Genomic DNA, 57671 nt, shown 5'->3' on the forward strand with positions numbered 1-57671 from the left:
TCACACTTCACACTTCACACTTCACACTTCACACTTCACACTTCACACTTCACACTTCACACTTCACACTTCACACTATTATAAAAAAAATACTATTAATGAACCAACACTTTATAAATCAACAATTCTTTAAAACAAAGCTAAACATTTAAAGAAAACTAGACATCATAGGATAATCGTCTTCTTGATTTCCTCCATTCACTGCCTTTAATCCTGAATTAAGAAAGCAAGATCTAACTACTGCTTTTTTACCATACTTTAACCTCAAATTATCTAAAGTCTTATCTAATTTAGTATCTTTTTCAATATCTGTTTTTTCAAAAATTGATAATTGGTGAGTTTCTTCATTACATAATTCTGTAACTCGTACACCTAGATGTCTTATTGGTTTACCCTTCCACGCTTCATCAAAGAGTTCTTTAACTATCTTATATATTTCTCGTGTAGAATTAGTAAAATATCCAAGCTTTCTTTGATGTGAATAATTTTCAAACTCATTATTTCTAATACTCACAGAAACAACTGAACAAATTTTCTCTGCATCTCTGAGTCGCATACAAAGTGTCTCAACTAAAGACAATAAAACCATTTTAGCTGTTTCTGCATCCACCACATCAAAAGAAATAGTTGTTGAATTACCAAGCCCTTTCATCCCTATATAATTACATTCTCTTACGTTAGAATGGTCTATCCCATTTGCATATTCCCAAATAATAGCACCATGTTTTTTAAATTTATAATTAAGAATCTCAAGATCATAATTCGCCAAATCCCCAATAGTATTGATATTCAATTTTCTCAGTTTAGGCGCAGTAGCCCGTCCAACCATAAATAAATCTTCTATTTTAAGAGGCCACATTTTCTCTTCTATTTCATATTTAAATAAGGTATGTACCCTATCTGGTTTTTTAAAATCTGAAGCCATTTTTGCTAAAAGTTTATTGTTAGATATTCCTATGTTCACAGTGAATCCAAGCTCTTTTTTAATTCTTTCTTTTATTTCCAAAGCAACCTGCAAAAGTTCCCTGCATCCTCTATCGTTACTTATAAATTCAATAAAACATTCATCTATAGAATACCTCTGTATAGATGGAGAATATTCTTTTAACATTTCCATCATAGCATTGCTACATCTCATATATAAATCATAATCAGGACGGACAATTTTAAGCACAGGGCACTTTCCAAAAGCGTCCCGAAGACTTTCTCCTGTCTTTATTCCATATTTTTTTGCAGGTATTGATTTTGCAAGTATTATGCCATGTCTACTTTTTTCATCTCCTCCAATAGCAGATGGTATATCTCTAAGGTCCACTTCATCTCCATATTGAAGTCTTCTAGCTGCTTCCCAAGATAAAAAAGCCGAATTAACATCAATATGAAATATAATTCTTTCTTTAAAATCTTCCATTTACCTTCACCCTTTTTAAAAATTCTTTCCTTCAACTTCTTACTGAGTACTATGAACTGTGAGTTTTGAACTATCTATCTATATTATACCCAAACATAAGTTCGTTTATCAAGTAAAATATTTGTTTTCTGAAGAATTTTTTTCCTGTTTATAAATGTTTTTCTTTAGTGTATAATTAATTTAAGTTATGAAACTACGCAATTACTAAACTATGCTACATTCTACAGTTTCATACTATTCTAGATAGGATGTGAATTTAAATGAATAATGAAGATAAAATACTTAATATACTAGAAAAACTAGTTACCAAAGTTGATTCCTTTGAAAACAGATTTGATTCTCTTGAAAACAGATTTGATTCTCTTGAAAACAGATTTGATTCTCTTGAAAACAGATTTGATTCTCTTGAATCTCAAGTTAAAGAAAACACTCAAATTTTAAGAGCGCTCCACCATAATAGCGAAGAACATAAAGCGTTATTAGACCAATTAAATCTGCGAGTTGCAACTCTTGAAGGAAAAGTAATTACTTTAGATAGAAAATTTGATGATTTATCTAACGAAATGAATTTTGTAGAAATGGCAACTGGGAAAAACATTTCTGATATAGCCTATTTAAAATCTGCAAAATAAATTTAATGTTTTCTTAAATTTGTTAATCATAAAAAATCATATAAAAATCCCAATAGAATTTTTACTTCTACTGGGATTTTCTGATCTTATTCTTCATGAACATCTTCTATTTTCGCTTTTACATCCAAAACACCTTTTTAATTTTACCCCTCAGTGGAATTAACTCAACCCATAGTTTAAACATATGTCAATTAGCTTTTAGTTTATTTGTAATTGATTCTCCCTATTCTTTAAAGGTAATATCACAATAAAAGCAACAAAACAAAGTACGGCAGATATTTGAAGTGGAACTTTATAACTACCAAAAATATTTTGTAAAAAACTTATGCATATAGGTCCTAATACCCCTGCAACACCATAACTAGAAAACAAAATTCCATAAACAGCACTCAAAGATTCTATACCAAAATATTCACTTGATACTATAGGAAATAATACAAGCCATCCTCCAAAATTAAATCCAAATAAGGCAGCACAAATATATATAAGTATTGGTATTTTATAAGATAATAAAAACAAAACAAATACTATCCCTTGCAAGCAATACAACACGCCTAGTATTTTAGTACCTGAAATCTTATCTCCAAAGGCTCCTATAACTATTCTTCCTAATGCATTAAAAACCGAAATAACACTTATTAATAAAACTGCTTTAGCTGGCTGGCTTCCAATTTCTTTTGACATTGGAACAATATGCCCCATAATCATAAGGCCAGTAGTTAATGCTACTACATAGGATATCCATATTCTTGTAAAAGTACTATTTTTAAATAAATATGTCACTGTAATGTTCTTTTCTTCCTTTGAAGGTACTTTTTTAACTTCTTTAGGTTTTTCTAATATTAATGAACTTAATACTATTATTAATAAGAAAATAATTCCCTCATATCTTAATGTGTTTCTCCAACCAACCTTGATTAACAAATTATTTGATATAGGAGATAAGAAAAATGAACCTAGACCAAAAGCGCTGATTACTATACCCGAAGCTAAGCCCTTCTTCTTAACAAACCATTGTGACACCAATGTAATAGGCGTAACATATGCAAATGCTAATCCAAATCCGCTTAACAATCCATAGCTAATTGATAATTGAACAATATTTTGTGTGAAACTAGATAAAATAAATCCTAAAGCAAAGGAAACTCCTCCTAATAAAGTTATTATTCTCGGTGAATATTTGGGATAAACTTTTCCCGCTACGCCCATCCCTATTGCATAAGAAAATAAAAAAACAGAAAACGGAACAGATGCCACTGATTTTGAAATTTTAAATGCCTCTGTAAATGATTCTAAAAATACACTATAAGTGTAGGTAGCCCCTAGAACTAATAAAATAAAAGTTGAAGAAAGTAAAATTAATTTTTTTCTCAAGTTAATCCCTCCCATAAGATTTCTACATACAAAAAATAGGTCATTATAAAGCTCTTCTGCTTTATAATGACCTATTAATAACTGAAATATAATTCCCTTTATAAAATCTGTCAAATATCTAACGTAAATATTATTATTCTTTCATCTTTCTCAACATCAATATCCGTATGTAAACTCAAAACACATTCACCTACTATTTCAAAAACAATATTTGTTAAAATGTCTCTGGAATTTTCAAGTAACTTCATTCGAGTTTGTTTTATAAGATTTATGCCATCCTCATGCGAAGCTAAATTTCGCTCTGCTGGAGTTAGTATTCCTCTCAGCCTAACTAGTATCATATCTTCTACAATAAATGTTTTTATATCTTGTGGACCTCTGCCCATATAATCCTTCTCAAAACTCTTAATAGCAGTACTCACGTCTGCCGCAATTTCATTAATGTTCTTTTTCATAAATTATCACCTATTCTATGGATGACCCATCTAACAACTTCATCTATATCATAATAAAAAATCTAATATAACTTATTCTACTCTTTACCATAATAAAATATATATAGAAATTATAATATTAACTATTGAAAATGTCAAGATGATTAGTTTATATCTATTTTTTTATATGATTAGTTTATATCTATTTTTTTAAGATTATTTTTATTTTTAAGTATTTTTCCTAATGAATAACTGAGTATCAATTCAATTATAAAATAAATACCATTATAACATAATAAAACATTAATCAGCACTCCCGCACCTAATGGATCCATATTATTTCCCAATAAGCTTGCTAATAAATAAATCAAAAGAAAATTGATTGGAACATAAATAATAATCATCCTAATAAATGAGACCATATTGTTCAAATAATTATTTCTACTTAAAATTAATAAAACAGTTGTGAATATTATATAAATTATGTGCAATGTAACTGATGATTTTATAATACCAAAATTGAATAAAAGGAAAATTGGTAATATAAAAATTGCATATATAATACTAATTAGCACCTCATTACTAAATTTATTTTTCATATAAACACCCTTTCTATTTTTTATTAAAGTCAATTTTTACTATAAGTAAACAACTATTTTTAATATCTTGCCTAAACCAGCTCGTAAACCCCAACATAATATTAGGCATTTACATTACCATTTCCATAATAAAATCCTCCTTATATTAAATATATTTTATACCATTAAAACCATTTATTGCAATAACATTGCGCGTATTAGGTATTAATAATTAATATTTTTTAATTTATTTAAAAAATTTTAAAGATTTTTCAAATCTACCTCTATCGCAAAAAAATAACAGTATTTACATTTACGTAAATACTGCTATTAAATCTAATATTTTTCTAAACAATTACTATATAAAAATTCAAATATATTATCAGCTTCTCTTGTATTGTAGAACTCAATCATCAAAGTATTGAATTGCAATCTATCTTTAACTTTTATATTAAACATCCCTTGCCCATTTGATATTAAAATCATATTAGCCACTATTCCTTTTCTTCCTCTAATTTCATGTATATATAATTTACACCCTCATACCAAAGCTTAGTATCTTCTCTTTCTAGAACCTCATATACCTTAGAATTATAAAAATCTAAAAGAGCTTGTTTTGAAGATATATTATGATTTTCCGCATATCTTTCAGATACTTTTGCTGCTTTTAAAGGAATGAATATATGCACATTTTCTTGTGTTACTTTTGGCAGACTCATACTATACCTCCTCATATCTAGAATATTTCAAATAACTCAAATCCTTTTCAATATCAAAAGAAATTTGATCATCTAGTTTATATGTTCCAAGTTCTTTAATAGCCGTATCAAAATCCATAAATTTATTTTCAAAGGCATTTAAACAAGCATATACTCTTTCCAAAATCTAATGTTCTATTAGGTTTTTTTAGAAGAGGTTTTTCGACTAAAACGTTACTTCCGTGATAAATTCGAGTGGGGTCTGACCCCTTAATGTATCACTCTTGCATTAATATATTTATCAATATCTTCTACTATATAATCTTGCCCAGTTGTATGAAGTACATCATAAAAAGATTTAATATAATCAAACACCTTATATTGTTCAAAAACTTCAAGAGCAGTTTTTCCATTGATATCATGTGCCCGTTTATAGCTTTCGAGACAAAAAACTGTAAAATCGATTTTTTTATTCACTATTCCTCACCTCATACTTGTGGAAAGTGTATTTCCCCACTATTTTTTTCTTCTAAAAACATATCAAATAACTTTTCTGTACTATATTGCCATAATTTTGTTTCTTCTCTTTCTAGGACTTTATATAAATAAGAAGAATATAATTCTGAAACAGCCTGTTCATCTAGCAACTTTAATTCAATTGCTATTTTTTCGACGAGAGCAGCACTTATTATTGGAAAAACTGCATCAAATTTATACTTATCCATTTTCTTTTCCCCCTAAATCAATATAAGAATCAAACTCACAAAACATTAATGCCCTATCAGTATGAAATGATAGCTGATTAAATAGTTTCTGTACCTTTAATCTTTTTATTGCTTCTTCCTTTCCTAACACACCAGTTTCAAAAAGTTTTACACTTAAATATACATTATCATCAGCAACCGGACCAATCACGATATCATACTCTTCAATAATTTCTTTCCCTCTTCTATTCGCAGTTATAAATTCTAACCACTTTTCATCGGGATTCGTGAATTCTAATATATTAAGTTCGTATTTTGCTTTATCTATATCAAAATTATATATTGATATAAACTTACTTCCTGTATTATTTCTTATGCTCACTTTTTCAGCCCACCTTTTGGCTTGCTCTCTATTCATAGTAGTGTAATATCCCATTCCAAAATCAAGTAATCTATTATTTTTTAGTATTTTAGGTTTATCAACTATCACATCACTTCCGTGATATATTTGCATCCTAATTCCTCCATAACTTTTATAAATTATTTAATGATAACAACACTTACCATTACTATTATTTTACTCTACTCACAAACTATATTCAATTTAGTTTTAATTCCACTTTCAACAAATTTTCTATATAGCTCCTTTTGGTTTTCCTCTTGAAAATAGGAAAGAACTTTTTTCGGCTTGATTAATTTTTCTTTCTTTTGTTCAATAAACATACTATAACTACTCCATTTATATTCTTCAGGTTTTGAAACCATATTAGCTCTTACTGGGTTTAAATGAATATATCTACTGACCTCTAAAACATACCTATCTTCTTCTATAAGTTCCCAATAATATCTACCTTGAAATAAATGCCCAACCAAATTATATTTATTATTAAAATATAAAGTAAATAGTTGATTTATTCTTTTCATTATCGTACTAATATTTATCTCACTTGTTTCTATAACTAAATGAACATGGTTAGTCATTAAACAATAACAATATAAAATACCTGAATATTTTTTCAAAGCCTCTTCTAAAGTATTTAAATAAACCAAATAATCCTCTCTATCTTTAAATATATAATTTCTATGATTTCCTCTAGTCATTATATGATAAGTTGCTCCAGGATACCATATTAATTTTTTTCTTGCCATACTAACTCCTTTATTATATGAAATATGTTTACTAATACTATTGCCGTAAATTTAAATTTATAATCAAAAAATACCTAACAATAAATATCCTGTTAGGTATTATTTTTCATATCATTTTTCGACTAAAGTCGGGTGGGGTCTGACCCCCTTGCGAAGGAACTTGTAACTGAGCTTGCCATCTCCCTGGCATTTTTTCTATAAATTCATGACAACCAGCTTTTTTTGATGCTTTTATTATCTCTTCATATTTCTTATTTGGATTACCAACTTTTATATTGTCTATAATTTTTCCAGTAAATAGCTCTATATTTTGAGATACATAGCCTACCTTGTTTCTCAAGTATTTTATATCTATATCTTTGATGTCATAATCATTTAATAAAACTCGACCATCATTTACTTCGTAAAAATTCAATAGCAATTTAGCAATGGTTGTTTTTCCTGCACCTGATTGTCCTACTAAAGCAACTTTTTTACCTTTTGGGAAAGTCAAACTTAACTCATCCAAAACATTTGCCCTTGCTCCATATTTGAAAGAAACCTTATCTAATACTATATTTCCGTCTAAATCTATATCTTTCAATTTATTTTCTTCTTCGTTTTGCTCAGGTTCTATTTCATAAATTTCTGAAAGTCTACTCATAGCAATACTTGCTTCTTGAAAAGTTAATTGTAATCCTATCAAGTTAGATACTGGTTGAATGAAGTATCCTGATAAATTAGAGAAAACTAATAAATCTCCAAATTTTTTAATGATTCAATCATTTGGGAATTAAGCATAACATCTTGCTCCATTTGTTTCTTATTCAACACTTTATATGGAATCTTAAATGCATAAATCAAAATAATACTAATAATCAACATAATCACAATAATTCCAAATAACTTAGGATTCATAAAATATAAAACTACTCCTGATATGGTAGCTAGTCCAATATCAATAACCAAGGAAATGGAAACCCCTGTTAATATATTTTTTATGGTAGCTGCATCTTGAAATCTTGTTAAGATATCTCCAGTTCTTCTTGTGGAGAAAAAATTCATAGGTAGACTTAAAATATGCTTATAGCACCCAAGTAATAAAAATATTTTAAAGATTTTTCAAATCTATCAACAGCGTAAAAAAATAACAGTATTTACATTTACGTAAATACTGCTATTAAATCTAATATTTTTCTAAACAATTACTACAGAGTTTCCACAGTGAAACTTAATTTACACTTCTTAAAAATCTCGATTGCTTAATAAGTTTTGCACTTTTATTTACGAATATTTAATCTTCTCAGCATTGTTGGTAAAAAAGAAAGACTCAAAAGAACACTGACAAGCATTGATACCCACATAAGAGCAGATATATAAGTATGTATCTTTAATGGTGATAATAACAAAGCACTAAATCCGATTGATAACCCTATCGCATTAGCTATTACAGGTTTTGAAGTGTATTTATACGCCTTATCCGTTGCTTCTTCCGGAGTATCTCCTTCATTTATATAACTATTCCAGACAGAAGTAAAATGTATAGCATAATCAACCCCAACTCCTAAGGTGACACTAAAAATTGTAACAGTTATTAAATTTAATGATATTGCTGATATACCCAAAAATCCATTTAAAATAAAGGCTGTGATTATTATCGGCAGTATAGCAACAACAGCCGTTTTTACTTTTTTTAGCGACAAAAGTAATAGTAGAAATATTAATATCATAGCTATTATTGTACTTTTGGTTTGTCCTTCTATAATACTAGAATTAAGTTCATACATTAGATACTGAGCTCCTGTTATAGTAGCTTTCATATCCTCATTTTCATCATTAAAAGTTTTCACATAATCGTCTAATTGTTCAAGTGTATTATTACTCAAATCTTTTGGAAATACCATTAGTCTTGTAGTATTTTTGTCTTCATTTATAAAATTACTTATTGTATCCTCTGAAATATTTTCTGAAAACATAGATACTTTTTCTAATTGCCCAGTATTTTCAGGATACATATTTTCAGTTTCAAAAGAAATTTTATAAATATTGCTATACAAATCATACAAACTAATAACTTTATCTGTATACTGCGTTTCTTTCAAATCTTCTTCAAATTGGAGTACCCTTTCCCCATATTCTGGTTTCATTGGATTCTCTTCTGTTTCTAAAACAACAAATATAGGGGTAGCTCCTTTATTTACTTCCATAATCTTATTAAAGCTTTGGCTTACTTCTGTACTATCTTTATATATCATCAACATATTGAATTCATTTTTAATTTTGCTAAAGTTAAAAAGCGAAATAACTACTAGTACTATTACTATTAAAACAGACGGTATACCCCATAGTTTTTTCAATGTATTCTTCTTCATTTCATCTTTTTTATTTGATGAAGCTATTTTAACATTTCCCGATAATATTACCGGAATTACATACCAAGTTGCTAGCCCAGCAAGCATTATCCCAAGTGAAGCAAATATAGCTAATTCCTTTATAGCATCATTTTTCAACACTATTAATGATAGAAAACCAACCATTGATGTTAATGTAGTAATAATCATTGGTATTCCTACAATCTTCAAAGTAGCAATAATGCTTTCTATTTTATTTTTACCTTGCGATAGATTTTCTTGAATATGCGAAACAAAATGCAACCCATCTGCACTTCCAATTACTATGGTAAATATAGGTGCTAATACCGTAATAACAGATACTTCTTTACCAAGCCAACCTATAATCCCCATTGTCCAAAGAGCACCTAACCCTGCTGGAAGTACTGAAAAGAAAGTAGCCTTAAATGATTTCATTTGAGTTCTAAAAACGAGCAAAATAAGGATTAATGCCATAGGTGGTAAAAAGTATAATATATATTTGATATAATCAACTATTTTATTTTGAAGATAAGTATCTCCACTTAAATAATAAGTTATATTATTTTCTTCCAAATATTCTTCAATTTTATTTATATCTTTATAATCAAATTTTTCACTTGGAAAAACACTTACCGTCGTATATGTATGATCATTTTCATAAATTATAGGTGATAATTCTCCTAATGTTTTAAAATAATTATTAAGCATTTCAGAGCTTACGTTTTCTTCATCTCTTAGACTTACAAAACTTTGTTTTACTGGTATTTCTTCTGGTATAGAACTATTTACATAGCTTATATTTTCATCACTATTCAAATAATCTACAAAATCTAAAAATGTATTTATATTCTCACTAGTAATATTATCTTCTTGAAATTCTAGCATTACAAGTATATCTTCTGAAGCTGGGAATGTTTCATTCATTGCCGTATACTCTTCTTTTTTAGGTGAATCATTTATAGTGAAAATATTAAAATCCGTATTTATTCTAATTCTAAATAATCCTATTATAGCTAATATATTAATCAATAAAACTATTACTACTAAAATCTTTCTCTTACTCTTAATAAACTCTACATATTTTTCCATTTTAATTACCCCTTATATCAATTAATTACTCCTTATACCCTCTAATAGTATTCCCAAAAATGTATCAATTAAAGAAACATTACTTACATTTGTAATATCTGCAAAAACCAAAGTTGAGAATAACATACCAAGTATGGTTGTAGTTATAGACTTATTGTCAAGGTCATCCCTAAATATCTTTTCTTTTTTTCCCTTATCTAACACACCATCAAGAATAGCCTCCATATTGCCCCATATTTCTTTTTTAAATATATTTTCTACATCTTCGTTAATAAACATCTCGTGTAATATTATTTTGAGAGTAACCATATTAGTTTTTAAAAATCCATATCTTTCCTTAATAATTGCTATTAATTGTTCATCGCCATTCTTATCTTTAATATCCTTAAATAACTTTGGGAAAGAATCTTCTAATGTATATCTTTTAAACTCCCTAATAATATTAACTACTACTTTGTTTAATAGTTCTTCTTTTGTATTAAAATATTTAAATATCGTTGCCTCAGAAACACCTGCCTCCTTGGCAATTTCTCTCGTTGATGTAGCAGAATAACCTTTTTCGCTTATAATTTCAATAGACTTACTTATTATCTTCTCCTTTGTAATTTCTGATTTTTTAATAAATCTCACCCCTGACACAAAACAAAATTGGTGAGTAAACACTCACCAATTATATTTTAGTACCTTTCTTTGAAATTTGTCAAGCACATCCTATATTTTCTTATAAACTCCATCCATATAACTCTAATTAAATAAGCTATTCCATGTTTGTGGTCCCACAATTCCGTCTACGGCTAAATTTTTCTTTCTTTGATATGCTAGTACACCACTTCTAGTCTTATAGCCAAAATATCCATCTACTGGTCCTGGATTGATACCCAAAGAAACTAACTTTGCTTGAACTTGTTTAACATCGCTACCTACCATATATGGTTTTGTATATCTCAAATACCTTTTAAATGGTGTTGTTACTATTTTTTCTACAGGTGCAGCAGATGTAACAATACTACTACTTGAAGAAGTTTCACCTAAAATCCCATCAACTACAGCCGCAGCACATTTATTAATTATATCCTGACTTTTTAACTTATCAGTGTCTGATTCACTATCTATAAAAGCAAATTCAGGTAAGATAGCAGGCATTCTTGTTGCCCTAATTACATAAAAATAATCTCCATTACTACCTCGTTTTGTTTTTACACCTCTTGATTTGAAAATTTCACTTAAATTCTTTTCTACTCTTGTTGCGTAAGTCCTTCCCAATCCTCCGTAAATAGAACACCAAACCTCTTCTCCTGTTCCTCCTCCAGCATTTATATGATTAGATATAAAAACATCGGCTCCCCAAGTATTTGCATCATTAACTCTTGCACTAAGTGATAATGTTGCATCACCAGTTCTAGACATTCTAACTTGATGCCCTTTACTCACAAATAATTGCTTTTCAATTAAAGAAATTTGAAGTGTAAGATTTTTTTCTAAAAGTCCATTACCAACTGCACCTGGGTCTTTTCCACCATGTCCAGCATCTATATATATCTTCATTTATATTCACCCTCCTATACATAAAACTTTCTTCTATTTTAATATATGCAACATATACATTAATTGTAATTGTAATATTTTATTTGCAATAAATATGTAGTTTATAAATAAAAAAGTCCGGAGGTAATTTCTTTTGAAAAAAGGCAGTTTAATTTTTATAATTTCCTTACTAATAGTTTCCATAGTTCTATTATCCTATTATGAAATCAACAAGAAAAAACCAAATAATTATTTTTACACTAACTCTATAGCAAAAAATCTAAAAATCAGTGCAAACACTGAAATAAATTTTTTTGATATGAATTTTTATAAAACAGTACACGCAGAAGAAACTGAGATAGATGAGATAAATTTATTTTTTGACTACCTATCAATAACCGATTTTTCTTTAAAACCTATAGATATTCCTAAAACACCAAAATATAAAATCTACTTTACTTTCAAAGATACAAAAGAGAAATATGTTATAAATATATATAATTCTAAATATATTTCTGTTTTCCCATGGGAAGGCGATTTTGAAATGGATTATGTAGATATGAGTAATGTTCCTATTCGTTATAATCTTTATAAAATGTGTGAATATATATTTGAATAACCTATTTTAAAGCAATGCACAATTCATAATTCACAATGCACAATGCACAATGCACAATTATGGATGATTCTCCTCATTCTTCGGAGAATCTTTAATTAATTTAAAAACTTAACAAGAATACATAAATCATCTACCACTATACTCTATACTTTAAAACAATTACCTTCTCATTAAAATTGAACCAAATTATTTAAACAATAGTTTAAATATCAACATTATTCAAAATAAAACGGTAAATAAAAATCAAGGGCAATAGATTTATTTGCATAAAAATAAATATATTGCCCCTTAATATACATACCTACTCTTTATTTTAAAACCCTATCTATACTATCATAAAATTCATATCCTTTATAATAATAAATAAATTATTTTTACCTTCTTTTATTATATTTGTATTTATTTTGTATTGTACCATTTATATATTATATCGGTTTTGTTTTTGGTTTTGTTTTTGGTTTTGTTTTTGGTTTTAATTTTGGTTTTAATTTTGGTTTTAATTTTGCTTTTAATAAATTAAAAGAGATTTTTTAGCTCCGCTAAAAAATCTCCTCCTTAATTGTGCATTGTGCATCGTGCATTGTGCATTATCTTTTAATGTGCATTGTGCATCGTGCATTGTGCATTATCTTTTAATGTGCATTGTGCATTTTCTTTTAATGTGCATCGTGCATTATCTTTTAATGTGCATTTGATTTAATTAAACACATCAATCAAATTATTAAACACTTCTTCATTTTCTCTAATTTTCTCTTCATTACCAAGTACACATATATTATTTTGAGCAACTACATCTTTAATCATGTTAGAAAATCCTCTTATATCTTCATCTTTTGTAGAGAGTATTTCGTCCCTTTCCCTTTGCAAATCTTCACTTGTAATATCGGCCATGTAATATGATACTTCTCTATCTAATTTCATTGACGGAGTTAATGGAGAATCTAGACCACTTATAGTTCCTATTATATATTTTGTTATCTCTTTTTCATCAGCTTTAAAATTATTCAAATAATCTACAAGTTTATCATAGTTATCTAAAGTTTCTTTTAAATTAGGATCTCTGTAAGATACAAATACAACATTACCAGTCTTAGAGAAACTTACAAAAGCTCCATAAGCACCTCCGAGCACACGTACCTTATTCCACAAATAATCTAGTGTTACAATAGATTTAAGAACAGATAACCTGCCTGAATATTCATATCCAAGCTTAATAAAATTATATCCCTTTGCTACATACTGAACATTTGCTTGTGTAAGTAAACCTTCATTATCAGCCTTAAGTTCAAACTTATATTTATTATGATCTAACTTATCATCATTCAAATTATTTATTAATATCGGCAATTGCTTCTCAACTTCTTCATATTCATCTTTCTCACATGAAAATGTAATTGCTATATTATTTTTGTTAAATATTTGTTTATAAATCAACTCCAAATTATTCTTAACTTCTTCCCATTTATCTTCAAAATTATTATCGATTTCTACGACAAAATCATAAAAAGAAAGTCCTGAAAGAATTTCATCATATTTACTTCCTTCTGAAAAATAGGAGAATACTCTATTAGCAGCAACCATATGACCTGAATCATAAAGACTCATTTCCATTCTAGATTTAGCCTCTTGGATTATTTCTTTTATTCGTTTTTTATCATCAAATTTTGAATTATTTAGTATTTGATTTAATAACTCTAAAAGATTAGAAACTTTGTTTACTAACACTTTTGATTTAACTAAAAACTTAGGATTATAAGTATCACAATCTCCTTGTTTAACGAAAGTACTTGGGTAATATCCAATTCCTCCTGTTGAAATATTAATTTCATTTGCTAAATCCATATAATTATATTTTTCAGTATCAACTTTTCCGATTAAACTTGATAATAATCCTATATAAGGAATTAAATCTTGCTTTATCACATCTAAATCAAATATAAATCTTATATACACAATTTTATTTGTAAATTCTTCTCTAAATAAAATCGGAATATTATCAAATTCTTTCTTTTCAAGAATAAGTTTTTCAGCGTTTGAATTAATATCTTGTTTTGATAACAATGGTATTTTATTTTTATCTTCTTTACTGTCTTCTTCTTGTTGTCTTTCTTTTAATTCTTTTGTGTTAGAGACAAGTTTTTTTATTTCTTCTTCACTTAGAGTTTTTTTGTAATTATCTAATTTCTTATTTAATATTTCTTTCTTTTCTTCCGCTAATCCTTTTTTAGGATTTAATATAACCATTGAAGCAAATTTATTATTGAGCAGATATTTATCTATCATATCCTCGAAATAACTTGTTGTAAAGGCCTTTTTAATTTTTTCTAAAGTTTTTTCATATTCTATATGAATTAATGGATGATTATCATATAACATACTATCCATTGCTTTTGAAAAGTAAAGTAATCCTTTAGGATACGATCTTGTATCCCCTTCTCTAAGCACAAATTCTTTTGCATTTATTCCTGCTTCTATGAGTTTCTTATCTAATCCATTTTCCTTTATTTTTTTAAGTTCATCATAAACAACTTTTTTAAATCTTTCTTTATCTCCTTCTTTGGCTCCTTTAACTATAATGCTAAATACCGATTGTTTTATTCCACTATCAAAATATCCGAAAACATCTTTTCCAAGTTTAGCATCTATTAAAGCTTTTTTAAGAGGAGCTGCTGGAGTTTCTAATAAAATATACTCTAGGATATTAAAAGCTAAATAAATCTCATCATTTGAATTATCTCCTAATACATAGTTTAAACTTAAGAAAGATTTTTCCCCTCCGTCATCCTTAGGTGATACAGGATACTCTTCTACTACCTCTTTTATTTCACTAAATTCTTTTTGAGTTTCTATTTTAGATTCAATGTTAACCATGTCAAATTTTGATAAATACTCATCATTTAGAAATTTAAGTCTTTTATCCAATTCTCCATCGCCATACAAATAAATATAACTATTTGAAGGATGATAGTATTTTTTATGAAAAGTTAAAAAATCTTCGTAAGTTAAGTCTGTAATATAGTCTGGGTCTCCTCCTGATTCATATCCATATGTAGTATCTGGAAATAATGATCCTTGAATTTTTCTAAAAAGCACATCTTCTGGTGAAGAAAATACCCCTAACATCTCATTATATACTACCCCTTTATACGTTAGTGGATCCTTTTCATCTTCTATTTCATAATGCCAACCTTCTTGCATAAGTATTTGGGGATACTTATATATATTAGGGTACAATACCGCATCCATATATACATCCATCAGATTGAAAAAATCCTTCTCATTTCTACTTGCTACAGGATAAAGAGTTTTATCCGAATATGTCATAGCATTTAAAAAAGTATTTAGAGAACCTTTTGCAAGTTCAACAAATGGATCTTTACCTGGAAATTTTCTTGAACCACATAAAACTGAATGTTCAAGTATATGTGCAACCCCAGTATTATCATGTGGTGGTGTTCTAAAACCTATAGCAAAAACTTTATTATCATCATCATTTTGAAAATTCAAGAGCTTTGCCCCTGTTTTTTCATGAATAAATAATCTATACTTGGAATTTAATTCCTTTACATCCTTTTGCTCTATCAATTTAAAACCACTATATGTACTATTTAACTTGTATTCCATATAAACCCTCCTACATTTAAGTCAATTTACTATATTATAGTTTTTTTATATATACATTTAATTATACTCTAAAATTAGTGGAAAATAAATCTAGTTATCATTATTGTTTCATTAATAATAGTATTTTGAAAAAAAAATGAAAAAAAAATAAAAAATTTCCTTTTCAGTATTAAACTTTTACAATTTATATTGTATAATAGTTTTGTGTGATAAATTTGTAACAATGCTTGGCTTATAAATAATTACTTATTAATTGTATTTACGACATAATACTATTTTATTATTACTCCATAGTTTGTCAAAATTTACGTTTAAAAAAATTATTTATTCTAAACTTGTTTTTAAATTTATATTAAGTGTGTACTTTTTAATATTTAAACTAAGATTACCCTTAAAGGAGGTATATTTGTGTGTTCTAATGAGTTAGTTCAAGAGAAATTCAAAGAATTAGAAGTTTTTATCAATGAGATACCAGACAAACAAGGAGCTTTAATTGAAGTTTTGCATAAAGCTCAAAGTATATTTGGTTATCTTCCAAACGAAGTGCAAAAATTCGTTGCAAACAAATTAAATATCCCAGTAGCAAAAGTTTACGGTGTTGTAACTTTTTATTCCTACTTCACTACTGAACCAAGAGGTAAATATGTAGTGAACGTGTGTATGGGAACTGCATGTTTTGTTAGAGGGTCTGGCGATGTACTTAATGAATTTGAAAAAGAATTGGATATCAAAGCAGGTCAAACAACTCCTGACGGTAAATTCACTATTGAAGTTTTGAGATGTGTAGGTGCTTGTGGTCTAGCTCCTGTTGTAACAGTTAATGATAGAGTTTTCGGTCATGTTACAAAAGCACAAGTAAAAGATCTATTAAAAGAATATACTGAATAGGAGGTAAGTACATTGAATAAAATTAAGTCTTATGAAGAATTATTATCTTTACATGAAAATTCTAAAGAACTTTTAAGCTTAAGAGAAGCTTCTCACTCTGATGAATTGACATTTGAAAACAAGAAATGTAAAAGAGAAGTACTTGTTTGTGGTGGTACTGGTTGTAAATCTGCAATGAGTGACCAAATTCTTGAAAATTTACAAGCTGAAGTAGAAAAATTAGGCTTATCAGATGACGTAAAGATAGAAATAACTGGATGTTTTGGTTTCTGTGAAAAAGGACCTATTGTCAAAGTATTACCTGATAACGTATTTTACGTTCATGTAACACCTGACGATGCTGAAGAAATTGCTAAAGAGCAATTGTTAAATGGTAGAGTTGTTGAAAGACTTCTTTATGAAGAACCAACTATTAAAGAAAAAGTAAAAAGACAAGATGAAATGTCTTTCTATAAGAAACAAATTAGAATTGCTTTAAGGAACTGTGGTTTAATAAATCCTGAAAAAATAGAAGAATGTTTTGCTTCAAAAGGTTACCTTGCCTTAGGTAAAGTATTAAGTGAAATGACTCCTGATGAAATAGTTAAATTTATTACAGATTCAGGTTTAAGAGGTAGAGGTGGCGGTGGTTTCCCTACAGGTAGAAAATGGGGATTCGCTAGACTTTACGATGCTAATCAGAAATATATTATTTGTAATGCTGACGAAGGTGATCCAGGTGCATTTATGGATAGATCTATACTTGAAGGTGACCCCCACAGCGTACTAGAAGCTATGGCCATCGCTGGTTACGCTATTGGTGCAACTAAAGGATTTATTTACATAAGAGCTGAATATCCTTTGGCTATACAAAGATTAAGAATAGCGATTGCTCAAGCACATGAATATGGAATGCTTGGTGAAGATATATTAGGTTCTGGTTTTAATTTTGAAATAGCTATAAAATATGGTGCTGGTGCTTTTGTTTGTGGTGAAGAAACTGCCCTAATTCACTCTATTGAGGGTGAACGTGGTGAGCCAACTTACAAGCCACCATTCCCTGCTCAATCAGGTCTATGGGATAAACCAACATGTGTTAATAACGTTGAGACACTTGCAAATATACCTGCTATAATTAACGGGGGTCTTGAATGGTTTACTTCAATCGGAACTGAAAAATGCAGAGGAACTAAAGTTTTTGCTTTAGCTGGAAAAATCAACAATGTAGGTCTTGTTGAAGTTCCTATGGGCATTTCTTTAAGAGAAATCATCTATGAAATCGGTGGTGGAATTAAAAATGGCCGTAAATATAAAGCTGTTCAAACTGGTGGTCCTTCTGGAGGATGTATTCCTGCATCACTACTTGATACTCCAATTGATTACGAATCACTAACATCTATCGGCTCTATGATGGGTTCTGGTGGTATGATTGTTATGGACGAAGATAACTGTATGGTTGATATAGCTAAATTCTATTTAGAATTTACTGTAGAAGAATCTTGTGGTAAATGTACTCCTTGTAGAATCGGTAATAGAAGATTGTATGAAATTCTTGAAAAAATAACCCAAGGTAAAGGTACTCCACAAGACCTTATAGATTTAAAAGAGCTTGGTGATACAATTAAAGATACGTCTTTATGTGGTCTTGGGCAAACTGCTCCAAATCCAATACTTAGTACCCTTCATTTCTTCAAGGATGAGTACGAAGCACATGTCAATGAAAAAATATGTCCTGCAGGAGTTTGTACTGCATTACTAAAATATCAAATTACAGATAAATGTATTGGTTGTACTAAATGTGCTAGACAATGTCCTGTTAGCTGTATCTCTGGTAGCGTAAAACAAAAACATGTCATTGATCAAGACAAATGTATTAAATGTGGTGCTTGCCAAGAAGCTTGTCCAGTTGATGCAATCATTAAAAAGTAATCAAAAGAGAGGTGTAAAAAATTGAGTTTAGTAACTTTAACTATAAATGATAGAAAAATTCAAGTTGGAGAAGGTACTACTATTTTAGAAGCTGCTGAAAAACTTAACATAGACATTCCTACTTTATGTCACTTCAAAGTAGCTGATGGAAAAACTACAAACCATCCTGGTTCTTGTAGAGTATGTGTTGTTGAAGTTGAAGGCAGAAGAAATCTTGCCCCATCTTGCTGTACTCCAGTAGCAAATGGCATGGTTGTAAAGACAAATTCTATAAGAGCAATCAAAGCTAGAAGAACTATTGTAGAATTACTTCTTTCTGACCATCCACAAGATTGTTTAATATGTGATAAAAACTTAAATTGTGAGCTCCAAAAAATAGCTTCTGACCTTGGTATAAGAGAAATAAAATACAAAGGTAAAAAGAGAAACACTCCAAAAGATAATACGTCTTTCTCTATAATTAGAGATTTTGATAAATGTATACTTTGTAGAAGATGCGAAACTGCTTGTAACGAAGTTCAAACTGTTGGTGTTCTATCTGCTATAAACAGAGGATTTGATACAACAATAGCTCCTGCTTTCCATGCTCCAATGATGGAAACAAACTGTACTTTCTGCGGTCAATGTGTTGCTGTGTGTCCTACAGGTGCATTAACTGAAGTTAGTTATGTACGACAAGTTTGGGATGTAATAAATGATCCTGAGAAAATAGTTATTGTTCAAACAGCTCCAGCTATAAGAGCTGCTTTAGGTGAAGAATTTGGTCTAGAACCAGGAACTCTTGTAACGGGTAAAATGGTTGCATCTTTAAGAAAATTAGGCTTCGATAGTGTATTTGATACAGATTTTGCAGCTGACTTGACTATTATGGAAGAAGCTTCAGAATTCCTACACAGATTACAACACGGTGGTAAATTACCAATATTAACAAGCTGTTGTCCTGGTTGGGTTAAATTCTTTGAGCATGACTTCCCTGATTTATTAGATATACCATCTACTTGTAAATCGCCTCAACAAATGTTCGGCGCTATAGCTAAAAGTTATTATGCTGCTAAAATGAATGTTGATCCTTCAAATCTTATTGTAGTTTCAGTAATGCCTTGCCTAGCTAAAAAATATGAAGCAGCAAGACCTGAAATGTCAAAAAATGGAGTTAGAGATGTTGATATAGTTATATCAACTAGAGAATTATCTACAATGATTAAAGAAGCTGGTATTCATTTCACTTCATTACAAGATGAAGACTTCGACGCTCCTCTAGGTGAATCTACTGGTGCAGCTACAATCTTCGGTGTAACTGGTGGTGTTGCCGAAGCAGCTTTAAGAACAGCCTATGAATGGGTAACAAAGGAGCATGTACACGGTTTAGAATTCAGATCTATAAGAGGTATGGATGGAATTAAAGAATCTTCTATTCAGATAGGAGAAACAACTGTAAATGTTGCTATTGCTAATGGTCTTGGGAATGCAAGGAAACTATTAGAAAAAATACGTTCAGGCGAAGCCAATTATCACATGATTGAAATCATGGCATGCCCTGGTGGCTGTGTAGCTGGTGGAGGTCAACCATACTCTCACGGTAGCTCAGATATTATTGCTAAGAGAATTGAAGCTATATATAGAGAAGATGAACAAAAAGCCTTAAGAAAATCTCATGATAATCCATATATAGAAACATTATATAAAGAGTTCCTTGGTGAACCTTATGGTGAGAAAGCTCACCAATTGCTTCACACTCATTACATTAAAAGATAATTAAAAAACACAGCCTTCGGCTGTGTTTTTTAATGCTCAATATATTTTAAGTTCAAATGCACAATGCACAATTCACAATTATAAAAAATCTTCATTAATTATAATTTACCGATTAAAATTGCTCATCCCAATCAACATTCACACTACCAACTACGTTTTTAGTCTTTTTTGCCTTCGCAGCTAAAACACACGCTTCGCTATAACATTCCCAATGTAATTGCGTGAATTTCATTATTTCATCAAGCTTAAGATATAAAACATAGCAAGGAAAAGTACTAAATTTACAGAAACCAGTCAATTCATCTATCCTACTTTGGGTAATTATATCATTTAGTGTATCAATTTTATCAACTGGATAAATTAACTGCACAGTATTTTTTTCAAAAGGAAGCAAAAAAGCTCTATAATTATGAATTTTCATCTTGATATTGCCTTCTCTGTTATTCAAATAAGAATGGAAAGTACAATTATTCCTTATTTGCTCAGGTACACTTAACTTCAAAGCAGTATAAACCTTTTTAAGCTTAATATTCACATTACCTTCTATCTTCCTTTTTGCAAGTACTGCTTCAATGGCTTCTCTTTCTGTTACACTTCTGTTATTCATCTCATCACAACCCTTATTTTCGTAATATTCTGAATTTCACCCCTAGGCTGTCATTTTTCTCTAAATATAATTAACCCTACTTTAATTATACACTTAAATTTTAATTATACAAAATTTTATGCAAAATATCTGAATAATTTGTCTACCATTTAATCTAAATAGTATCTAATATTAATATTATTTGCCAATATATATTTTTTTATGCATAAATAGCACCAGTATATTTTCTATATAAGAAAAAGTAAGGGCTTCCCCTTACCCTCTAATGGTAATGAAATATCTATTTTAAAAACATTTGACTATACTTTAGCAAATTGTTTATACTAGTGCATCAAAGATAATTGTACAGCAACCTTCGAAGCTACTTCAGCATTATTATAAACCAGTTTAATATTTGATTCTAAACTATCTCCACCAGTAAGTTCTTTAACCTTAGCTAATAAAAATGGTGTTGACTCTTTTCCTTTTATACCTTTTTCTGAAGCTTGTTTTAACGCCTCTTCTATTGCATTAGTAATTATATCATAATCCATTTGATACTCTTCTTGTACTGGATTTGCAACAACCATTCCTCCATTTAAACCTATGTCCCACTTTGCTTTTAGTGCAGCTGCTAATTCTTTAGGTGAATCCACTCTATAATCGACTCCAAAACCACTTTTTCTAGTATAAAAAGCTGGGAGTTCATCTGTTTTATAACCTACAACAGGAACTCCTTTAGTTTCTAAGTACTCAAGTGTAAGTCCTATATCAAGAATTGATTTTGCCCCTGCACAAATTACTGCAACATTTGTTCTAGCTAGTTCTTCCAAATCTGCTGAAATATCAAAAGTTTCTTGTGCTCCTCTATGAACTCCACCAATTCCCCCTGTTGCAAAAACTTTAACCCCTGCCAAAGCCGCTATTATCATAGTAGATGCTACCGTTGTCGCCCCATCAACCTTTTTTGCCAAAATAAATGGTATATCTCTTCTACTACATTTTATAACTTCATGTCCTTTTCTTCCAAGATACTCTATTTCTTCTTTTGATAATCCAACTTTCAATTTCCCATCCATAATAGCTATAGTAGCAGGGACAGCTCCATTTTCCCTTACAATTTCTTCTACTTTTAAAGCTGTTTCTGCATTTTGTGGATATGGCATACCATGTGAAATTATAGTTGATTCTAACGCTACTACCGGTTTGTTATTTTTTAAAGCTTCTATTACCTCTTCTTTAATATCTAAATATTTTTCTAACATAATCATATCTCCTTTTCTAAAATTTCAATATTTTCTATAGAAATATTAGGATTAATAGTATCTCTATGAGTTGCAGCAAAAGCCGCTGCAGATGTTGCAAATTTAGCTGTTTTTTCTAAATCATACTCATTAATATGTGCGTAAGCTAGTGCTGCAAGAAAAGCATCTCCTGCACCTGTTACATTTTGAATTTCTACTTTTGGTGGAAATATCTTACCATAATTTTTAGCATCTCTATAAAAGCCACCTTGATCACCAAGGGATATAAATACTCTTTTTACCCCTTTGTTAAGTAAATATTCAGAAGCCTTCATCAAATCATCATCATTATTTATTTCAATACCTGTTAATACTTCTACCTCATATTTATTAGGTTTTATAGTATGGAATTTACCAACAAAATCTTTTACTTTTTTAGCTTTAGTAGTAGACACTGTATCTAAGAAAAAATTCACTCCTTCAATCTCTGAAGTACAATATCTTAAAACTTCTTCCGAAACATTAGTATCTAAAACACATAGTTGAGAATGATTGATAATTCTTTTTTTATCTTTAATATAATGCTTATCTAACTTATCAAAAATATCCATAGAAGCTATTGCACCCATCATTTCTCCTTTATCATCTGCTAGACAAAGATAATTTGATGTATTTTCCCCACTCAAAATTAAAGAATGTGAAAAATCAATACCGCATAAACTTCCTTCTTCTATAATCTTTTTCCCATATACATCATCACCAAGTATAGTAATAAGTTTAGTCTCTATACCTATTCTTGAAATGTTTTCAGCAATATTCCTACCTACTCCACCTAAAGAAATCCTAACTTTACCTGGATTAGAATCATGCATAATAAATTTTTCATTTGAAAATCCCTGTATATCAACATTTGCTCCACCTATTACAACCACGTACTCATGTTGCTTTAAAATATAACCTTTGCCAACAATAAGTCCCTTTTTCATAAGATTTGTAATATGTACTGCAGCTGAAGACCTCGTTATATTAAGCTTCTCTGCAAGCTCTCTTTGAGATATCATTGGATTCTTTTCTAAAATCTTTAATACTTCTTCTTCTCTTTTAGTCATTTTTCACCTCAACTTTTGCTTAGTTGTGTAAATTGTTGCTTATAAGTCTATTCTAAACTATTTCTTTATTTTAATCAACACCTTTTATTTAAAATACAATGCACAATGCACAATTAATGATGAAATATTTTAGCAAGCTAAAATATTTCTTTAATCAAATAAACCCAATAAACAACTAATTATTTATTGGGTCCATTTATTTATTATTTTCATTACTTTATTTCTATATTTCTCATATTGATTTATAACTTTCTATCTTTATTAATTCATTCTTATTAATTCATTAGCTCACTAATTTATTTATGGCTCTTAACTCTTCTAGTTCCTTCTGTACTGCTTCATTAATTCATTAGCTCACTAATTTATTTATTCGTTTAATTGCTTTGATTGGTTTTAATGGTTTTAATGGTTTTATTAAATTAAAGATTTTCTGAGGCACGAAGAAAATCAACCACAATTGTGCATTGTGCATTGTGCATTGTGCATTTCTTTTATAATGTGCATTGTGCATTTCTTTTATAATGTGCATTGTGCATTTCTTTTATAATGTGCATTGTGCATTTCTTATAGAAGGTTCATTAGTTTTCAATCCCATACTTTTTACATTTAAGAGAAACAGTTCTATGCGTAAGTCCAAGTGCTTTACCTGCCTTATTAAAGCTACCATATTTTTTCATTGCAGCTTTAATTATTTCCTTCTCATATTCTTCCATAGTTGCAACTCCACCATTGACAGTATTTATTAAATTATAACTTTTCTCTTTGACATTACTTACATACATAGGTAAATCTTTTGCAGTTATAGTGTCGTTATCACAAATGTTTATAGCTCTTTCAATTATGTTTTCTAATTCTCTTATATTTCCTGGCCATTCGTATTTTTGAAATAAATTCAACACTTCATTTTCTATCTCAACTATATGTCGCCCCATTTTATCACTTAATTTATCAATAAAATGCTCAGTTAATATGTTAATATCCTCTTTTCTATTTCTAAGAGGTGGGAGAACTATACTAATAATATTTAATCTATAGTAAAGGTCTTCTCTGAATTCTTCCTTTTTCATCATATCTTCTAAATTTTTATTTGTAGCCGTAATTATCCTTACATCTACTTTCTCAGTTTTCAAACTTCCTATAGGATCAAATTCTTTCTCTTGTAGTACTCTAAGCAGTTTTACTTGCATTGATTTTGGTAAATCACCAATTTCATCTAAAAAAATCGTTCCTCCATTTGCGATAGAAAATTTACCTGGCTTATCCTTTATTGCTCCAGTAAAAGCTCCTTTGCTATATCCAAATAATTCACTTTCAACTAAATTTTCAGGAATAGCTGCACAATTAACTCTAACAAAAGGTTTTTCTACCCTTTCACTACTATTATGAATTGCTTTGGCAATAAGTTCTTTCCCTGTACCACTTTCTCCTCTGATTAAAACATTTGAAGTAAATCTAGATGCTTTATCCGCCATTACAATACAATCTTTTAAACTACTACTATTACCTATTATATTAAAGAAGGAACTATTAAGCTTATTTTGTCTCATTAATTCCCCTTTATAATAGTTTAATTCTTCCTCATATTTATCCAATTTAGTCACAAGTTCTTTTATTTCATCAACAGGCTTTCCTATCGAAATAACCCCTTTAAATTTACCTTCAATAAAAATAGGATGTACACTTGAAATAAGTTTAATTCCTTTTTCCACTGTGATTTTATTATGAATCTTTAATTTTGTATTATATACCTTCATTCTAATGCCATCTGGAGATATTTCTGCTAAATCCTTACCTACAATGTCTTTTTCATCTATATTAAAACATCTTTTATATGCAGGATTTACGTATGTTACTCTTCTTTTCTCATCCACAAAACAAATTAATTCATTGGTAGTTTCTAATATCTTTTTAAACTTTTCATTTAATTCCTTTACACCAACTAGTTCTGAAATATCTTGAAAAATACCTACTGAACCTATTACTTTTTCATTAGAAATTATTGGTGACCTGTTTACTATTACTATATGCTCATTTATATGCTGAATACTTCCAAACTGCTTTTTTTGATTTATTAAAATGTTAGGAAGGTCTGAAGTTGGAATTATATCCTTTACATACTTTCCGATGACTTCTTCACTTTCCTTATCTACAAGATTTAGCCCATAATTATTCATTAAAGTAATATTCGCATCTACATCAATAACAATTATCCCTACTGGGATACTTTGAATTATTTGCTCATTTGCAATAACATTCTCTTCTAGAATAGCATCCAACTTTGTCATCCTAGTTTTATTTTTATTATTATTTAATTCATTTTCAATGTACTCTACTAATTCAACAACTGCTTTTTTTGCAACTAAACTATCTTCTCTACAAGATATTTCAATTTGTTCACCATTCATTATTCTTAAAGAAATTAAAGCTAATATACTTATTGCAATAGGTTCTGAGTTAGTTTTCCTAATATATAGTTCTACTTCACTATGCATTTTTATAGTATCAGCTTTTTGTACTATCATAGCTGCGATTCTTGTATGTATTCCATCTTCCAAATTAATTATAATATTTCTCTTAAACATAGTGGCTCCTTTATTTGATAAAATTTATCCATTTGTTTTTAATTGTTGATAAATTTTATCAGCAATTTTCAAACCCTAATAAGATGCGAGATTTATCTATTGAAATCCATTTATTATTAAAACGTATTCATATTTATGTTGCATCTCATAATTTTTCTGATACTTTTTATCAACTATAAAATATATTTATTTTTTTATTTCTACGCTTAATCCTCGTATAGTCAATTATATCAGTAATACCTTTTGATTTCTACATAATTGGCATAATTATTGCTCTAATATACTTAGGACTAATCTACATTAATACATATAATTTTTACTTTTTATATAAATACTATAATCGAATGGAGGAATTTATTATGATAAACGGAATTGCTGCTTCTAAGGGATATGCAATTGGTAAAATTGTATTAAAAATTGACGAGGAAATAAAAATCACAGATACTAAGGTTTCAGACATTGACGGTGAAAAAGCTAGATTAGATAAAGCACTTGAAGATTCTAAAACTCAACTAGAACTAATAAAGAATAAAGCTGAAAAAGAAATTGGTGCAGATAAAGCTGCCGTTTTTGGAAGTCATATAATGGTTTTAGCAGACCCTGAATTATCTGGAGCTATTATTGCTAAGATTGAAGGAGAATCACTAAACGCAGAGAAAGCTTTAAATGATGTTGTAGAAATGTATGTTAGTATTTTTGCATCAATGGATGATGAGTACATGAGAGAGCGAGCCGCTGACATTAAAGATGTTGGGCTTAGAGTACTTAGGAACTTAGCAGGTGTCAGTGTAGATTCAATGGGAGAAATGGAAGCTAATTCAATAGTTGTTGCACACGATCTAACTCCATCTGATACTGCCCAGCTAGATAAATCAAAAGTAGTTGCTTTCTTAACAAATATCGGTGGAAGAACTTCTCACAGTGCAATTATGGCAAGGACATTAGAAATACCTGCTGTTGTTGGATTAAAAGACATAACTGAAGTAGCTAAAAATGGCGATACCGTTGTTGTTGACGGTGCAGAAGGTGTTGTTATTTTAAATCCATCTGAAAATATAATAAAAGAATATGAAGAAAAAATACAAGTATTTGAAAAAGAAAAAGAAAGACTAAAAACACTTATCTCTGTCAATACAAAAACTAAAGACGGTCGCGAAGTAGATGTTGCCGGTAATATTGGCAAAGCCGAAGACGTTAACCAAGTACTTGAAAATGGCGGAGAAGGTATTGGATTATTTAGAACAGAATTCCTATACATGGATAGAGATTCTATGCCTACAGAGGAAGAACAATTCAAAGCTTACAAGTATGTAACAGAAAAAATGGGTGAAAAACCTGTTGTTATAAGGACTTTAGATATCGGTGGCGATAAACAACTATCCTACTTGGAAATGCCTGAAGAAATGAATCCATTCTTAGGTTATAGAGCTATAAGATTATGTCTTGATAGAACAGACATATTCAAAGTCCAATTAAGAGCCTTACTTAGAGCCTCTAAATTTGGTAATTTAAAAATAATGTTCCCTATGATCTCATCACTTAGTGAATTTCTTCAAGCTAAAGAAGTTTTAAGTGAATGCATGGATGAATTAAAAGCTGAAGGTAAAGAATTCAATGCAAATTTAGAAGTTGGTATGATGGTAGAAATCCCTGCCGCTGCTGTTTGTGCTGATGAATTAGCAAAACATGTAGATTTCTTCTCTATAGGAACTAATGACCTTATTCAATATACATTAGCCGCTGATAGAATGAATGAAAAGGTATCTTACCTTTATGACCCAATGCACCCTGCAGTATTAAGATTAATCAAAATGACTATAGATGCTGCACACGCAGAAGGAAAATGGTGTGGAATGTGTGGCGAAGCTGCTGGAGATGAAAATGTTATCCCTACATTAGTTGAATATGGATTAGATGAGTTCTCTATGAGTGCTACTTCAATTCTAAAAGCAAAAGAAATAATTATGAATTATGACGTTAAAAACTCTTAATTTTACTGAGTGGAGACCTTAAATAATTTTATGAAACAAAGTTTAAAAAGAGCTTACACAATAATGTTAGCTCTTCTTTTTATTCTCGTTTCTATAGATATTTTTGTGACTTCTTTCTTTGTTTTTCTCTATACATCTCATTATCTGCTATACTAACAAAATCTTCAACACTTAACCCTTTAGTATACCTAGCAAATCCAGTGCTAAAACTAATTTTAATTTCTGAAGAAGAATTATTCCTATCTAAACTTTCTGAAGTCGAAGCTATTAGTGCAGTGCATAATTCTAAAGAAGAATTAGGAAAAATAATAAGAAACTCATCTCCACCTAATCTTATTAAAACATCATTTTCTCTAATAACTTCTTTAAGAATTTCAACTGTTTTACTCAAAAGTATATCTCCAGCTTCATGTCCAAATTTGTCATTTACCTCTTTTAAATTATCTACATCAATAAAACAAATAGTTAATCTATCTTCTTCTCTAAATTCATTTATTTCTCTCTCTAATAATTCAAATCCTTTTCTCCTACTGTAGGCTCCTGTCAAAATATCAATAGATGAATGCTGTTCCATTTTCAATTCTCTTATTTTGCTTAATTTCAATTTAATTCTTCCCTCAATAATAAATGCAATCAAAATTATAAATAGAATTATAAATATTATTATAGAAACTTTATTTTTTTCATAAAAATTCTTTTCTTTATTAATCAAAACACTTCCATCTGGTATTGTATTATCTTCAATACCAAATCTATTCATAACAGAATAATCAAACATGTATTCATTTGGACTTTCATAAATTACATCTATTCCATCAACTGATGCACCCTCTAGAATTTTCAGGGCAAGATGGGCTGCTTTTTCCCCTTGTGTATTACCATTTGTAGTTTTTCCACCTAAAACACCACTTCCCAAATAAAAATCCCAAACCACATAAACAGGTACATTTGCACTTCTTGATATCAATTCCCCTGATTTATAATAATCAAAAATATTATTCGATTTGTCCCTGTTAAAGGATAATAGGAGTATCACACTATTTTCATCAAGTTTTGATACGTTATCTAGTAAGTTATTCATATTCATATTTATATCACTATAACAGAAGAATTCTACCCTATCACTATACTTAGGAATTACTTCCTCTAATTTCTCTCTATTAGCTTCACCAGTTGCTGATGTGTCATTTATTACAACAATTTTAGATATATTTTTGTTCTGCTCTAAAGCAATATCAATTGTAGATTCGATATCTATACTTTCAACTACCCCAGTTATATTATCTAGTTCATCTATTTTTGATTCATTTAAATAGTTAATACCACAAAATACTATAGGCGTAGATCCAAAAATTCTTTCTCCATATTTGCTAATAAATTCAAATGCGTCATCATCCGAAACAATCACTATATCATATTTTTTATTATTATATTTGTATTCTAGCAATTCACTTATTTTTTCAATATATATTGGGTCTGAAAATCTTTTAGTATCCATATAATCGTAAGTAAGCTCATATAAATCTTCATTATCAAAAATCTTTTCTATACCTTCTTTAATTCCTTCAACCCAAGTCATATCACTATGATATGAGTTTAAAACAAGTATATTTTTCTTCTCGTCAAATTCTTCATTTATAATAATACTAGAATAAGGAAGTATATCTTTTTCAATAGAAAATCTATCTAATTGTTCATAATCAAATTTATAGTTGCTCCTTTCTCCACTGGATATAGGAATATTGCAAGGATTCTCCCCTTTTAAAATTCTATCAGCATATACTGCTGCTTTACTTCCTTGATAAAATCCACTAGTTAAATTTCCTCCTACTATACCATTGCCTAATAAAAATTCCCATAATCCGTATATAGGTACTGACGATGCTTCTGAAATAATTTTTACGCTCTCATCATAATTAAATTTTTCTCCATCTCCGTCTTCAAAATAAATCATAAACAACACAATACTGTCATTGTCCAATTTTGATACAATATGAGAAATTTCTTCTATATTCATATTGCCAATGGAAATAAAATTAATATCATCTTCATACAAACTTTTAATATCATCAAATTCCTTTTCGATTGCTTTCCCTGTAACAGTAGTATCATTTATAACATAAACATTTTTTACTTCTTTATTTATTTTAAGGGCAAGATCTATAGTTCCTTTAATATCAAACTCTTCTTTGATTCCTGTAAAATTCCTTTTAGTATCTTCCGTATAGTCCTGAAAATAATTGACTCCACAGAAAACAAAAGGAGTATCCCCAAAAATTCTCTCTCCTCTTTCTCTCATAAAATTGTATGCCACATCATCACAGCTTATAATTACATCTATATTTGCATTTTTATATTTCTCCATGTATAGATCACTTAATAAGCCTAAGTATTCTTTGCTACTATTTTTTTGGGTATCCATGTATTCTATAGAAACATCTAAATCTGTTATCTCTGATCCAAAATAAGCTTTAATACCTTGCACAATATCATCAGACCATTTATATCCTTCATGATATGAGCTCAATATAAGTACATTCTTATTAGATTTCACATAATTATTGTAGCCTAAAACAAACTGGCAATTAATATTCATAATTATAAAAACAACAAATGCCAATACTGCTATTTTCACTTTTCTTTTCATTTTTTCACCTACATTTATATATAATCAGTTAAATTATAACATAAATTTCATGTAATTCTATTACAATTATCATATAAATATGTTTTCTATTTAGTAAATAAATATATACTTAATGCAATGTAAAAAATGAAGAGAAATTTAAATAAATCTCTCTTCAAATGATATAAGTTTTCTCCATTTTTTATGTTGTAGATAAATTTAACTCCTCGTTACTATTATTTGTGACTTTAATAGTTTCTTCCTCAATAATTTCTTCTGAAAGATTCTTATTTGCCACAGAAAGCATTAATTTAATTCTATTAAGTTGATTTACCTCAGATGCACCCGGATCATAATCAACAGCTACAATATTAGCTTTTTTATACCTTCTTCTAAGTTCTTTAATCATACCTTTTCCTGTAACATGATTAGGTAGACAAGCAAAAGGTTGTACGCAAACAATATTCTTAACACCGGTCTCAATTAACTCAACCATTTCAGCTGTTAAAAACCAACCTTCCCCTGTTTGATTACCTAAAGACAGTATAGGTTCTGCGCCTTTCCCTAAATTCTTAATAGTTTCAAATGTATTAAATCTTTGACTTTCTTTAAGTGCCTTTTTCATTTCTTTTCTGTATCTCTCTATAAAAGCAATAACTACATCACTTGTAAGCTTAGATTTTAATCCGCCTGACAATTTAGTATATTTAAAGGTTGAATTATATGCACTATACAAGAAAAAGTCTGTTAAATCAGGTACTACAGCTTCTGCCCCTTCTTTTTCTAAAACATCAACAATCTGATTATTTGCCGTTGGATGATATTTAACAAGTATTTCCCCTACTACTCCTACTTTAGGTTTTACAACATTAGATATCGGCAGATTATCAAACTCATCCACTATAGCTCTCATATACTTATTTGCTGTTTTTACATCGCACTCTCTTACAACTTTTTTACACTTTTCCATCCAATGATCATATAATTTATTAGCTGAACCTTCTACAAGTTCATAAGGTCTAACTCGATATAGAACTCTCATAAATAAATCACCAAATAATAGTGATAGTAATCCTTTTTTTGCTATATTTAAATCAAGTTTAAATCCTGGATTACTCTCTAATCCCCCTGCATTTAAAGATATAACAGGTACTTGAGGCATTCCTGCATCTTTTAATGCTTTTCTTAAAAATCCAATATAATTTGTAGCTCTACATCCTCCACCTGTTTGAGTAATTATTAAAGATGTATTATTCAAATCATATTTTCCGGATTTTAATGCTTCCATCATTTGTCCTACAACAATTATAGAAGGATAGCAGGCATCGTTATTTACATATTTCAATCCTTCTTCAACAGCCTTATAATCAACTGAAGGAAGTATTTCAAAGTTATAACCTTCAGAATTAAAAGCTTCTCTTACTAGTGCAAAATGAATAGGTGCCATCTGTGGAGCCAATATAGTATGAGTCTTCTTCATATCTTCTGTAAATGGTACTTTTTCTACGAGCTTATAGCTATTAACTCTTTGAAATCCAGTTTTCTCCCTCTCATCCATAGCTGTTTTCAGTGACCTTACTCTTATTCTAGCCGCACCTAAATTATTAACTTCATCTATTTTCAATGTTGTATATATCTTATCATGACCTTTTAATATTTCTTGTACTTGATCTGTAGTTACGGCATCTAGCCCACAACCAAAAGAGTTCAACTGCACAAGTTCAAGATTATCTTTTTGGGCTACAAAATGCGCTGCTGCATATAACCTTGAATGATATACCCATTGATCTACTATTCTAAGAGGTCTTTGAACTTCCCCTAGATGAGCTATAGAATCTTCAGTTAAAACAGCCATATCAAATTCTGTTATTAAGTCTGCTATACCATGATTAATTTCAGTATCAACATGATATGGTCGTCCTGCTAGTACAATACCTTTCTTACCTGCATCCTCTAAATATTTAAGTACCTCTTCGCCTTTATTTCTCATATCAATTTTAAAGTTATCTCTTTCATCCCAAGCTAATTTTGCTGCATCAAAAATTTCTTTCTTAGATATTCCGAGTACTTTTAATTCCTGATATAATCTTTTAGCAAGTCTTTTTTCTGAATCCATGGGTATAAATGGATTTAAAAATTTAATATTTTTTTCTTTAAGTACATCCATATTATTTTTAATTACTTCTGGATAGGATGTAACAATTGGACATGAATATTTATTATCTGCTCCCTCTTGTTCCTTTTCATCAACTACTACACATGGATAAAAAATAAAATTTATTCCCTTATTAATAAGGTCCATAATATGACCATGTGCTATTTTAGCAGGATAACAAGCAGATTCAGAAGGAATAGTTTCCATGCCTAACTCATAAATCGCCTTCGATGACCTCGAAGACAGCTTAACAGAAAATCCAAGTTCAGTAAAAAATCTATGCCAATATGGATAATTTTCATACATATTTAAAACTCTAGGTATTCCAACACTGCCCCGTTTTGCTTTATCTTCATCAATTGACTTATAATCAAATACTCTTTTATATTTATAATCAAATAGATTAGGTATTTCTTTTTTCCCACTAGTAATACCTTTCCCTCTTTCACATCTATTACCAGAAATGAATTTTCTGTTATCATTAAAAGTATTAATAGTAAGTAAGCAGTTGTTACCACATTTACCACACCTCTGCAAAGTAGTTTTTGCTTCAAAACACTCCAATTGTTCTAATGGTAAAATGGTAGTTTGTTCACCCTCAATATATCTTTCTTTACTTATAAGTGCTGCTCCAAAAGCTCCCATAAGCCCTGCTATATCAGGCCTTATTACTTCCATATCTGCTATTAGCTCAAAACTTTTTAAAATGGCATCATTATAAAAAGTACCACCCTGAACAATAACTTTACTTCCAATCTCATCTGCTTTTCTCATTTTAATTACTTTATAAATTGCATTTTTTATAACTGAATAAGACAGCCCTGATGAAATATCACCTACTGTTGCTCCTTCTTTTTGAGCTTGCTTAACTCTTGAATTCATAAAAACAGTACATCTAGATCCTAAATCAATAGGTTCCTTTGAAAAAATAGCTTCTTTTGCAAATTCAGGAGTAGACATATCCAAGGATTTTGCAAAGGTTTCTATAAAGGATCCACATCCTGATGAACAAGCCTCGTTTAACAAAATATCTTCTATAATACCATTGTTAACTCTCATAAACTTCATATCTTGTCCACCAATATCTAATATTGATTCAACTCCAGGCAAGAAAAAATTTGCTGCTTTATAATGAGCCATTGTTTCTATTTCACCAACATCTACTTTTAATGCCGTCTTTATTATACCTTCGCCATAACCAGTAACTGTAGTTTTTACTATTTTTACTCTTTTAGGTAATTTCAAATACAATTCCTTAAGTACTTTTATAACTACTTTTAAAGGACTTCCTTCATTACTGCCATAATATGAATATAAAAGCTCTCCTTCCTCACCAATTAATGCAATCTTAGTTGTTGTAGAACCCGCATCAATTCCTAAATATGCATTCCCATTATATTCTTCTAAGCTTCCTCTTTTAACCCTATTTTGATTATGTCTATTTGTAAAATCATCATATTCTTTTTCATCTTTAAACAATGGTCTTAATCTTTGAACTTCATTACTTTTTTGATTTTTTATATTGATAATTCTATCGAAAAGTTCTTCAAAATATATAGGGTTCTCTTCTTCAGATAATAGAGCTGCACCTATTGCTACAAATAATTTAGCATCCTTTGGAAAAATAATTTGTGAATTTTCTAACTTCAATGTTTCTTTAAATCTAAGCCTTAATTCGGATAAAAAAGAAAGTGGTCCTCCTAAAAAGGCTATATTTCCTCTTATTTGCTTACCACAAGCAAGCCCACTAATAGTTTGATTGACTACTGCTTGAAAAATAGACGCTGCTATATCTTCCTTAGATGCTCCTTCATTTAACAATGGTTGCACATCTGTTTTTGCAAACACTCCACATCTCGATGCTATAGGATAAATTACTTTTTTATTTTTAGCAAGTTCATTTAAGCCCTGCGCATCCGTTTGTAGCAAAACAGCCATCTGATCTATAAAAGCACCAGTTCCACCTGCACATGTACCATTCATTCTTTGTTCTATACTTTCTCCAAAGAATGTAATCTTTGCATCTTCACCACCAAGCTCTATAGCAACATCTGTTTCTGGAATCATATCTTCAACAGTTTTTGAACACGCAATTACCTCCTGTTCAAACTTAACTTCCAACCACTTTGCAAGAGATAATCCTCCAGAGCCTGTTACACATATTGTAACTTGATATCCTTTAAATTTTACGGCTACTTCTGTTATTAAATCTATAATAGTTTTTTTAATATCAGAAAAATGTCTTTTATAAGAACTAAATACCATATTATTATTACTATTTAATACTATAAGTTTTACTGTGGTAGAACCAACATCAAGGCCCATTTTATAATTTTTGTTCATACTTATTACAGCCTAAGCTGTTTTCACCTCCGGTATTATATATACATAATTTCCATAATAATCTACTCAACAATTATATCACTTTTTTAGTGTTATATTATTAAAAATTCATTAATTATTTCAAAGTAATCATTTTCAATTACAACAAAAAAGAAATTTTCTAGCCTATGCTAAAAAATTTCTTTTATAGTTATCTTTTTTTAATTATCCTTTATATAATTTGCAATTGATGTTGATTTTCTTACCTTAATCAAAAATTGCAAATATAGTATGCTTATAAGGATTTTTTCAAAATCTCAACAATATCTTTTTTATCTAATACAACAAAATTTCCTACCTGTCTATAATCAACCGCATTTCGAGCTATTTTTTCAAACTCCGAATCATCTATTCCTAACTCTTTTAAATTTTTCTCTACCCCTAAAGATACAAAGAATTCTCTAGTTTTAGCAATAGCTTCATTTGCTGCTTTGTATTTATCTTCATAAGATATTCCCCATACATTGACAGCATACTCATAAAATTTATCTATTGTGTTATAACCTAATACATATTCCATCCAATTTGGTATCAATATTGCAAGTCCTACCCCATGAGTAATATCATATTCTCCACTTATTTCATGTTCTATACTATGAACAGCCCAATCTGTAATTTTACCATAAGATAATAATTCATTTAACGCCAATGTAGAAGACCACATCAAATTCGCTCTTGCTTCATAATTATCCTGTTCATTCAAAGCTATTGGAGCATAATGAATACATGTTTTAATAATCGCTTCAGCCATTCTATCTTGAAGGTAAGTACCTTTAGTTGGACTAAAATATTGCTCAAATACATGACTTATTATATCAATTGTACCAGCTGCTGTTTGATATTTAGACACACTGTATGTCAAAGTAGGATCTAAAACAGCAAATTTAGGTTTAATCAAAGGGCTTTTTGCAGGAAGCTTTCTTTTTTCATCTTCTTTACTAAGCACAGCATTTCCATTCATTTCAGTTCCTGTAGCTGCAAGTGTAAGAACTACTCCTACAGGCAATGCTTTTTCAATGATGGCCTTCCCTATACAAAAATCCCAAGGGCTTCCCTCATAATAATTACCCGCTGCAATAAGTTTAGAACTATCGATTACAGAGCCTCCACCAACAGCTAAGATAAAATCAAGTTTTTTCTCCCTTACAATTCTTATTCCTTCTTCTACTTTTGAAACTAAGGGATTAGCTTTAACCCCACTTAATTCCTCAAAATATATATTATTATCTTCAAAAAGTTTTACTATTTTTGAGTATAAGCCTATCTTTTTTATACTTCCTCCACCATAAACTAATAAAACTTTAGAACCATATTTTTTTATTTTTTCTGGTAATACTTCTACCTGTCCTTCTCCAAAAAAAGCTTCTGTTGGAATTGAATAATTAAAATTTTTCAAAAAATCATCCTCCTACATTATTTCTTTCATAATAACACCATATTCATCATTATTTTTAACTTTTTTATTAAACTTATTAAGGATTATATAAGAAACACCAAAAAAAGCCATTCCTATAATAAAGGCATACAATTCGTAATTTACATTACCTAAAGATTTAAAAACAGAATATCCGATTACGCTACCTATAACTAACATTATTAAAGGAAGTCCATAAGCAAAAAACATCATTTTATTGAAGGAGCTATTCTTCATTTCCACCTTTACATTATCTCCAACTTTTGCATTCAAAGTATTTTTCACTTCAACTGTAACAAAATTAGCATTACACTCCATTTTACAAGAATTACAATTTTCACCACATCCTGATTTTCTAATAAATTGTACACTTGCTTCTTTATTTACTATCTTCGTTACTACTCCTGTTTCTAACATTATAATCTCCTTTCTATTTCTTTTTTTTAGCCTTCTTTTTTTTATCTTCTTCTTTTTTGTACATTTCACTAAATTTTTCATATGAGCCAACTATAATCTTATCCTTAGGTATATATAATATCATATTATTATTCTGAACCAAAATAATTTTTGAAAACATTGGGCTCTCATCAATTAGAATTATTTTCTGATTATCTGTTGTTATTCTAAAATCATTTCCATAAACTATAGTTTTATTGTCCCCTAATTTATAGAATCTAATATCTGATTTTTCCAGTTTTCTTATTTTAAAAATATAGATTAAATAAGGATATACAAAATAAGCAATTCCAAACACCAAAAACAATACTCCCCATATTTTAGCCCAGCCTGAGAAGCCTTTTATAAAAATACCTCCAACAATCAAGAAAACCGCACCATAAAATAAATACCTTTTTACAGAATAATATTCTGCTTTTACAAAATTTAAAAGATCCATTTTATCTACACTATACTTTAATAACAAATCATCTTCTTTAACATCTTCTTTTTCTTTCTGAAAATTATCTATCTTATTTCTCAATGTCCTAATAAAACTGTCTATATTACCTTTTTCAATACTTTCTTTAGGAATCACTTCTTCAGAAGTAAATTTATTATCCCCTGAAAAAGGTTTTATTCTAACAATATACTCATCTTCTTCTATAGCTGCAATTGAATATAACGGTATATTTTGCTTCATATTATTACCATAATTAAATGCCAATCTATCGTCAAATAAAGAAATAATAACTTTACTATCTTTAATTTTCTTAAAATTCTTTAATATCATTACATAAGGTGCAATTGTATATATTATCCCCGCCGCTGCCAAAAGAATCCCTAAAACTTGACTCATTGTAAGCACCACTATACCTAACATAACAAATACAGGACCAATAATTTTATTAGCCAATCTACTATAATACCTCTTTAGTACTGTTCTTATCCACTGACTTCTTTCAATATTGTATACTAGTTCCATTTTAAAGAAATTCTCTTTTTTTGCCATAGTTTATCATCCTTTCTTTACTTTTAATAATTTGTCATCTGCATTAAATGATATTGTTTACACACATACCTGAAATTGCTCTGCACATATATTATACATTAAAAAAAATGATTTTAAAAATAAAAAACATAAAATACACAATATAATGAATAATCTACATTTAATCTTTTAAAAAAACAAAATATAATTTTCCCAGAAATATTTAAGTATTAAATTAATATATATTGCAGTAATTAAAAAAATATTGACTTTTTATGTTAGTATTGCTAAAATATAAATGAGTTAAGTCGAATTTTGTTTAGGAGGATGGTTGATATGAAATCTACAGGAATAGTTAGAAAAGTTGACGAACTTGGAAGAATCGTTATACCTATCGAGTTAAGAAGAACACTTGATATTAATATCAAAGATCCATTAGCTATATATGTTGATGGGGATCAAATTATATTAATGAAGTACAACCCTTCATGTATCTTCTGTGGTGATGCTAAAGATATTATTCATTTCAAAGGTAAAAACATTTGTGAAAATTGTCTTGTGAAAATTAAAGAAGACCTATAGAAGCACCTCTTACGAGGTGCTTTCTTCAACAATATCTGCACTTACCAAATCTTCTATTCTTTTAGCAAGTTCGTAACTAAGCTTTTCTACATCAGAAATATTTTTAGCTTCAGCATAAAGCCTACAGTAAGGCTCATCTGCATCAGGAAGAATTAATGCCCAAGCATCCTCATAATTGAGTTTCACCCCTTCAATCAATTCAATAGATTTTGATGGATTTTCTTCTATTATATTTCTCATAACTTTGCCTTTTAAATTCCATGGACAGCATATTTTTAACTTTTTATTGAAATATTTAGGGAATTTACTGATTATTTCTTCCACATTTGTATTTAAGGTAGCCATAAAATTTATAAGTAATGCTAAAGTATGAATAGCGTCTAATGAAAGCAAATAAGAATTCATCACTTCATTTTCTGTAAGCATTGGCTCATTTTTTAAATAAACTTCTGCAATCTCTTTTAATGATATTTTTGATCTAATAAATTTAGTATCGCAAATTTTTGCAACAGTTTCTGTTATTTCTGATGCCGTTACTGGTACTACTAATGTTTTTAACCTAGATGATTTAAGCATTATAAAATATTTAAGTGCATCATACATATCATCTTTTATTATTCTACCCTTTTGGTCAACAATAACAGCGTCTTCACCTTCGTCTCTTATAAATATTCCTAAATCTGCTCCACATTCCACGACTTCTTTGCTCAATCCATATAAATCCTTATAATTATTATACATTTTAACATTTATATTTATTTCACTAAGAATTTTATGGACAGTCAAACTTAGCAAAGGATTTCTTGCACTTAAAACGATTCTGTATCTAAGTTTTCTTATTTTATCTATGGACAATTTGTTAATCAAGGATCTTATATAAAATTCTTGCATATCAGAAAAATGAATGATCTGTTTAAATTCATCACTTTTAACTCTTCTAAAATCTTCTCTTGTAAAATTATTTTCTATTTTTCTTTGCATAATTTTATTAATATCTATACCATTGTTATCCATAAAAACTATAGTAACATTTTGTTTTTCCTCTTTATCAGAATATACATGTATCGAGCCATCAACGCCAAAGAAAACTGAAGCAAATCTAGCCATCGATGTAGTAACTCTCTTCAAATCATAGACCTCTGCTCCAATTGATAACAAACCAGTAGCTAATGAATATTTAAGCATTTGAGCTGCACCATCATCGGAACAACTTATAGCAACCCTTGCTCCATACTTTAACAGCGCTCCATATGCCGAACCTAGCTTACACACAAATTCTGGAGTAATATCAACATTTATTTCACCGGTTACTTTATTCTTACTAAACAAAGATTTTGAAAATTTTCCTCCCCAAATAACATTTGCCTTTACTACGGTGCTATCTTCAATTACCTTATTTGGCCAAATTTTCACTCCGGGCTTAACAATAGATCGTGACCCTACAATTGTTTCATCACCTATTGAGGCCTGTTCAAAAACAGAAGCCCTTGACTCTAATTGTACACTTTTGCTAAGAACCGCACCTCTTATTTCCGCATTATCTCCAATATAACAAAAATCCATAATTATACTTCTTTTTATAGTACTTCCATTTGATATTATATTATTTCTACCAATAATAGAATATGGACCTATTTCAGCTCCTTCATATATCTTAGTATTGTCTCCAATAAAGACTGGTGGCGTTAATTTTACTCTTTCATCGACCTCACAATTGTCACCTATCCAAATACCTTCTTTAATCTTAACTCCATTAATTTCTACTTCAATTATTCCTTTTAAAACATCAATTTGACACTTAGAGTATTGCTCTATATTTCCAATATCACACCAATATTTTTTTGTCATATACCCAAAAATAGGTTCACTATTATTTAATAAAATTGGGAATAAGTCATTACTAAAATCAAATTTTTGCTCTTTTTCATAATAATTAAAGATCTCTGGTTCTAAAATATATATTCCTGTATTAACATTATCACTAAAAACTTCACTCCAGCTCGGTTTCTCTAAAAACTCATTTATTCTACCATCTCTTTCAGTAACCACAACTCCATATTCTAAAGGTACGGCTACCTCTTTTAATACAATTGTAGCAGTAGATTTTTTTTCTTTATGATACTCTAATGCAGCTGTTAAATCCATATCTGTTAATGAATCTCCACTAATTACAATAAATGTATCATCTAGAAAAACTTCTGCATTCTTTACGCTCCCTGCTGTTCCAAGTGGTTTCTCTTCTACAAAATATGAAATGTTTACCCCAAAATCTTTGCCATCACCAAAATAATTAATCACTTCATCTGGCAAATACTGAAGTGTAACTCCAATTTCTTTAATATTATGTTTCTTCAATAATTTTATAGTATATTCCATTATTGGTTTACCTAATATAGGCATCATTGGTTTTGGTATATTACAAGTAAGTGGTCTTAGTCTATTACCCTTTCCTCCTGCCATAATAATAGCTTTCAACAAATCACCTCTCTAGATTTCTTATTTCTTATCTTTGATTTTCAACGTCCCATTCACTCCCATCAGCCTCTTCTAACACCTGTCTATACATAACCGACGTCATCTCAGCAACTTTATCCCATGTGTATTTGTCATTTACTAATTTTTTTGCATTAATAGTTAATCTTTCAGATAAATCCTTATCTTTTAATAATTGTATGGCATTATCTTTTAAACTGTATTGATTTCCTGCTATAAAAGTTAAACCAGAGCTTCTGTTTTCTATAATCTCTGAAAAGCCCCCTACATCTGATACCAGGACAGGACATCCCGCTGCCATAGCTTCAAGAGCTACAATTCCAAAAGGTTCATATCTTGAAGGAAATATTGCCACATCAGCAACTTTATAAATTTTATTTTTAACAATTTCATCCATATATCCAGTAAAAATAATTCTATTCTCTAAGCCTAAAGCTCTAACCTTATCTCTTAATTCATTAGTTAAAGGTCCAACTCCAGATATAACAAATTTAACATCATTATATCCTTCTATTATTCCTGGTGAAGCATTTATTAAAATGTCTATTCCCTTTTCATAAACATGTCTCCCTATATAAAATATTAATTTTTCATTATCCTGTGCATAATTCCTTCTAAAGTCAATTTTATCAAAGATAATATCAAAACTTTCAGCCTTTACTCCATTTGGTATAACGCATATTTTTTCCCACAAAGTCGAAAATAATTGATTCACTTGAGTTTTCATATAATTACTACAAACAATAACTTTCCAAGATTCATTTGTTAACAATTCTTCAACAGAAGAAATATACTTTTGCATTTCTGTTCTTATTCCATTGTTTCTCCCATATTCAGTAGCATGAATAGTACTAACCATAGGTATTCTATATGAATATTTCAAAGTCTTTCCGGCAAAAGCTGTTAGCCAATCATGTACATGTATAACATCCATTCTACCAAATCTTTTAATCAAGTATATTGCTTCTTCAATCATGGCAAAATTCAAATGTTGTACCCAATGAACAAAGTTATTAGTTTCTATTTTATAAGGCACTACTCTATGAACATAAACTCCATTGTCATATTCATCTAAAGGAGCAGAACCTTCGATACAAGTTATTACATGAACCTCATTTCCCTTATATGCTAATTGATGTGCCAAATAATAAACATGATTTGATAATCCCCCTACATTTTTAGGTGGATATTCCCATGATAGCATTAAAATTTTCATTATTTTTTCCCCCACTAACTCTATTAAACTTTTGTATACTTATAATTATAAGTTATTTTCTTTATTATGGAAATAACTTTCTTTACTCAAAACTCTTTATATTATTACAATATAACACTTATTTTTCACAAACAAATACTATATTTTAAAAAATATTAATGCACAATTCTTTTTGAAAGATAATTTGCAATTTGCAATTTGCAATTTGCAATTGTGGATGATTTTCTTCCCTTTGGTCAGAAAATCTTTATTTTATAATTGATTAAAAGATTTTGCATAGCAAAATCATCCTATATAATAAAAAAGACCGTTCAAAACAGAAATTACTTTCCATTCAAAACAGTCTTTGTATAAGATGATTTTCTCATTCTTTAAAGGTCTTTTTATTAATTAAAGATTCTCCGAAGAATGAGGAGAATCATCCTTAATTGTGCATTGTGCATTGTGCATTGTGCATTCGAATTTAATGTGAATTGTGCATTCGAATTTAATGTGCATTGTTCATTCGAATTTAATATGCATTATGTCTTGTTTCCTATTTCTTAAATTCACCTTTAAGAAGATCTCCAATAGCTGCTATAGAACCAAGTGAAGATAATGTTTCATTTGGAAGTATAAGTTTGTTAGCTGGTCCATTTGCCATTTCTTTAAGAGCCTCTACTTGTTTTAAGGCAATTACTGTTTCATTTGTACCTGATTCAATAATAGCACTATTAACATTTCTAATTGCTTGTGCATCCGCTAGTGCAACTATTTCAATAGCTTTAGCTTTACCTTCTGCTTCAAGTAATTGAGCTTCTTTTAATCCTTCTGCTTCAAGAATTCTAGCTCGCTTTTCACCTTCAGCTTTTTCTATTTCACTTTGTCTAGCACCTTCTGCTTCTAAAATAAATGCACGCTTATTTCTTTCTGCTTTCATTTGTTTTTCCATTGCTTGTTGAATTTCAACTGGTGGATTAATATTCTTAATTTCAACTGAAAGTATTTTAATACCATATGCATCCGTTATTTGGTCAATTATTTCTAGTAATTTTGAATTTATTCTATCTCTTCCTGATAATACTTGGTCTAATGTCATTTCACCAACAATATTTCTCATATTAGTTATTGTTGAATAAACAATACCTGATTTATAATCCTCAATATTGTAAACAGCATCTTTAGGAACTATTACTTTGTAGAAAATTACGTTATCAATAGATATTTTAACATTGTCTAATGTAATAACACTTTGTGGTTGAATATCTAAAATTTGTTGCTTTGTAGATATTTTCCTTCTTACAAAATCAAAGAATGGAAGAGTTAAATGCCACCCTGGTTCTAATGTCCTATGATATTGACCAAACCTCTCTACGATAAAAACTTGCCCTGTGTGAACTATCTTAATAGAAGAAACAAATGAAACTAAAATAAGTATTATCAAAATGCCAATAAAAATGTTACCCATAATATATCCTCCTTAAATTTTATTATTTTTATTAATTTTATTTAACTTTTTCAACTAACAATTTAGTACCTTCTAGACCTACAATTTTGGCTTCATCGCCTTTTTCTATTACTTCACCAACATTTTTAGCTGTCCAATATATTCCTTCATATTTAATTAATTGTTCTTTTTCTATTTCTACTTCTGCTACAAAAACATGTCCAATATAAGATTGCTCCATTGTTGGTGTAAATGGAACTGTATCTTTGATAGTTCTTTTGACAATTGGATATCCTATCAACATACATATTAAACTTACTGCAATAAAAACTATTATTTGAATTGAAAAACTAATCTGTGCTAATACCAATACGATTGCAACAATTCCTCCAATTGTAAACCAAATGAAGAAAAATGATGAAGTAACAGCATCAATAACCAAAGCTGCTACGGCAATTATTATCCAAATAAGAAGCTGTGCCCATAACATTATTGTAACCTCCTTTTATTTAAGATATTATACTTTTATTATATATCATAAATTTTTTTTAATAAACAGAAATATTATTTTATAGCTAATCCATCAAAATTAAAGTTTGTAATACAATATTGCTTTTAAAAGAAATTATTTTTATTAGGAAAATATAAAATATTTTCTTTTGTTAATATATTTATATTATAACATATTTAAAATTATTTTTAAAGTTTTATTTTATTCTATAAAAGGTTATCTAATACCGTTTAAGGTTGTTTAGTTTAACATATGTATAGTTTATTCATTTTTCCTTTAATTCTCTACGCTCCTCATGTAATGCTTTTTATTGACATCTATTTTCTAAAAGTGTACTTTATTATTAGACAAATATTTATTAGAATAAATTTCAAAAATCATTTTATGAAAATTTTATAGAATGTAGAGGTTATTCAAAGAAAGGGGTAAAAATATGAATTTTATAAAAGTGTCAACTGGTTGTCCAAAAACAAGAGTTGCTGATATAGATTACAACTTAAAAAAAATTGAAGAATGCATTGATTTAGCAATAGACCAACAAGCAAAGCTATTAGTTTTACCTGAACTCGCCATAACTTCATATACATGCGCAGACTTATTCAATCAACAACATTTATTGGATAAATCTGAAGAAGCCATAAGAGAATTATGTCGATTTTCCAATAATAAAGATATATTAATTTCTGTAGGCGCTCCATTACTGAATGAATCTATACTTTATAATTGTGCCTATGTTATTTTCAACGGTAAAATTTTAGGAATAATACCCAAAAGTTATATACCAAATAATTCAGAATTCTATGAGAAACGTTGGTTTTCTAGAGGAAGTAAGATAACATCACGGTATATAAATTTATTTTTCCAAGAAAATATTCCTTTTGGTACAAATTTAATATTTAAAAGTGGTAATTTTAAATTTGGGTTTGAAATTTGTGAAGACTTATGGTCTGTAATTCCACCAAGCTTAAGACTAGCTCTTATGGGAGCAAACATAATAGGAAACTTATCTTCCTCTAATGAACTTGTTAGTAAATCAACCTATAGAAAAAACCTTGTTCAATCTCAAAGTGCTAGATGCATAGCTGCTTATTTATATTCTTCAACTGGCGTTTATGAATCCTCTACAGATTTAGTTTTTAGTGGCCATATGCTAATATCTGAAAATGGAGCTATTCTCAATGAAAACGAAAGATTTTCTAGAGAAAATGAAGTTATGACTTCAATTATTGATGTAGATAAATTAAATAATGAAAGAATTACTAACATTACTTTTAGAGATAGTATTATTGATGATAATTTAGAACCAGTAACTATTCCTTTTACATTTACTAATGTTAGAGTTGACAATTTTGATAGATTTATTGATATGCACCCATTTGTTCCATCAAATGAACTAGAGAGAGAAATAAGGTGCAAAGAAATTTTCAGCATACAAACAGCAGCTCTTGCTAAAAGACTTACTCATATAGGTTGCAAAAAAACTGTTGTTGGTATTTCAGGAGGTCTTGATTCTACCTTAGCTTTACTTGTAATGGTTAAAACATATGATCTTCTAGATATCCCTAGAGAAAATATAATCACAGTAACTATGCCTGGCTTTGGAACTACTGATAGAACCTATTGGAATGCAGTTAATCTTTGTAAAAAACTTGGAACTGATTTTAGAGAAATAAACATAGTTGATGCATGTCTTCAACACTTTAAAGATATAGGTCATCCAATAGAAAACCACGATGTAACTTATGAAAATGTTCAAGCAAGAGAAAGAACTCAAATTCTTATGGACCTTGCAAACAAAGAAAAAGGAATACTTGTAGGCACAGGAGATTTATCAGAAATTGCTTTAGGTTGGGCTACATATAATGGAGACCACATGTCTATGTACTCTGTAAACTGCTCTGTTCCAAAAACTCTTGTTAGATATTTAGTTAAATATGTTGCTGATAGAGAAGTAACACAAGATATATCAGATATACTAATTGATATTCTTGAGACCCCTGTAAGCCCTGAATTGTTACCTAAAGATTCCAGTGGCGAAATAACTCAAAAAACAGAGGATATTGTGGGTCCTTACGAGCTTCATGACTTCTTTTTATACTATTTCATAAGACACAGTGCTAAACCCGAAAAAATTATTTTCCTTGCAAATAATGCTTTCAAAAATAAGTATAGTGAAGAAGTAATCCAAAAATGGTTTGATAAATTCATAAAAAGATTTTTTACTCAACAATTTAAAAGATCAGCAATTCCAGATGGTCCAAAAGTAGGTACAATAAGTCTTTCACCTAGAGGAGATTGGAGAATGCCTTCTGATGCAAGTTATAATACTTGGCTAAAATAGATACTAACTAGACAATCTAGAAAGCATTTTAACTAATAATTATAAATATAATGTATAAACTATAAGAGGAGGTGGTTTTGTGTGGTACAGTAAAAGTAAAAATGATGTGTTATCTCAGCTAAATACTGATGCTATTAAAGGGTTATCTTCTTTTGAGGCAACATCCAGACTAGAAAAATATGGATATAACAAGTTTGCAAAAAATAAGAAAAAATCTATTTTTATATTATTTTTTGAGCAAATCAATGATGCAATGATTTATATTCTAATAATTGCAGCAATTATTTCTGCAACTATAGGTGAGACTAGCGATGCAATTATTATAGGTGTTGTTATATTATTAAATGCTGTAATTGGATTAATCCAAGAATCTAAAGCTGAAAAAGCCCTTGATGAATTACAGAAACTCTCTACACCAAAAGCTCTTGTCAAAAGGGATAGTGAACTAGTAGAAATAAATTCTGAAATGGTAGTTCCTGGCGATATACTAATCATTGATGCTGGAAGATATATACCATGTGATTTACGCCTTATAGAGAGTGCAAATTTAAAATTAGAAGAATCTGCTTTAACAGGAGAATCTGTCCCTTCAGATAAGGATGCTACTTTAACTTTTGAAAATAAAAAGGTCCCTATAGGTGACCAAAAGAATATGGCCTTTATGTCTACCCTATGTACCTATGGTAGAGGTGTAGGTGTTGCTGTTTCTACAGGTATGGATACTGAGATGGGTAAAATAGCCTCAATGCTAAAAAAAGAAGAAAAAGAATTAACTCCATTACAAAAAAAATTAGCACAATTAGGTAAATTACTGGGGTTTGGCGCTCTTGGCATATGTGCACTAATTTTTGCAATCGGTATGCTACGAGGCAGAGACTTATTTGAAATGTTTTTAACTTCTATAAGTCTAGCTGTAGCGGCAATTCCAGAAGGTCTTCCCGCAATAGTAACTATTGTTCTTGCTATAGGTGTCCAAAAAATGATAAAAGAAAATGCAATAGTAAGGAAATTACCCGCTGTTGAAACTTTGGGCTCTGTAAATGTAATTTGTTCAGATAAAACAGGAACATTAACTCAAAATAAAATGACAGTAACTAAATTTTATTCTGATAAAATACTAGATGACGCAAACAAATTAAATATTGATAACACTACCCATAGATTGTTATTAGAGAACCTTGTTTTGTGCAATGATGCAACCTATTCAGAGGATTCCAAAACCGGTGACCCTACCGAAATTGCACTTTTACAAATAGGATATAATTATAATTTACTAAAAAATAAATTAAATGAAATCCATTTAAGAATTAATGAAATACCATTTGATTCTGATAGAAAATTGATGACAACACTAAATAAATATAACGGCGAAAACTATGTTATGACTAAGGGAGCTATAGACAGTATACTAAAAGTTTCAAAATGGGCACTAATAGATGGAAAAGAAGTTGACCTAACAGAAGAACTAAAAAAAGAACTAATGAAAATATCAAATAGGATGTCTGATGAAGCTCTAAGAGTTATATCAGCTGCCTACAAAAAAATAAATAGTTCTCATATAAGTATAGATGAGATGGAAAAAGATTTAGTTTTCATTGGTATGGTAGGAATGATTGATCCTCCAAGGATGGAAGTTAAAGATTCAATTTCACTTTGCAAAGAATCAGGCATTCGTACCGTTATGATTACAGGCGACCACAAAAATACTGCCTTTGCTATTGCTAAAGATTTGGGCATTGCCGAAGATGAAAATCAAGCAATATTCGGACATGAACTAGACTCTATGTCTGATGATGAATTAAATTCAAAAATAGACGATCTTAGAATATTTGCTAGAGTATCTCCTGAACATAAGGTTAGAATAGTAAAAGCTTTAAAAGCTAAAGGTAATATAGTTTCTATGACAGGTGATGGCGTTAATGACGCGCCCTCTTTAAAAGCTGCAGATATCGGAGTTGCTATGGGTATTACAGGTACTGACGTTTCTAAAGGGGCTGCAGATTTAATATTAACAGATGATAATTTTTCAACAATTGTAAGGGCAGTAGAAGAAGGTAGAAATATATACAATAACATAAAGAAAACTATAATCTTCCTATTATCTTGTAATATAGGTGAGATAATAGCTATTTTCACAGCTATTATTTTAAATTGGTCTTCTCCACTTAGTCCAATTCATCTACTATGGATAAACCTTATAACAGACACTTTACCAGCACTAGCTCTTGGAGTTGATCCTAGTACTGATGATGTTATGAAAGAAAAGCCAAGGTCAATAAATGAAAGTATATTTCATGGGGATATAGGCAATTTAGTTTTCAATGGTTTTATAATTGCGACCTTAACATTAACAGCTTTTAAAATTGGAGAATATAATTATCCTGGTTCTCTTATGCATGCACAGACAATGGCATTTATGGTAATGAGTATTTCTGAATTAGTTCGCTCTCTAAATATGAGAAGTAAAACAAAATCAATATTTACAATTGGCTTATTTACAAATAAGTTTTTAATATATGCAATTGGTATAGGCATATTCCTACAAGGAGTAGTAGTACTAACTCCTGGTTTGAACAGTTTATTCAAGGTTACACCATTAACTCTTTCAGACTGGGCACTAGTAGCCTCTCTAAGTTTAGTTCCGTTAGTTGCTAATGAACTTATTAAAATCGTTAGAAGGGCTAAGACAAATTAGCAATTTGCTATTTAAGACAAATTAGCAATTTGCAATGTTCAATTTGCAATTGAGGATGATTTTGCTGCGCAAAATCTTTAATTTAATAAATTAAGGAAGCTTCTCGCCATACCGGCGAGAAGCTTCCTTAATTGCTAATTGCTAATTGCTAATTGCTAATTGCTAATTGCAAATTGCAAATTGCAAATTGCACATTTTCTTTTACCTTAAAAGTTCTTAAGTACATAATTTTCAGCATCTAAGCACCATAAACCACTGTTAGCTTTTACTATTTCACTTAAAGCTTTGTATCTTTCATCTTCCTTGCCCAATTCTTCAAAATCATCAATTGCTGTTAGAGGCATGTCAATATGAGGATATATAAGTTTCTTTCCACCAGGTATGTTTGGAAGATTTAATATTGTGTTAGGTACAGCTTCTAATCCGCCTATATGAGTTACCATAACAGCTGGATTTATTAAACCTTTTGCTGTCATATCTAATGATTCAATCATATCCTCTGTACTACCACCACTTGTACCTGCTATGTGTGTTGAAGCATAGTGAACATTATAGAAGTTAAATTCTGCTGAGAATTTGTTATCTGTAGGACCTGCAAAGAAGTTAAGACAACCATCTTTTCCTAAAATATTTCCACCCATTTCAACTACTGGTCTAACAGGAGCATATGCGAAAACATCATCATATCCTTCTCCACCTGTTAAGTCCATCAAATATTCTTCAGCCTCTTCTACTGTGTTGATATTGACATAGTGAAGCTCAACTCCATTTTTCTTTGCTTCTTCTACAGTCAAAATCGACTCTGCTCTTTCTAATCTTTCATCATCTATATCAGTTACAACCACTAGACTAGGTTTTCTATCACAATGAACTATATAATCAATTGCTCCCATTCCCATCGGACCTGCTGCTGCTAAAAGTGCAAGCTTTCCACCTTCTTTTATTCCCATAAAATGTTCATATACAAAGTTCTTAGTATGATAATTTGCATGATATGCTCCAATGATACATGACATTGGTTCTGCTAGTGATGCATATGCATATGCGTCTCCTTCATATTTCAATAAACATCCTAATTCCATACATTCATTAGGAAGAATTGTATAAGTAGCATTTCCACCAAAATAATTATATGAATAACCTGGTGAATATGGGCTACCTTTATAATTTAAAGCAGGCTGTACTGCAAACTTTTCACCTGGCTTAAATTGATCTTGCCATTTTGCTCCTACCTTAACTATTTCCCCAGCAAATTCGTGTCCTGTAATAACTGGATTTTCTGCTATATCTTCTGGTACCCTTTTATGGTCTGTTCCAAGTTTAGCTGCTTTATAAGTTGACATACAAATACTATTTGAAACAACCTTAGTTAATATCTCATCATCTTTTATTTCTGGTAATTCAAACTCTTCAACTCTTATATCAGATTTTCCGTATAATAATGCTGCTTTTGTCTTCATATATATCATCCTCTCACTTTTTATTTAACTATTTTATATTTCACTTCTTCAAATATTTTTAAAACATGTTTAATATTCGGTGCTTGTGTTCCTTCCATCATTACAGCCCCTGTACCCGCTGCAACTGAAAGTCTTATAACTTTATCAAATAGATATTTTTTATCAAGAGATAAAGCTAGTGCTGCTACCATGGAATCTCCTGCTCCTACTGTGCTCTTAACATCTACTTTTATAGGTTCAACTACAGCCGTTTGATCTTCTGTTATGAATATAGAACCATCTCCACCTAATGAAACAACTATTACTTTAATTCCATATTCAAATAATTTTTTTGCACATTGTATTATTTCTTCTTTTGTATTTAGCTTTACTCCATATAACATCTCTAATTCATCTATATTAGGTTTTACCAAATAAGGGCCAGCTTTTATACCTTCTTCAAGTAAGTCTCTATCAGCATCTAAAATTACCTTAGTTCCCTTTTCTTTAGCATCTAAAATCATTTTAGTGTATAAGTCTCTATCTAAATTTTTAGGTATACTTCCTGAAAGCACTAGCACAGAATCTTTTTTTAAAATTTCACCAATTTTATTCTTAATGTTATCCAAATCTTTTTCTGCTATTAGTGGTCCATTTTCATTTATATCCGTATAAGTTTTATTCTTCAAATCAACAATCTTTAAATTTGTCCTTGTCTCTCCCTCTGTAAAAACAAAGTCATTTTCAATTTGAAATTTATCTAATTGTTGTTTTATAAAGTTACCAGAGTTTCCTGCTAGAAACCCTGTAGCTACACTCTCTCCACCTAATTCTTTAACTACTTTTGAAACATTTATGCCTTTACCACCAGCGTCAACTCTAGATTTTTTTTCTCTATTTACCTTTTGTATATTAAAATCATCTATTTCCATAGTCTTATCTAAAGCTGGATTTAAAGTAACTGTAACTATCATACTTATACACCTCCAAAACTTCTATTACATTTCTACGAATGTTTTGTATATTAGATTTACATCATCAGTTTCTATTAATCTTTTAACATCCTCTTCATTTTCTAAAGCTGTTGCTATATTAGATAATATAACTAAATGCTCATCGCCTTTTCCTGCTATTCCTATAACTAAATTAGCTAAATTTCCATCTCCAAAAGAAACACCTTCAGGATATTGAATAATTACTATACCTGACTTCTTGATATATTTTTTAGCTTCACCTATTCCATGTGGAATTGCAAGATTGTTGCCGATATAAGTAGTTACCAATTCTTCTCTTTCAAGCATTGCATCGATATAACTTTCATCAACATATCCAGCATCTACTAACAATCTTCCTGCCATTTTAATTGCTTCAATTTTATCTACAGATTTCATATTTAACTTTATATTTTCTTTTCTCAAAATTGTCTGCTGAGTTTCAACAATTTTTGTTGTTTCTTCTATTTTTTCTTCTACAACATCTTCTTTGGCTTTTACTGTTTTAGATTCTTTTAATTTTTGGATTAATTCATCATATACAGGTGTTGCCATAAAATTATCTATTGAAAAATGTTGTGCCTTTGGTGCTGAAGCTTTCGCTCTAGATGATAAACTTTCTTGAGTTATTACAATATCTGCTTCATCTGGGATTTGATCTATTGCTGTATTGATAACTTTTATATCTAGTCCTGCTTTTTTCACTTTATTTCTAAGAGTAGATGCTCCCATTGCACTTGATCCCATACCTGCATCACAAGCTACTACAATTAAATTTACTTTTTTAGCTACTTTGACAACTGAAGACTCTTTTCCTTTTAAATCAACCATTTTTGATTTTGCTGCTTCTAATTCTTCGTCGTTATTTTTTCCTCTTTTAATAAAGAAACCTGCTACGATAAAAGATACTACTGTTGCTACTAATACACCTGCAAGTACTGGTAGTAATCCACCCTTTGGTGCCATTGACATTACTGCTATTATACTTCCTGGTGATGCTGCAGCTACTAGTCCTGCTCCTAAAAGTGAGAATGTAAGTACTCCACTTGCTCCACCTGCTATAACAGCTAATATTAATACTGGGTTCATAAGTACATATGGGAAATAAATTTCATGTATTCCACCAAAGAAGTGAATTATAATAGCTCCTGGTGCTGAGTTCTTTGCCATTCCTTTACCAAAAACATAGTATGCAAGTAATATTCCAAGTCCTGGACCTGGGTTTGCTTCTAGTAAGAAGAATATTGATTTTCCTAATTCTTCTACTTGAGCTGCTCCAAGAGGAGTTAACACACCGTGGTTAATTGCATTGTTTAAAAATAATATTTTAGCTGGTTCTATAAATATTGATGCTATTGGTAATAAGTTTGCTGTAACAAGTTTTTCTACTGCATTTCCAAGTCCTGTTGTTAAAGCTTCTACTACAGGTCCAATTACTTTTAAACCTACTAAAGATACTATCATACCTAGTATTCCTGCTGAGAAGTTATTTACTAACATCTCAAATCCAGTTGGTATTTTATCTTGAACTAAATCGTCAAATTTCTTTATAACAAGACCACCTAGAGGTCCCATTATCATCGCTCCAATAAACATTGGGATACTAGCTCCTACGATAACTCCCATTGCTGCAACAGCTCCAACTACTCCGCCTCTAACTCCGCCAACCATCTTACCACCTGTATACGCTATTAGTAATGGTAGTAAATATGTTATCATCGGTCCTACTAATGTTGCCATGCTTTCATTAGGTAACCATCCTGTTGGAATAAACAAAGCTGTAATAAAACCCCATGCGATGAATGCTCCTATATTGGGCATTACCATTCCACTTAAAAATCTTCCAAATCCTTGTACCCTATCTCTACCACTAGTTTTCTTTACTGTTGAATCCATGTGATCCCTCCTAATTTTCTAATGTTCTATCTAACAAAAATTTATTCAAAATGACTTCTATTGCAAATATAATTTCTTCCTTGCTACTTCTTGCAATTACATCTACAAAATGCTCTTTCACAACTAAACTCTTGCTTATTTCACTTATAACCTCAAGAACTTCTTTATCCGCTTTGTTAGGTGCTAACATAATTAAAGCTATTTTTATTTCTTCATTTTTTCTTGTTATTGGTCTCTCTAATCGCACAACTCCTAATTTCAAATTCTCTAAACCATCAGTTTTGCAGTGTATCAATATCAATCCTTTATCTCTTAGTATTGTGCTCCCTGACTTTTCTCTTTTTAATATATCTTTTTCAATACTCTGAGCTTTATCTTTGTTCTTACAAACCAATAAACTAATTTCACTAATCAAAGCTTCAATATTATCTATATTTTTTAATTCTGCATAAAAATAATTATCTATAATTTCTACTATGGATTTGCTATAAATCATTAGTGAAAAGGCTTTATCCCTTAAAGTTACTTTTCCAAATTCATAATTTTTACTTACTGTATTAACCTTAACATTGTCTTTTTTATCATCATCTAGTATTATCCCTAAACTGAAAATATAATCATTTATTTTCTCTATATCTTTTTCTACTAATAGAGGAGTAACTACTATAACAGGAATACAGCAATTACTAAAATCTACTGTTGATATAATAAAATCTATATCATTTTGTCTTATAAAAAGTTCATCTATTTCTATTGTTGATACTACATCTACAATTTTTATGTTTTTAAATTCTTGGTCTAATCTTGTTGCAAGCATTTTTGATGAACCTATACCACTTGTGCACGATACTAGAACATTATATTTCTTCTTGCTTATAGTTTTAGCTTTTTCTATTGCTGCACCTAAATGCATTGTTATAAATCCAATCTCAGACTCTGGAATCTCTTTTTTAAAATAATCTTCAAGAAAAGAAACACTTTTTTTACTTATTTCGAAATACTCCAAGTATTTTTCTTTTATACTATGGAGCAGAGGATTTCTTATTTCCATATCCATTTTTAATCTAGTTATAGTTGGTTGTAGATGAGTAACCAAACCTAATAACAAATTTTTATTATTTTTAAGAGAATAACCTGTTTCTTTTTCAGCTATCTTTATAATTTTATTAGCCATCTTGATTAATTGAAAATTCCCAATAGTCAAATCGTCTTTTCTTTGAGCAACATCTCTGATTTTTGACCCTTTAAGATGCATTGTTACATATCCAATTTCAGATTCCGGAATATCTATTTCAAAAGCCTTAGAAATTCTATCTGTAATACTCTCAGAAATAATATATTCCTCTGATAGTTTTAATTCATCTAGTACTTCCTTCTGCATTGTTATATTCTCATTGTTTTTAATTCTTTTTATTGCCAAAGCTAAATGCACAAGCAATCCAACATAAGAACTATCGGCTAATTTGTATTCAATATTATTTTCAGCTTCACTAACAATTTGTTCTAACTTTAAAATAGTTTCTTTATCAATCAACTTTAATAATCTATTTCTTGTTTGATTTAAATAACTTTCATTATCTTTAGTATTATTTATTGTAACTTTTTCATTTATAATTTCTAATATCTGTTTTTTATCTAAATATTCATATAGAAGTGCTATCATTGCTTTTCTAAAAGCATTTTCACTTCCCTTTACAAAAACTCCAAGTCCTGGCTTTCTAATTAGTTGCAGATCATAGCTTTTTAATTTTTTCTCAACTTTATCTAAATCATTGCTGATTGTACCTTCTGATACTTTAAACATTGTAGTAAAGTAAAACAATTTAACTGGTTCATTTTGTTGCAAAAGTTCATTTAATATTAATGATTGCCTTTCCTTAGGCAAAAATACTTTTTCGACACTCTCGAAATTTAGTAAATTTTTCAACTCAGCTTTTTCATCAATTGTCCCTTCAATGCTTAATCCAACCCTAGGTTTTTTATTCAAAACTAATCCATTTGAAAGAATCCACTTTTCAACATCCTCTATTTCTCTTAGAATAGTCCTAGAACTAACAGATAATTTATTGCTAATACTCTTAACTGTTATAGAACCATCAGCATCACATAAAATCTCAATAATTCTTTTCACTCTAGAACTGATCTTAATATCTGACATATTTCACCTCCTGCAGGTAATGGTGACAAATTGCAAATATTTCTTTATCTAATTCAATTATATTCTTCTGAAAGCTTTAACTCAACTCAAAGATAATTCTATTTGTCACTAATAAATAATGACAACATTAAATAGTTAACCTCAATATTTAATGTTTTTTACTAGTATATAAATAGTTTCTAACTAATTTATTTGTTTATACTATAAGTTTAAAAAAAAAGAAAAGCAACGAATATTCGCTGCCTTCTTAATTAGTCTTATTATTTTGTAATATTATTTTTTCAAACTTTCAACAATTTCATCATATACCGGCGTGCCCATAAAGTTGCCAATTGAAATATGTTGTGCTCCTGGTGCAGCAGCCTTCGCTCTTGAAGATAAGCTTTCTTGTGTTATTACAATATCTGCTTCCTCTGGAATTTGCTCTATTGCTGTATTGATAACTTTGATATCTAATCCTGCTTTTTTCACTTTATTTCTAAGAGTAGATGCTCCCATTGCACTTGATCCCATACCTGCATCACAAGCTACTACAATTAAATTTACTTTTTTAGCTACTTTGACAACTGAAGACTCTTTTCCTTTTAAATCAACCATTTTTGATTTTGCTGCTTCTAATTCTTCGTCGTTATTTTTTCCTCTTTTAATAAAGAAACCTGCTACGATAAAAGATACTACTGTTGCTACTAATACACCTGCAAGTACTGGTAGTAATCCACCCTTTGGTGCCATTGACATTACTGCTATTATACTTCCTGGTGATGCTGCAGCTACTAGTCCTGCTCCTAAAAGTGAGAATGTAAGTACTCCACTTGCTCCACCTGCTATAACAGCTAATATTAATACTGGGTTCATAAGTACATATGGGAAATAAATTTCATGTATTCCACCAAAGAAGTGAATTATAATAGCTCCTGGTGCTGAGTTCTTTGCCATTCCTTTACCAAAAACATAGTATGCAAGTAATATTCCAAGTCCTGGACCTGGGTTTGCTTCTAGTAAGAAGAATATTGATTTTCCTAATTCTTCTACTTGAGCTGCTCCAAGAGGAGTTAACACACCGTGGTTAATTGCATTGTTTAAAAATAATATTTTAGCTGGTTCTATAAATATTGATGCTATTGGTAATAAGTTTGCTGTAACAAGTTTTTCTACTGCATTTCCAAGTCCTGTTGTTAAAGCTTCTACTACAGGTCCAATTACTTTTAAACCTACTAAAGATACTATCATACCTAGTATTCCTGCTGAGAAGTTATTTACTAACATCTCAAATCCAGTTGGTATTTTATCTTGAACTAAATCGTCAAATTTCTTTATAACAAGACCACCTAGAGGTCCCATTATCATCGCTCCAATAAACATTGGGATACTAGCTCCTACGATAACTCCCATTGCTGCAACAGCTCCAACTACTCCGCCTCTAACTCCGCCAACCATCTTACCACCTGTATACGCTATTAGTAATGGTAGTAAATATGTTATCATCGGTCCTACTAATGTTGCCATGCTTTCATTAGGTAACCATCCTGTTGGAATAAACAAAGCTGTAATAAAACCCCATGCGATGAATGCTCCTATATTGGGCATTACCATTCCACTTAAAAATCTTCCAAATCCTTGTACTCTATCCCTCGTTGTTTTTCCTTGAACATTTGTAGCTGTGTTTGCC

At 29.7% G+C, this 57671-nt stretch carries 43 protein-coding genes (1 of these 43 running past the window's edge); 9 read left to right on the plus strand and 34 right to left on the minus strand.

The window, feature by feature from the left end:
• Window positions 1-148: 148 nt before the first annotated feature.
• The gene (locus ACVHXK_RS11185) at window positions 149-1411 is read right to left on the minus strand and encodes a DNA polymerase Y family protein (RefSeq protein WP_461206480.1); all 1263 of its coding nucleotides are present in this window, start codon (window positions 1409-1411) and stop codon (window positions 149-151) included.
• Window positions 1412-1671: 260 nt separating this feature from the next.
• Here ACVHXK_RS11185 and ACVHXK_RS11190 point away from each other — a divergent pair, with 260 nt between their 5' ends.
• Complete coding sequence (locus tag ACVHXK_RS11190; protein ID WP_461206481.1) at window positions 1672-2043, plus strand: hypothetical protein; 372 nt, start codon at window positions 1672-1674, stop codon at window positions 2041-2043.
• Between the two features lie 198 nt (window positions 2044-2241).
• Here the strand turns inward: ACVHXK_RS11190 and ACVHXK_RS11195 are convergent, their stop codons facing one another.
• From ACVHXK_RS11195 to ACVHXK_RS11260, 14 genes are all read right to left on the minus strand, one after another.
• Window positions 2242-3417 (minus strand): OFA family MFS transporter, encoded by a 1176-nt coding sequence (locus ACVHXK_RS11195; protein WP_461206482.1) that lies wholly within the window; start codon window positions 3415-3417, stop codon window positions 2242-2244.
• A 110-nt stretch (window positions 3418-3527) separates the two neighbouring features.
• Entirely contained in the window at window positions 3528-3872 is a 345-nt protein-coding gene (locus ACVHXK_RS11200) for a Na-translocating system protein MpsC family protein (RefSeq protein ID WP_461206483.1), read from the minus strand.
• Window positions 3873-4765: 893 nt separating this feature from the next.
• A complete protein-coding gene (locus tag ACVHXK_RS11205; RefSeq protein WP_461206484.1) occupies window positions 4766-4924 on the minus strand; it encodes a hypothetical protein in 159 nt (52 codons plus the stop codon).
• Entirely contained in the window at window positions 4924-5148 is a 225-nt protein-coding gene (locus ACVHXK_RS11210) for a hypothetical protein (RefSeq protein ID WP_461206485.1), read from the minus strand. Before ACVHXK_RS11210 ends, ACVHXK_RS11205 begins: the two co-directional genes overlap by 1 nt.
• Window position 5149: 1 nt before the next feature.
• The gene (locus tag ACVHXK_RS11215) at window positions 5150-5311 is read right to left on the minus strand and encodes a hypothetical protein (protein WP_461206486.1); all 162 of its coding nucleotides are present in this window, start codon (window positions 5309-5311) and stop codon (window positions 5150-5152) included.
• An 86-nt stretch (window positions 5312-5397) separates the two neighbouring features.
• Window positions 5398-5604, minus strand: coding sequence for a DUF3791 domain-containing protein (locus ACVHXK_RS11220; RefSeq protein WP_461206487.1), 207 nt, complete (start codon window positions 5602-5604; stop codon window positions 5398-5400).
• Window positions 5605-5615: 11 nt separating this feature from the next.
• Window positions 5616-5852, minus strand: coding sequence for a hypothetical protein (locus ACVHXK_RS11225; protein WP_461206488.1), 237 nt, complete (start codon window positions 5850-5852; stop codon window positions 5616-5618).
• Complete coding sequence (locus ACVHXK_RS11230) at window positions 5845-6345, minus strand: DUF3990 domain-containing protein (RefSeq protein ID WP_461206489.1); 501 nt, start codon at window positions 6343-6345, stop codon at window positions 5845-5847. The genes ACVHXK_RS11225 and ACVHXK_RS11230 overlap by 8 nt, the downstream gene beginning before the upstream one ends.
• A gap of 68 nt (window positions 6346-6413) precedes the next feature.
• Window positions 6414-6980 carry a transposase gene (locus tag ACVHXK_RS11235; protein ID WP_461206490.1) on the minus strand — a complete coding sequence of 189 codons (567 nt, stop codon included), beginning with the start codon at window positions 6978-6980 and terminating at the stop codon, window positions 6414-6416.
• Between the two features lie 106 nt (window positions 6981-7086).
• Window positions 7087-7623, minus strand: a complete 537-nt coding sequence (locus ACVHXK_RS11240) for an ATP-binding cassette domain-containing protein (RefSeq protein ID WP_461206491.1) — start codon at window positions 7621-7623, stop codon at window positions 7087-7089.
• A gap of 86 nt (window positions 7624-7709) precedes the next feature.
• On the minus strand, window positions 7710-8078 hold the full coding sequence (locus ACVHXK_RS11245; RefSeq protein ID WP_461206533.1) for an ABC transporter transmembrane domain-containing protein: 369 nt from the start codon (window positions 8076-8078) through the stop codon (window positions 7710-7712).
• Between the two features lie 161 nt (window positions 8079-8239).
• The gene (locus tag ACVHXK_RS11250; RefSeq protein WP_461206492.1) at window positions 8240-10420 is read right to left on the minus strand and encodes an efflux RND transporter permease subunit; all 2181 of its coding nucleotides are present in this window, start codon (window positions 10418-10420) and stop codon (window positions 8240-8242) included.
• Between the two features lie 21 nt (window positions 10421-10441).
• Window positions 10442-11050: a TetR/AcrR family transcriptional regulator gene (locus ACVHXK_RS11255; protein ID WP_461206493.1), complete on the minus strand. Its 609-nt coding sequence runs from the start codon at window positions 11048-11050 to the stop codon at window positions 10442-10444.
• 114 nt (window positions 11051-11164) lie between these two features.
• The gene (locus ACVHXK_RS11260; protein ID WP_461206494.1) at window positions 11165-11965 is read right to left on the minus strand and encodes an N-acetylmuramoyl-L-alanine amidase; all 801 of its coding nucleotides are present in this window, start codon (window positions 11963-11965) and stop codon (window positions 11165-11167) included.
• A gap of 133 nt (window positions 11966-12098) precedes the next feature.
• On the opposite strand from ACVHXK_RS11260, the gene ACVHXK_RS11265 reads away from it, so the two are divergent.
• Window positions 12099-12563: a DUF4883 family protein gene (locus tag ACVHXK_RS11265; RefSeq protein ID WP_461206495.1), complete on the plus strand. Its 465-nt coding sequence runs from the start codon at window positions 12099-12101 to the stop codon at window positions 12561-12563.
• 696 nt (window positions 12564-13259) lie between these two features.
• Here the strand turns inward: ACVHXK_RS11265 and ACVHXK_RS11270 are convergent.
• Window positions 13260-16187 carry an insulinase family protein gene (locus ACVHXK_RS11270; protein WP_461206496.1) on the minus strand — a complete coding sequence of 976 codons (2928 nt, stop codon included), beginning with the start codon at window positions 16185-16187 and terminating at the stop codon, window positions 13260-13262.
• 408 nt (window positions 16188-16595) lie between these two features.
• Between ACVHXK_RS11270 and nuoE the strand changes: the two genes are divergently transcribed.
• The 3 genes from nuoE to ACVHXK_RS11285 are packed head-to-tail and all read left to right on the plus strand — an operon-like array spanning window position 16596 to window position 20738.
• Window positions 16596-17075, plus strand: a complete 480-nt coding sequence (gene nuoE, locus ACVHXK_RS11275) for an NADH-quinone oxidoreductase subunit NuoE (protein ID WP_461206497.1) — start codon at window positions 16596-16598, stop codon at window positions 17073-17075.
• A gap of 12 nt (window positions 17076-17087) precedes the next feature.
• Entirely contained in the window at window positions 17088-18983 is a 1896-nt protein-coding gene (locus tag ACVHXK_RS11280; RefSeq protein WP_461206498.1) for an NADH-ubiquinone oxidoreductase-F iron-sulfur binding region domain-containing protein, read from the plus strand.
• Window positions 18984-19004: 21 nt separating this feature from the next.
• A complete protein-coding gene (locus ACVHXK_RS11285) occupies window positions 19005-20738 on the plus strand; it encodes an NADH-dependent [FeFe] hydrogenase, group A6 (RefSeq protein ID WP_461206499.1) in 1734 nt (577 codons plus the stop codon).
• 112 nt (window positions 20739-20850) lie between these two features.
• Here ACVHXK_RS11285 and ACVHXK_RS11290 read toward each other — a convergent pair whose 3' ends face one another.
• From ACVHXK_RS11290 to ACVHXK_RS11305, 4 genes are all read right to left on the minus strand, one after another.
• Window positions 20851-21345 carry a hypothetical protein gene (locus ACVHXK_RS11290; protein WP_461206500.1) on the minus strand — a complete coding sequence of 165 codons (495 nt, stop codon included), beginning with the start codon at window positions 21343-21345 and terminating at the stop codon, window positions 20851-20853.
• A gap of 323 nt (window positions 21346-21668) precedes the next feature.
• Window positions 21669-22589 carry a pseudouridine-5'-phosphate glycosidase gene (locus ACVHXK_RS11295; protein ID WP_461206501.1) on the minus strand — a complete coding sequence of 307 codons (921 nt, stop codon included), beginning with the start codon at window positions 22587-22589 and terminating at the stop codon, window positions 21669-21671.
• A gap of 2 nt (window positions 22590-22591) precedes the next feature.
• Entirely contained in the window at window positions 22592-23677 is a 1086-nt protein-coding gene (locus ACVHXK_RS11300; RefSeq protein WP_461206502.1) for a PfkB family carbohydrate kinase, read from the minus strand.
• A 578-nt stretch (window positions 23678-24255) separates the two neighbouring features.
• A complete protein-coding gene (locus tag ACVHXK_RS11305; protein ID WP_461206503.1) occupies window positions 24256-26259 on the minus strand; it encodes a sigma 54-interacting transcriptional regulator in 2004 nt (667 codons plus the stop codon).
• 359 nt (window positions 26260-26618) lie between these two features.
• On the opposite strand from ACVHXK_RS11305, the gene ptsP reads away from it, so the two are divergent.
• Window positions 26619-28250: a phosphoenolpyruvate--protein phosphotransferase gene (ptsP, locus tag ACVHXK_RS11310; protein ID WP_461206504.1), complete on the plus strand. Its 1632-nt coding sequence runs from the start codon at window positions 26619-26621 to the stop codon at window positions 28248-28250.
• Between the two features lie 91 nt (window positions 28251-28341).
• On the opposite strand, the gene ACVHXK_RS11315 is transcribed toward ptsP, so the two are convergent.
• From ACVHXK_RS11315 to ACVHXK_RS11335, 5 genes are all read right to left on the minus strand, one after another.
• The gene (locus ACVHXK_RS11315) at window positions 28342-30897 is read right to left on the minus strand and encodes an ABC transporter substrate binding protein (RefSeq protein ID WP_461206505.1); all 2556 of its coding nucleotides are present in this window, start codon (window positions 30895-30897) and stop codon (window positions 28342-28344) included.
• Between the two features lie 181 nt (window positions 30898-31078).
• Window positions 31079-35374, minus strand: a complete 4296-nt coding sequence (locus ACVHXK_RS11320) for an acyl-CoA dehydratase activase-related protein (protein WP_461206506.1) — start codon at window positions 35372-35374, stop codon at window positions 31079-31081.
• Window positions 35375-35648: 274 nt separating this feature from the next.
• Window positions 35649-36809 carry an iron-containing alcohol dehydrogenase gene (locus ACVHXK_RS11325; protein WP_461206507.1) on the minus strand — a complete coding sequence of 387 codons (1161 nt, stop codon included), beginning with the start codon at window positions 36807-36809 and terminating at the stop codon, window positions 35649-35651.
• Window positions 36810-36821: 12 nt separating this feature from the next.
• Window positions 36822-37244: a SoxR reducing system RseC family protein gene (locus tag ACVHXK_RS11330; protein WP_461206508.1), complete on the minus strand. Its 423-nt coding sequence runs from the start codon at window positions 37242-37244 to the stop codon at window positions 36822-36824.
• 13 nt (window positions 37245-37257) lie between these two features.
• Complete coding sequence (locus ACVHXK_RS11335; protein WP_461206509.1) at window positions 37258-38274, minus strand: hypothetical protein; 1017 nt, start codon at window positions 38272-38274, stop codon at window positions 37258-37260.
• Window positions 38275-38589: 315 nt separating this feature from the next.
• Here ACVHXK_RS11335 and ACVHXK_RS11340 point away from each other — a divergent pair, with 315 nt between their 5' ends.
• Window positions 38590-38835: an AbrB/MazE/SpoVT family DNA-binding domain-containing protein gene (locus tag ACVHXK_RS11340; RefSeq protein ID WP_461206510.1), complete on the plus strand. Its 246-nt coding sequence runs from the start codon at window positions 38590-38592 to the stop codon at window positions 38833-38835.
• A gap of 9 nt (window positions 38836-38844) precedes the next feature.
• Here ACVHXK_RS11340 and ACVHXK_RS11345 read toward each other — a convergent pair whose 3' ends face one another.
• From ACVHXK_RS11345 to ACVHXK_RS11360, 4 genes are all read right to left on the minus strand, one after another.
• Window positions 38845-41310 (minus strand): sugar phosphate nucleotidyltransferase, encoded by a 2466-nt coding sequence (locus ACVHXK_RS11345; RefSeq protein ID WP_461206511.1) that lies wholly within the window; start codon window positions 41308-41310, stop codon window positions 38845-38847.
• A gap of 28 nt (window positions 41311-41338) precedes the next feature.
• Window positions 41339-42544: a glycosyltransferase family 4 protein gene (locus tag ACVHXK_RS11350; protein ID WP_461206512.1), complete on the minus strand. Its 1206-nt coding sequence runs from the start codon at window positions 42542-42544 to the stop codon at window positions 41339-41341.
• A gap of 535 nt (window positions 42545-43079) precedes the next feature.
• On the minus strand, window positions 43080-43991 hold the full coding sequence (locus ACVHXK_RS11355; RefSeq protein WP_461206513.1) for an SPFH domain-containing protein: 912 nt from the start codon (window positions 43989-43991) through the stop codon (window positions 43080-43082).
• Between the two features lie 37 nt (window positions 43992-44028).
• Window positions 44029-44460, minus strand: a complete 432-nt coding sequence (locus ACVHXK_RS11360) for an NfeD family protein (protein WP_461206514.1) — start codon at window positions 44458-44460, stop codon at window positions 44029-44031.
• 454 nt (window positions 44461-44914) lie between these two features.
• Between ACVHXK_RS11360 and ACVHXK_RS11365 the strand changes: the two genes are divergently transcribed.
• Together ACVHXK_RS11365 and ACVHXK_RS11370 are read left to right on the plus strand one after the other, a co-directional pair.
• On the plus strand, window positions 44915-46822 hold the full coding sequence (locus ACVHXK_RS11365) for an NAD(+) synthase (protein ID WP_461206515.1): 1908 nt from the start codon (window positions 44915-44917) through the stop codon (window positions 46820-46822).
• A 79-nt stretch (window positions 46823-46901) separates the two neighbouring features.
• A complete protein-coding gene (locus ACVHXK_RS11370; protein WP_461206516.1) occupies window positions 46902-49517 on the plus strand; it encodes a cation-translocating P-type ATPase in 2616 nt (871 codons plus the stop codon).
• A gap of 206 nt (window positions 49518-49723) precedes the next feature.
• Here the strand turns inward: ACVHXK_RS11370 and ACVHXK_RS11375 are convergent, their stop codons facing one another.
• The 5 genes from ACVHXK_RS11375 to ACVHXK_RS11395 form a co-directional block, all read right to left on the minus strand.
• On the minus strand, window positions 49724-50977 hold the full coding sequence (locus tag ACVHXK_RS11375; RefSeq protein ID WP_461206517.1) for a zinc-binding dehydrogenase: 1254 nt from the start codon (window positions 50975-50977) through the stop codon (window positions 49724-49726).
• A 20-nt stretch (window positions 50978-50997) separates the two neighbouring features.
• Window positions 50998-51930, minus strand: coding sequence for a 1-phosphofructokinase (pfkB, locus tag ACVHXK_RS11380; protein ID WP_461206518.1), 933 nt, complete (start codon window positions 51928-51930; stop codon window positions 50998-51000).
• 24 nt (window positions 51931-51954) lie between these two features.
• Window positions 51955-53844, minus strand: a complete 1890-nt coding sequence (locus ACVHXK_RS11385) for a PTS mannitol transporter subunit IICBA (protein ID WP_461206519.1) — start codon at window positions 53842-53844, stop codon at window positions 51955-51957.
• A gap of 10 nt (window positions 53845-53854) precedes the next feature.
• Window positions 53855-56002, minus strand: coding sequence for a BglG family transcription antiterminator (locus ACVHXK_RS11390; RefSeq protein WP_461206520.1), 2148 nt, complete (start codon window positions 56000-56002; stop codon window positions 53855-53857).
• Between the two features lie 273 nt (window positions 56003-56275).
• Window positions 56276-57671: the 3' portion of a PTS mannitol transporter subunit IICB gene (locus tag ACVHXK_RS11395; protein WP_461206521.1), read on the minus strand. 2 nt of this gene lie beyond the right edge of the window; 1396 of the gene's 1398 nt are visible here — the last part of the coding sequence; the start codon is cut by the window's right edge — 1 of its three bases falls inside, at window position 57671; its stop codon occupies window positions 56276-56278.

The sequence above is a fragment of the Clostridium sp. DL1XJH146 genome (genome assembly GCF_054819755.1).

What these genes read in the sequence shown, in the direction of transcription:
- ACVHXK_RS11185 (WP_461206480.1), bottom strand. Translation starts at nt 1,411, where the DNA reads ATGGAAGATTTTAAAGAAAGAATTATATTTCATATTGATGTTAATTCG.
- ACVHXK_RS11190 (WP_461206481.1), top strand. Translation starts at nt 1,672, where the DNA reads ATGAATAATGAAGATAAAATACTTAATATACTAGAAAAACTAGTTACC.
- ACVHXK_RS11200 (WP_461206483.1), bottom strand. Translation starts at nt 3,872, where the DNA reads ATGAAAAAGAACATTAATGAAATTGCGGCAGACGTGAGTACTGCTATT.
- ACVHXK_RS11210 (WP_461206485.1), bottom strand. Translation starts at nt 5,148, where the DNA reads ATGAGTCTGCCAAAAGTAACACAAGAAAATGTGCATATATTCATTCCT.
- ACVHXK_RS11225 (WP_461206488.1), bottom strand. Translation starts at nt 5,852, where the DNA reads ATGGATAAGTATAAATTTGATGCAGTTTTTCCAATAATAAGTGCTGCT.
- ACVHXK_RS11230 (WP_461206489.1), bottom strand. Translation starts at nt 6,345, where the DNA reads ATGCAAATATATCACGGAAGTGATGTGATAGTTGATAAACCTAAAATA.
- ACVHXK_RS11235 (WP_461206490.1), bottom strand. Translation starts at nt 6,980, where the DNA reads ATGGCAAGAAAAAAATTAATATGGTATCCTGGAGCAACTTATCATATA.
- ACVHXK_RS11240 (WP_461206491.1), bottom strand. Translation starts at nt 7,623, where the DNA reads ATGAGTAGACTTTCAGAAATTTATGAAATAGAACCTGAGCAAAACGAA.
- ACVHXK_RS11250 (WP_461206492.1), bottom strand. Translation starts at nt 10,420, where the DNA reads ATGGAAAAATATGTAGAGTTTATTAAGAGTAAGAGAAAGATTTTAGTA.
- ACVHXK_RS11260 (WP_461206494.1), bottom strand. Translation starts at nt 11,965, where the DNA reads ATGAAGATATATATAGATGCTGGACATGGTGGAAAAGACCCAGGTGCA.
- ACVHXK_RS11270 (WP_461206496.1), bottom strand. Translation starts at nt 16,187, where the DNA reads ATGGAATACAAGTTAAATAGTACATATAGTGGTTTTAAATTGATAGAG.
- ACVHXK_RS11290 (WP_461206500.1), bottom strand. Translation starts at nt 21,345, where the DNA reads ATGAATAACAGAAGTGTAACAGAAAGAGAAGCCATTGAAGCAGTACTT.
- ACVHXK_RS11295 (WP_461206501.1), bottom strand. Translation starts at nt 22,589, where the DNA reads ATGTTAGAAAAATATTTAGATATTAAAGAAGAGGTAATAGAAGCTTTA.
- ACVHXK_RS11300 (WP_461206502.1), bottom strand. Translation starts at nt 23,677, where the DNA reads ATGACTAAAAGAGAAGAAGAAGTATTAAAGATTTTAGAAAAGAATCCA.
- ACVHXK_RS11305 (WP_461206503.1), bottom strand. Translation starts at nt 26,259, where the DNA reads ATGTTTAAGAGAAATATTATAATTAATTTGGAAGATGGAATACATACA.
- ptsP (WP_461206504.1), top strand. Translation starts at nt 26,619, where the DNA reads ATGATAAACGGAATTGCTGCTTCTAAGGGATATGCAATTGGTAAAATT.
- ACVHXK_RS11315 (WP_461206505.1), bottom strand. Translation starts at nt 30,897, where the DNA reads ATGAAAAGAAAAGTGAAAATAGCAGTATTGGCATTTGTTGTTTTTATA.
- ACVHXK_RS11320 (WP_461206506.1), bottom strand. Translation starts at nt 35,374, where the DNA reads ATGAACAAAAATTATAAAATGGGCCTTGATGTTGGTTCTACCACAGTA.
- ACVHXK_RS11330 (WP_461206508.1), bottom strand. Translation starts at nt 37,244, where the DNA reads ATGTTAGAAACAGGAGTAGTAACGAAGATAGTAAATAAAGAAGCAAGT.
- ACVHXK_RS11335 (WP_461206509.1), bottom strand. Translation starts at nt 38,274, where the DNA reads ATGGCAAAAAAAGAGAATTTCTTTAAAATGGAACTAGTATACAATATT.
- ACVHXK_RS11340 (WP_461206510.1), top strand. Translation starts at nt 38,590, where the DNA reads ATGAAATCTACAGGAATAGTTAGAAAAGTTGACGAACTTGGAAGAATC.
- ACVHXK_RS11350 (WP_461206512.1), bottom strand. Translation starts at nt 42,544, where the DNA reads ATGAAAATTTTAATGCTATCATGGGAATATCCACCTAAAAATGTAGGG.
- ACVHXK_RS11355 (WP_461206513.1), bottom strand. Translation starts at nt 43,991, where the DNA reads ATGGGTAACATTTTTATTGGCATTTTGATAATACTTATTTTAGTTTCA.
- ACVHXK_RS11360 (WP_461206514.1), bottom strand. Translation starts at nt 44,460, where the DNA reads ATGTTATGGGCACAGCTTCTTATTTGGATAATAATTGCCGTAGCAGCT.
- ACVHXK_RS11365 (WP_461206515.1), top strand. Translation starts at nt 44,915, where the DNA reads ATGAATTTTATAAAAGTGTCAACTGGTTGTCCAAAAACAAGAGTTGCT.
- ACVHXK_RS11375 (WP_461206517.1), bottom strand. Translation starts at nt 50,977, where the DNA reads ATGAAGACAAAAGCAGCATTATTATACGGAAAATCTGATATAAGAGTT.
- pfkB (WP_461206518.1), bottom strand. Translation starts at nt 51,930, where the DNA reads ATGATAGTTACAGTTACTTTAAATCCAGCTTTAGATAAGACTATGGAA.
- ACVHXK_RS11385 (WP_461206519.1), bottom strand. Translation starts at nt 53,844, where the DNA reads ATGGATTCAACAGTAAAGAAAACTAGTGGTAGAGATAGGGTACAAGGA.
- ACVHXK_RS11390 (WP_461206520.1), bottom strand. Translation starts at nt 56,002, where the DNA reads ATGTCAGATATTAAGATCAGTTCTAGAGTGAAAAGAATTATTGAGATT.